Raw genomic sequence first — 57,671 nt, forward strand, 5'->3', positions numbered from 1 at the left:
ATTACAATTTCACCGAGTCTATTGTTGAGACAGTGCCCAAATCGTTACGCCTTTCGTGCGGGTCGGAACTTACCCGACAAGGAATTTCGCTACCTTAGGACCGTTATAGTTACGGCCGCCGTTTACTGGGGCTTAAGTTCACTGCTTCGATTGCTCTAACAGATCCCCTTAACCTTCCAGCACCGGGCAGGCGTCAGCTCCTATACATCGTCTTGCGACTTAGCAGAAACCTGTGTTTTTGGTAAACAGTCGCTTGGGCCTATTCTCTGCGGCCTGTCATAGACAGGCACCCCTTCTCCCTAAGTTACGGGGTCATTTTGCCGAGTTCCTTAACAATAGTTCTCTCGCTGGCCTTAGGATACTCTCCTCACCCACCTGTGTCGGTTTACGGTACGGGCGCCTTTAAACTCGATAGAAGCTTTTCTTGACAGTGTGAAATCAGCTACTTCGCCCCGAAGGGCTTCCCCATCACATCCTAGCATTGTCTAAACGGATTTGCCTATTTAGACTGCCTCAATGCTTAGCCGTACATAACCAACAGTACGGTTAGCTTATCCTACTGTGTCACTCCATCTCTCAAACGCTTATTGGCGGTACAGGAATATCAACCTGTTGTCCATCACCTACGCCTTTCGGCCTCGGCTTAGGTCCCGACTAACCCAGGGCGGACGAACCTTCCCCTGGAAACCTTGGGTTTACGGCCCGTGGGATTCTCACCCACGTCTCGCTACTCATGCCAACATTCTCACTCGTATACTGTCCACATGTCCTTACGGTCATGCTTCAGCCTGCATACGAAGCTCCCCTACCCATCATAATTGATGCCGTAGCTTCGGTAGTACGTTTTAGCCCCGGAAATTTTCGGCGCAGGATCACTCGACCAGTGAGCTATTACGCACTCTTTAAATGAGTGGCTGCTTCTAAGCCAACATCCTGGTTGTCTGTGCAATCCCACATCCTTTACCACTTAACGTACATTTAGGGACCTTAGCTGACGATCTGGGCTGTTGCCCTTTTGACTATGAATCTTATCACCCACAGTCTGACTCCCAAGTAAAAGAAAACGGCATTCGGAGTTTGATAGTCTTCGGTAAGTGCAATACCCCCTAGGACATTCAGTGCTCTACCTCCGTTTCTCTACGCTTGAGGCTAGCCCTAAAGCTATTTCGGGGAGAACCAGCTATCTCCGGGCTCGATTGGAATTTCACCGCTATCCACAAGTCATCCCCGAGCTTTTCAACGCTCGTGGGTTCGGTCCTCCACGAAATTTTACTTTCGCTTCAACCTGCTCATGGATAGGTCGCCCGGTTTCGGGTCTACGCCAAGTAACTTAATCGCCCATTTAAGACTCGCTTTCGCTACGGCTCCACACCTTAAGTGCTTAACCTTGCTACTTAACGTAACTCGTTGGCCCGTTCTACAAAAAGTACGCGGTCACACAAGTAATGTGCTCCCACAGCTTGTAAGTACAGGGTTTCAGGTTCTATTTCACTCCCCTCCCGGGGTTCTTTTCACCTTTCCCTCACGGTACTATGCGCTATCGGTCACTAGGTAGTATTTAGGCTTGGAGGATGGTCCCTCCTGCTTCCCACAGGGTTTCACGTGTCCCGTGGTACTCTGGATCATATCTAAAGAATTATCGTTTTAACTACGTGGCTATTACACTTTATAGCGGAGCTTTCCAACTCTCTTCATCTACGATGACCTCTTCGTTAATGACATGTCCGCAACCCCAACGAAGTAAACTTCATTGGTTTGGCCTGTTCCGCGTTCGCTCGCCGCTACTTACGGAATCGAATTTCTTTCTCTTCCTCCGGGTACTTAGATGTTTCAGTTCCCCGGGTTCCCCTCGCTAAGCTATGTATTCACTTAACGATACTTAGACATTACTCTAAGTGAGTTTCCTCATTCGGAAATCTTCGGATCAAAGTTTACGTGCAACTCCCCGAAGCTTATCGCAGCTTATCACGTCCTTCATCGGCTCCTAGTGCCAAGGCATCCGCCCTGCACCCTTAATAACTTGACCAGTTATTAGAGTTGTAATTTTAAAGACTTTTCTTGTCTATATATGTTTAAAATGATGTCATATCACTAAATGTTATGCAGTTTTCAAGGTACTAACATTGAGGAATGAACCCTCAAAATTAAACAGTAGGTAATTCTCCTTAGAAAGGAGGTGATCCAGCCGCACCTTCCGATACGGCTACCTTGTTACGACTTCACCCCAGTTATTGATTTCACCTTCGACACTCGCTTCCCAAAAGGGTTAGCTAAGTGGCTTCGGGCGCCCCCAACTTCCGTGGTGTGACGGGCGGTGTGTACAAGACCCGGGAACGCATTCACCGCAGCATTCTGATCTGCGATTACTAGTAACTCCAGCTTCATGTAGGCGAGTTTCAGCCTACAATCCGAACTGAGAATGGCTTTAAGGGATTAGCTCCGCCTCACGACTTGGCTGCCCTCTGTACCACCCATTGTAGCACGTGTGTAGCCCTAAGCATAAGGGGCATGATGATTTGACGTCATCCCCACCTTCCTCCAGGTTATCCCTGGCAGTCCCTCTAGAGTGCCCAACTTAATGCTGGCAACTAAAGGCAAGGGTTGCGCTCGTTGCGGGACTTAACCCAACATCTCACGACACGAGCTGACGACAACCATGCACCACCTGTCACTTCTGTCCCCGAAGGGAAAGATGCTATTAGGCATCGGTCAAAAGGATGTCAAGCTTAGGTAAGGTTCTTCGCGTTGCTTCGAATTAAACCACATGCTCCGCTACTTGTGCGGGTCCCCGTCAATTCCTTTGAGTTTCACTCTTGCGAGCGTACTTCCCAGGCGGAGTACTTAATGCGTTAGCTGCGCCACCGAAGGGGGTAACCTCCGACAGCTAGTACTCATCGTTTACGGCGTGGACTACCAGGGTATCTAATCCTGTTTGCTCCCCACGCTTTCGTGCCTCAGTGTCAGTTACAGTCCAGAGAGCCGCCTTCGCAACTGGTGTTCCTCCTAATATCTACGCATTTCACCGCTACACTAGGAATTCCACTCTCCTCTCCTGCACTCAAGTTTCCCAGTTTCAAAGGCTTACTACGGTTGAGCCGTAGCCTTTCACCTCTGACTTAAGAAACCACCTACGCACCCTTTACGCCCAGTAATTCCGGATAACGCTAGCCCCCTACGTATTACCGCGGCTGCTGGCACGTAGTTAGCCGGGGCTTCCTCCTCAAGTACCGTCATTATCTTCCTTGAGGACAGAGCTTTACGACCCGAAGGCCTTCATCGCTCACGCGGCGTTGCTGCATCAGGCTTTCGCCCATTGTGCAATATTCCCCACTGCTGCCTCCCGTAGGAGTTTGGACCGTGTCTCAGTTCCAATGTGGCCGATCACCCTCTCAGGTCGGCTACTGATCGTCGCCTTGGTAAGCCGTTACCTTACCAACTAGCTAATCAGACGCGGGTCCATCCTGTACCGCAAAAGCTTTGATACTTCTACCATGCGATAAAAGTATTTTATCTCGTATTAGCATACCTTTCGGTATGTTATCCGTGTGTACAGGGCAGGTTACCCACGCGTTACTCACCCGTCCGCCGCTCTTTACCGAAGTAAATCGCTCGACTTGCATGTGTTAGGCACGCCGCCAGCGTTCATCCTGAGCCAGGATCAAACTCTCAAAATAAATTCTTCGAATTTATATCGCCAACGTTATATCTTCGCTACCGCTTCAGATACATCCGTTGCTCAAATAAAAGTTGTTACCTGCTCAGACTAATCATTATCTGAATATCTGGCTTGGTTTGTTTAGTTTCAATTCTATAAATTAACCTACTGTTTAATTTTCAAAGTTCATTTTCACAACTTCTTAAGTTTACCAAAGTTGTCTTTCTTTGTCAACCTATTTTTTTAAGTTGTTTTTTCTTTCGTGTTCGCCCTTTTCTTAAGGACAAGTATAACTATACCATCTCATTTTTATATCGTCAACACTTTTTTATAAACTTTTTTTATTTTTTATTAATTAAAATTCATTTTGCAAAATTTTAAGTTCTTCTAAAGTTAGATTTACCAATCTGTTGAGTACTTTTTTTCTTTCATAAATATTTTTGTAATTTTTTATAACTTTTTGTCTGATTTCTCCTAATATATTTATGTATTCCTCATAACTATCATCATATTTTTCTTCTAATTCTTTTTTTATCTTTGATGACAATGAAGGACTTTTTCCTCCTGTAGATATACTAATGAGTAAATCTCCTCTTTTTACATAAGAAGGTACTGTATAATTTGATAGTTCTATATCATCTACCACGTTAACTAGTTTGCCAAAACTCCTACAATATATACCTATATTTTTATTTATTTCTTTATTATTCGTTGCTGCTACTACTATAAAACTATCTTTTATATATTCTTCTTTATATACATCATAAACTAACTCAACATCATTTTTAATTAGCTCAAAATTATCAATAAATTCTGGAGAAACAACTCTAATACTTTTTCCAAATTCTAAAAAATTTTTACATTTTCTATAAGCTACATCTCCTCCACCAATTATAGTTATTTTCATATCTTTTATTTCTAAGTTAATCGGATATAACATTATTGACCATTCCTCTTTCCTTATATTAAAAAGTGATGCCTTATAATAAAACATTTTAATTTACATTAAGGCATCACATTATATAATCAATACTATTTTTTATCTCTTATCATTTTTGCTAAGTCCTTAGCAAAATAAGTTATTATTATATCTGCTCCTGCTCTTTTTATAGATAAAATAGATTCATATATAGCGCCTTCACTTAATATGCCATTCTTAACTGCTGACTTAAGCATAGCATATTCACCACTAACATTATAAGCAGCTAAAGGTAAATTATAATTATCTTTTACCCTTCTTATTACATCTAAATATGATAATGCAGGCTTAACCATTAATATATCTGCACCTTCTAATACATCAAGTTCTGCTTCTATTAATGCTTCATTAGTGTTTGCCGGATCCATTTGATATGCTTTTCTATCTCCAAATGATGGTGCTGAATTTGCAGCTTCTCTAAATGGTCCATAGAATGTAGATGCATATTTCACACTATAAGACATTATCGGTATATGTACAAATCCAGCTTTATCTAAAGCTTCTCTTATAACCTTTACCCTTCCGTCCATCATATCTGAAGGTGCAACCATATCTGCACCTGCTTTTACATGACTTACAGCTATTTGTGCTAAACACTCTAGTGTTTTATCATTATCTACATACCCACCTTCAGTTAGTATCCCACAATGTCCATGACTAGTATATTCACACATACACACATCCGTAACTACATTCATATCTGGGTCTATTTCTTTTATTTTTTTAACAGCCCTTTGAATTATTCCATTCTCATTATATGCTTCACTACCACAAGCATCCTTCTCATGGTCATATGGTATCCCAAACAGTATAATATGTTCTATTCCTAAATCCTTTATTTCTTTTATCTCTTCCTCTAACATATCTAGTGAGAAGTGATATACATCTGGTAAAGATGATATTTCTCGTTTTATGTTTTCACCTTCTACTATAAATAAAGGATAAATTAAATCTTCAATATTTAATTTAGTTTCTCTAACTAAATTTCTAGTAGCACTATTTACTCTTAATCTTCTAGGTCTTCTTAACATTTATTTTTCCTCCATAAAAAATTTATTTCGCTTGAGTACCGTGTCGGCGAAGCACTTCATTTCACCAACAATATTCTTTTTTTCATTAGAGTAAATCCATTACTCAAAGGAGTTTTGAATTAAAAATTATAAACAGCATGCATATTTTTTATATAATCCCTTATAATTATATAAAATGTATAAATCTCAATAATATATTGAGATTTATACATTTTATCATACCTATTTATCATTCATTATAGAATTAATAATTCCATCTATAGTTGAAACTTCAGCTTCATTATAAACATTTATATTTAAACTTTTAGCAGTTTGTGTAGTTATAGGTCCTATAGATATAACTTTTAATTCATTTAGCTTATCTATATTTTCTTTCCCTATTATATCTACAAAATTTGTAACCGTAGATGAACTTGCAAATGTAATGTAATCTACTTCTCCTGAATTTAATATATCTAATACTTCATCTTTTTTACTATCATCTAGTACTGTTTCATATATGTGAACTTCTTTAACCGCACATATTTCATTAATTTTATTAACTAAAAAGTCTCTAGCATTTTTTGCTCTAGGTATTAAAACTTTATCAGAATCTTTTAATATATCCTTTAATTCTTCAAATAGATATTCTGCAACGAATTTTTCTGGAATGATATCTGCCTTTATTCCTCTATTTTTTATTTCTTTAGCAGTAGCGGATCCTATAGCACAAACTTTTAAATTTGCTAACACTCTACTATCAAGGTCCATCTCATCTAGCTTATCAAAGAATATATCAACAGCATTTTTACTTGTTAATATTAAGTATGTATAGTCTTTTATATTTTTTATTTCATTTTCTAAAGCTATATTATTTTCTATTTTTTCTATCTTTATAGTCGGTACTTCTATCGGATTTCCACCTAAATCAGATATTTTTGATACTAAAGAACTGCTTTGAGTTCTCGATCTTGTTACTATTACATTTTTCCCAAATAGAGGCTTACTTTCAAAGAAGTTTAATTTATCTCTTAATTCAACTACATCTCCGACAGCTATAAGAGTTGGTGGCTTCACATTCTCCCTTACTGCAGTTTCGTATACATTTTCTAATGTAGAAGTTATAACTCTTTGATTAGATCTTGTTGCCCAACTTATAAGTGCAACTGGTGTATCTTTTGATTTTCCTTCTTTTATTAAATTAGAACTAATTTTTTGAAGGTTAGCTACCCCCATTAAGAATACTAATGTACCATTCATATTAGCTAATGCATTCCAGTTTATTTCTGGATTTTCTTTGTCATCATCTCTTAAATGACCTGTTATAACATGGAAAGAAGATGCATAATCTCTATGAGTTATAGGTATACCTGCATAACATAATCCACCTATTGCTGAAGTTATGCCTGGTACAACTTCAAACTCTATACCTTCTTCTTTTAAAAGTTCTCCTTCTTCTCCACCTCTGCCAAATACATAAGGATCTCCTCCCTTAAGTCTTGTTACTATTTTACCTTCTTTAGCCTTATCAGCTATAACTCTATTTATATCTTCTTGAGGAAGAGTGTGGTTACTTGATGCTTTACCTACATATATAAACTCACAGTTTTCCTTAGCTTCTTTTAGATAGTTTTTATTTGCTAATCTATCATAAACTATAACGTCTGCTTTTTTTATGCACTCTAGTCCTTTTAAAGTTAATAATTTATAATCTCCTGGTCCTGCCCCTACTAAGTAAACTTTACCCTTCATAATCTTCATACTCCTTTGAAATCAGTTTAGCTAATTGTAGTCCTATCTCACGAGCTTCTGATGCTTTTCCACTTATAGTTTTTATGATTAAGTTATTCCCTTCTTCATCACCATATAAACCGGTTAGACTTACATTTTCTCCATCAACATCACAATAAGCACCTATAGGAATATGACAACTTCCGTTTATTCCATCTAAAAATCCTCTTTCAGCTGCAACTTGGATTTCAGTTTCCATATCTTGTAGTGAATTTATTATTTCTTCTATATCTTTACTATTTTCTCTAATTTCTATAGCTAAAGCTCCCTGTGCTGGTGCAGGAATCATTATATCTTTAGGTATATAGTAACTTATTTTATCCTCAAGTCCTGCTCTTAAAAGTCCTGATGCAGCTAGAACTATACCATCTAAGTTTTCATCTACTATTTTTTTAATTCTAGTATCAACATTACCTCTTATAGGAACTATATTTAAGTCAGGTCTATACTTTAATAGTTGATATTTTCTTCTTTTACTTCCTGTTGCAACTTTTGCCCCATTAGGTAAATCATTTATACTAGAATACCCCTTCTTTAGTACAAGTACATCTCTTGCATCTTCTCTTTTAGGGATACTTGCAAATTTTAATCCTTCAGGTAAAGTTGATGGCATGTCCTTCATACTATGAACAGCCATATCTATCTGACCATCAATTAGTTGTTGTTCTATCTCTTTTACAAATAACCCTTTATCCCCTATTTTATCTAAACTAACATTTTGTATTAAGTCACCTTTAGTTTTTATAATCTTAGTTTCAAATTCAACTTCAGGATGTTTTTCTTTAAGTTTGTTTATAACCCAATTAGTTTGAGTTACTGCTAACTTACTCCCTCTAGTTCCAACTATTATTTTCATAACTTCATCTCCTTTAGAGGTTACTATTAACTATCCTACTTTAACCTCTTTTTTAACTTCTTTATTTACTAGTATAGTTGAAAAGTAAGATATTTTCTCTTCTAAATTTATCTATCTTAAGTTAGTATATACTTTCTATCTCCCTTGAGGTGATTTACTTACTAATATAAAATTCTCTATAATGTCATTCTTTTCTAAATTACCTATTATTTCTTATATATATCTATCTAAACTTTATAACGTTTCTACCACTTTTATTATTAATAATTATCACCAGCTACTGCATCTATTCCATAAAATTTTCACATCTAAAATTTCATTTTGATTAATTAACATATATCTTCTAGTTATTTTAAATTTACTATACAACTTTGTGCATGTCTCATAAATTTATTTTGGATATAAGGATTCTCACCTAATCCTTGTAAGTGTATTTTTACCTCAAATCCATGACTTTTAAATATACTCTTCCAAGAATATTCTCCATCTCCTGCCATGTCATTTATTACATGATTCCCTGCTACTAGCATAAATGGCATTAAATTTACTGTTTTTATGTTATTTACTTGTAACCTTCTTATAAGAAATTCTATTTCTGGATAGCCTTCGAATGTTCCTACATATGCATTTATACCAGAATCCCTTAACACATATTCTAAAGTTGTATATGCCGAGTGCGACTCATGAAATGTTCCATGCCCCATAAATACAACAACCTCTTGAGACTCCATTTTTGGTATTTGATTTTCTATAGCTTCTACTATTTCCTTGTAGTCTTCTATATATGTCAATAATGGCCTACCTAGTATTATCTTTTCAAACCTATCTTTATAACTCTCAACTTGTTCTTTTAGCTTGTTGAATTCTTTTCCACATATTATATGAAGTGTTTGAACTATAACTTCTTGATATCCTTCTTTATATAATCTATCTAATGCTTCTACTGGATTTTCTATGTGTAAACCATCTCTATTTTTTAATTTTCTTATTATCATATTAGAAGTAAAGGCTCTAAAAAAGTCATATTCTTTTAATCCTTCTTTTATTTTATTTTCACAAGCTTCTATAGTTTTTTCTCGAGTTTCTTTATAACTTGTCCCAAAACTCACTACTAAAACTGCTTTTTTCATGCTAGATCCACCTTGCCTAAATTTATAATAATTTTTCTAATTCATATTTAGATTATGATGCTCTTACAAATTCAACTGAAACACCTACAATAGCATCTAAACTTAATTCTTTTTAATCCATCACTTCCATTATTTTGTATAAATATGTTGGCACATTAACAAATGAAAATAATTTTCTTCCACTAAACATCTAATTTTTTGTTTATCAAACTTAAATCCATGCTTGTTCCGCCCTAATTCCACCATCGATTATATTTGATGTGTACATTTTTTTGTAAACTGAATCAAGACCTACATTTCTTAATAACTCTATTAACCTAGTGTCATCCATAGATTTGTCTATTAATATACCTACAACCGTTCCGCTATGAGCAACGTTAACTCCATAAGCACCATAATTTTTAGATATCTCTATTATTTTCTCTAAGCCTTCCTTTTTATGTATACTTTCATTAGCTAAACTGCTAAAAATACTCGCTTTTCCAATTTTATGCATATCATTGCTCTTTATTCCTTCTTCTAAAAGGCTAAAAGATATTTTTATAATTTCTTTATTTTGAGCCTTTATTTTTTTATAATTTGGAGCTTTTCTAATCCTCATGGTATTTAAAGTTCTATTGGGCTCTAATATCACTACTCTTAAATCCTTAACATGACCTAAATGCCTTATTACTTCACCATTTAAAGGATTAAAAATACTATTTTTTTCTATATATATAGAGTCTGTTGGCTCTATAGTAGACGCTAGCTTTGATATTTCTTCACTACTTAATTCTTTTTTTATTAATCGTAATGTTGCTCCTATTGTTGCTCCTATATCAGCAGTAGAACTTGCCATACCTTTACCAACAGGTATTTTACTTCTTATTTTTAAAGATATATTCTTACTCTCTTCAACAGGTATGTTAAACTTTTTAAATACTGCTTCTATAGCTTTTCTAGACTTTAACGGTCCAAGATTTATATTATTCAACTTTTCCTCAACCTCAGCAGTAGAGTATAAATCCACTGCATATGAGCAGAGATATTCTGCTCTATCCATTACACCTTGAACAAATTCGCCGCAAGATGCTGGACAAATTCCATAATATTTCATATTAATCACCCAATAGTTTTTTCATATGTCTTATAAGAAGTTCATTTTCTTTATGAGACTTTATCGCTATCCTTATATATCTATCATCTAATCCGATAAAATTCGAAGCATCTCTTATAAGAATATTTCCTTCTCTTAACAATTCAACTTTTATTTCCTTTGCCCTTTTGTCATTAAGTCTAATTAATATAAAATTTGTATCTGTATCATATACGTGTATGCTATTTATAGATTTTAGCTCTGATAACATAAAGTTACGTTCATCTATATAATACTCTTTACTATCCTCTATATATTTCTGATCTTTAAATATATAGTTAGATAAAGTATCTGCAAAAGAATTTATTGTCCAAGGTTCTTTATAGTTATATATTTTTTCTATTATGTCATTATTGCTTGTTAGGCCATATCCAAGTCTTATTCCTGGAAGGCCAAAAAATTTTGTAACAGCTTTAAGTATAAATAAATTTGGATACTTCTCTACATATTTAACTAAGCTATATTTCTCTTCTTCTTCAACAAATTCCATAAAAGTTTCATCTACTATTAATAACTTATTATTATCTACTATAATATCTAAAAGTTTTTCTAAGTTTTTAACCTTCCCATTTGGGTTATTAGGATTGCATACGAATAAACTATCAAATTTATTAATATTTTCTTTTATATTATTTAAATCTATTTCAAACTCATTACTTTCATCTAAATTTAAATTTATTACATCTAAATTGTTAAGTCTTGCACTTCTTTCATATTCAGAAAATGTAGGATTTAATATAGCAATCCTTTTATCTATACTTTTCATAAGCAAGTAAATTATTTCAGTTGCTCCATTTCCAGGTATTATAAATTCTGGTCTTACATCTATATACTGAGATATATTATTTCTTAGATTTGTATATTTAATATCTGGATAGCTTCTACTTTCTTGTAATCCTTCTAATATATATTCCTCTAGTCCTTGAATTACGTTTGGGTTTATATTAGAACTAAAATCAATTATATCTTTAGGGTTTTTGTTATACATTCTTGCCATTGGTTCTACATTAGCACCATGTCCTAAGTCTTTCATATATGCCCCCTTAGTATAAAAATTTGAAAATTATAGTAAATACAACTATCGATGTTATTGATGTTGCATACATTATTTTATTTGTTTTTACTATGTCATCAACTTCTATCTCTCTATGCTTATCTCCTATAGTTGGTTTGTATACTGCTTTTCCAAAGTATATATTTATTCCACCTAATTGAATTCCTAATGCTCCAGCAACTGCTCCTTCTGGATAAGCACAGTTTGGACTCTTATGATTTTTTCTATCTCTTATAGATATTTTTAATGCATCTTTATAGTTATATTTCAATATAAAGCTTCCTATTGCCATTAATATAGATGATATTCTAGCTGGTATAAAGTTTGCTATATCATCAATTTTAGCTGATGCAAATCCCAGGTCCTTATATTTATCATTTTTATATCCTACTGTAGAATCTAAAGTATTTATTGCTTTATATGCCATCGCTAATGGTGCTCCGCCTATGAAAGCATAAAACATAGGTGCTATAATTCCATCTACAGTATTTTCTGCTACTGTTTCTACAGTTGCCCTTATTATCTCGCCTTCATCTAAATGTGTTGTATCTCTTCCAACTATATAAGATACTTGAACTCTTGCTTTTTCTATATCTTTAGTTTTTAATAATTCATATATTTTTACTGCTTCATCTTTTAAGCATTTAGTAGCTAGTGTTGTATAAATCAAGAATGAGTTTGCTATTAAAAAACCGCCTGGAATCAAGCTACTTAATTTAACTATTAAATATGTAACAAGATAAGTTACTCCAACTGTAATAAACCATAGAATAAATCCACCTATTTTTAATGCTTTATCATTCTTTGCTACTTTTCTTATTTGATCTTCAGTTATTTTTATTAATTTTCCAATAAATCTAACAGGGTGAGGAAAAGAATATGGATCTCCTATAATCAGGTCGATTATATAACCTATATAAATAGATAGTATATTCATATTAATTCTCTTCCTTTACTAATAATTTCTCTTTATTTAAGTCATTTTTGTGCTTACCCAAAAACTTCTCTATGCAATTTAAGTTGTTATAGAAATGAGTATGTAAATATGTAGCTAGTGTATTTCCTTTGCTATATCCACCTTCCCACTCATCAACAATTTTTTTATCTCTTTCCTTCTTCATTATATAAGCACATTCTTCTTCACTCTCAAATACAGAATGGTGGAATTCATGTCCTTTTATTACTTCTCCTACATTTGATAAGATTGTATCTTCTTTGGCAATTCCGTAGCAATATCCAAACCTTCTTAAAGATTTTGTCATTTTACTAATTCCTTTTAAAATTCCAACCATATCGTATTCGTTTTCATTTTGGTCTACAAGTTTTTCACCTAAATACATTAGCCCACCACATTCAGCATATATTGGAATGTTTTTTTCATGAGCGTTTCTTATAGATTCCCTCATAGATTTGTTTAGCTCTATTTCTTTTGCAAATATCTCAGGGAATCCTCCACCAATATATATATAATCAGATATAGGTACTTCTTTATCATTTAATGGACTAAAATATTTTATATTTAATCCTAAATCTTCAAGAAGCTCTATGTTTTCTCTATAATAGAAGTTAAAACCTTTATCATAAGCTATAGCTATAGTCTTATTTTCTAATTTATTTTTTTCTATAAAGTCTCTTATATCAAATTCACTTTCAACTTCTTCAGTTTCTGAAATTTCTATTATCCTATCTATATCTATGTACTTTTCTATTTCATCTGCTAAGTTACTGAATTTCGTCTTTAAAGATTCTATTTCAACACTTGGTACTAATCCTAAGTGTCTTGACTCTAATGAAAATTCATTATTTGGTGGGAAGTATCCTAAAACTTCTATATTACAATATGTTTCTATAGCTTTTTTTATTATTTCATAGTGTGATTTAGTTTTTACGTTATTAACTATTACACCTTTTATATCAACATTCTTATCAAGCTCTTTGTATCCAAGTACCATAGCTGCGCTAGATGCTGCCATAGCTTTTCCATTTATAACAAGTATAACTGGAGCCTTTAAAAGTTTTGATGTATAAGAACTTGTGCAATTATCTAAATCGATTCCAATACCATCATATAGACCCATAACACCTTCAACTACTGATATATCTGCATCTTTAGATGCATCATTAAATACATACTTTATCTTTTCATCATCTAACATATATGAATCTAAGTTTCTAGAATGTCTTCCTGTTATAAAAGTGTGATATGAAGGATCTATATAGTCTGGTCCAACCTTATATGGCTGAACTTTCATATTTCTTTTAGTAAGAGCTTGCATTATTCCTAGTGAGATAGTGGTTTTACCTACACCACTATTCGTCCCTGCTATTAAAATCTTTTTCATAAGCTTCACCTAACTATAAAATTTTATTTTCATGTTCTGTCATTATTTCATAAATCTTTTGTATATCTAAGTTCTCTCTTAATAAATCTGCCAATTTGTCATATTCATTTTGCTTAAATTCATCAAAAGAAGTTACATTACTTTGTAATTTTTCTAATCCTTTTTCTTCTCTTATACTATTTAAAAGTTCTCTAGTAAAATCTATTTCATCAAATATTCCATGAATATATGTACCTACTACATTTCCATTTTTATTTATACTACCTTCTAGATAGCTAACTTCTTCTCCTAGCTTTTTATCAATTAAGTTTAAATAAGATACTTCACTTCCAGGCTTACTTATTCCCATATGTATTTCATAACCTTTTACTCTTTTACCAGATAAGTTTTTCATGTATCCTGAAAGATTTGGGTGTATTATTGCTTCTACTTGAGTAGTTGTCTTTTCTTTTTCAAATATAGTTTCTGTATCTAAAAGGCCTATACCATCTATCTCTTCAACTTCTCCTTCTACATGATAAGGATCTTTTATTTTCTTTCCTAGCATTTGGTAACCCCCACAAATACCAAATATTAATTTGCCTCTTTTTTGTAGCTCCTTTATTTGTTCCTCTAATCCATTTTCTCTTATATACTTTAGGTCATCTATTGTACTTTTACTTCCCGGAATGATAACTATATCTGGATTACTTAAAGCTTCTCCATACCCTACATATCTGACGCTTACATCATTTTGTGTTTCAAATATATTGAAATCTGTAAAGTTAGACATATGAGGAGTTCTTATTATCTCTATGTGTATGTCTCTTTTTCCTTGTACTGCCTTGAATCTAGTTGTAACACTATCTTCATCTTCTATTTTTATATCGCTATAGGGTATAACTCCAAGGACAGGAACATTTATTATTTCCTCTAGCATTTTTATACCTTCTTCTAAAAGTTCCTTTCTGCCTCTAAATTTATTTATTATTACACCTTTAACTCTTCTTCTTTCTTCTTCACTTAGTAGCATCATAGTTCCTGCAAGTGATGCAAATACACCACCTCTATCTATATCTCCTACTATTATTACTGGTGCATCTGCAATCTCTGCCATACCCATATTAGCTATATCATGCTCTCTTAGATTTATCTCGGCTGTACTTCCCGCACCTTCCATTACAACGATGTCATAGTTATTGCTAAATTCACTGAATATAGTCTTTAATTCTTTAGCTAGTTGAGGTTTATATGTATGATACTTGGAAGATGCCATATCTTCTCTTACTTTACCTCTAACTATAACTTGGCATCTATGGTTTCCAGATGGCTTTAAAAGTATAGGATTCATATCTGCAACTGGATCTATACCACAAGCTTCGGCTTGGAATACTTGCGCTCTTCCCATTTCAAGACCTTCCTTAGTTATAAAAGAATTTAATGCCATATTTTGAGATTTAAATGGAGCAACACTATATCCATCTTGTTTAAATACTCTACACAAACCTGCTGTTAATATACTTTTACCAACATTTGACGCAGTTCCTTGTAGCATAATCTTTTTGCCCATGATTCAGTTCTCCTTCATAAAAATTCAGAATATTAGAAAAAGTCCTAACTCTTGTAAGTTAGGACTTTTATTTTATACATTATATATTATAAAAATCTTCACCCCGAGATTTATTTAGTAAAATTAAATTAGGCAGGTATCCTGGCTCGACTTCATCCTACTCCTATACCTTCCCATCATATCGACAGTGGTAATTTTAGTTTCGTCCATCTTACAGTAGCGGGGGCTGCAAAGGATTTTCACCTTTTTCCCTATTAATCTTGAAAGAACCCAATTCAATCTAATATTCTATTTTAGTAACTATATAAAACTAGTATTATTCATAGTAGTTATAACTGTAAACCCATCTTGTATTTCTAAAATTGTAACTGATCCATTATCAATTTTAAAATTCCAGTGGTATTTATAACTATTTGATATTAAATAAGTTATTATATTTCTTATTGTTCCTCCATGAGAACAAATAAGAATTGTTTGATTATCGCAATCAGATATAATATTATCTAATTCTGTACAAACTCTATTATATGAATCTATTAAACTCTCTCCATTAGGATATTTGTACTCATATCCTTTTTTTATCATATCTTGAAATTCTTCAGGATATCTATTTTCTATCTCTTTAAAAGTTAATCCTTCAAAATCTCCAAAACTTATTTCTTTTAAACTTTCTTTTTCTATAATTTCTATAGATTTTAATTCAGATAATTTTTTTACAGTATCTTTAGTTCTAGAAGATGTTGTAGTGTAAATTTTATCTATATCGAAATCCTTTAAGTAATTTGTAATCTTATCTATTTGCTCTTTTCCTTCTTCACTTACAGAGCTATCTATATGTCCAGATAATCTACTTTCTTGATTATCTACTGTTAGAGCATGTCTAACTAATATTAATTTTACCATATTTCACCTCATTGAGGGCTATATTAATAATAAATATATACAAAATAAATATATAAGCTCTCCAAGTTCTATTGTACAACCTAATATATCACCCGTTACTCCATCAATTTTTTTGTATATATGTTTTTTAAATAAATTATTAAATATGAATAATATAATAATAGTACTTATTAACATTATTACTTTAAACGTTGAAGCTAAGAATATTAATTTTGATATTCCTATTATTAATATTATTGTATATAGTATAGCAATAGTAAACATCGATGTACTTGCTTTTCCTATAAATAAATTTCCCATTCCATTTTCTCTAGGAGTTACTGTTTTATACATCATAACAATTACTCCAAGTCTTGCCACTACAGGCATAAATATTACAGTCCAAAGTAGATTATTATTTATTATGCTATATATAAATCCTATTTTTAATAATATTAAAAACATAATGGCCAAAACAGAATTTGTACCTAATCTAGAGTCTTTCATAATTTCTAGCATTCTTTCTTTGTCTCTATAACTATATATAGCATCAAAAGTATCTCCTAATCCATCTATATGTAGTCCACCGGTTAATATGACTAATGTTAATGTTACTATTATTGATGTTATGAATGAATCAAAAAATATGCCAGATACTAAACCTATAATATATATTAATACACCTAGTACCAGTCCCACTAACGGAAAATATGTTATGGTTTTATGAAATTCTTCATCAAATCCAGTATCTATATTTATTGGTATCCTAGTCATAAATTGAAGTATAGAAATAAATCTTTTCATAAGCTACCCCTTTATCTTCATAGGAATTCCACTTACCACAAAATATACCTCATCACTATGAGTTGCTATTTGTTGATTTATTCTTCCTATAATATCTGTATATATTCTAGTTAATTTATTTATAGAAACTCCACCTAATCCTAATTCATTTGTAACTATCACAAAGTATAAATTAGTCTTTTTTATTTCTATAAGTAATTTTTCAACTTGTTCTTTTATATATTTTTCTAATTCATTTATTTCATCTTGTGTCGAATTATCTATATCTATTTCGTATGTAAACATTAAATTATTAACCAATAAAGTAACACAATCCAGTATTACAGTTTTATGTTCTTTAGAAATATCATTTATTATAGTGTATATATCTTTGTATATTTCATAAGTCTTCCAATTTTGTGGTCTGCTTTCTTTATGCTTTTTAACTCTCTCTTTCATTTCATCATCAAATGGAATTGATGTTGCTATATAAGCAGTATTATTATTTTGTTCTTTACATAGCTTCTCTGCAAAATTACTTTTCCCAGATCTTGCTCCACCTGTTACTAATATAACTTGGCTCATTTTTTTCTCCTAACTAAAATACTATCTACCCATATCTACTTCATCAAATGTAGCCATATTTTCATATGTGTAATTTGATGCCTCTATTATATTAAATGCAAGAGCCGCTCCACTACCTTCTCCTAACCTCATTCCCATATTTAGAACTGGTTCTAAGTTTAATATATTTAAAGCTCTCTGTGTTCCTGTTTCTGCCGATGAATGTGATGCTATCATGTATTCTCTAGTTTTTGGATTGATTTTATATGCAAGTAATGCAGCTGCATAAGATATAAATCCATCTAAAACCACAGGTATTCTATTAGCACTACATCCTAGTATAACTCCAGCCATACCACCGATTTCAAATCCACCTACTTTAGATAATATATCTATTGCATCTTCTGGATTTGGTTTATTTAATTCTATAGATTTTCTTATTGTATCTGCCTTAAATTTAACTCTTTCTTTTTTTAATCCGGCCCCAATACCAGTTACATCCTCTGGGTCACAATTATCTATTACAGATATTATCGCACTACTTGGTGTAGTATTGCATATACCCATTTCTCCAATACCTATTAAGTTATATCCTTTTTTTATAGAATCTTCAGCCATTTCAATACCTATTTCTAAAGATCTAATAGCCTCTTCTATAGTCATAGCTGGACCCTTAGCCATATTGGATGTTCCTTTTCTTATTTTATAATTAAGTACACCTTCTAATTCATGGTCACAGTTTACACCAATATCTACAGCTATCACATCAGCGCCTACAAACTTACTTATTACGCCCACTCCACATATCCCTTTTGTAAAGTTTGGTAATTGCATATATGTTATATTTTGAGGGTCTGGTGCTACACCCTCTTCATAAACTCCATGATCTGCTCCAAAAGCTATAACTACCTTTTTAGAAGTATCAAAGTGTTTATTTTTATGTATTCCTGCTAATTGCATACAAATATCTTCCATCTTACCTAAGCTACCTTGAGGCTTTATTAATCTATCTAGCCTTTTTTTAGCTTGTTCAATAGAAGTCTTATCTAAAGAATCTATATTATTTACTGTGCTTTCTAATATACTCATTTTAATCCCACCTTAACATCTTAATTAAAGTGACTATCTAAAATAAACTTCTTGATATAACTTATATCATAATATAGCTATAACTCTATTTTTAGACAGCCACTTAAATTTTAATTATATATTATGAGCAACTTTCAAAGCTTCATAACTTGCGTTTATTGTATATTCTATATCTTCATCTGTATGTGCATTTGATAAGAACATAGCTTCAAATTGAGTTGGAGCTAATAATACTCCTCTTTTTATTAGTTCTTCAAAATATTTATTAAACTTAGGAACATCACAATTTTTAACATCATCATAATTATTTATAGGCCCTTTTGCAAAGAATAAACAAACTAGTGAACCTGCTCTATTTACTGTATAATCTAGTCCTAGCTTTTCTATATTAGATTTTAATCCTTCTTCTAATTTTATAGCTTTTCTTTCTAATTCTTCATATATACTTGGATTGTCTCTTAATATTTCTAAATTCTTTTTCCCCATATACATTGCTAGAGGATTTCCTGATAGTGTACCTGCTTGATAAACTGGCCCTACTGGAGATACCATGCTCATTATTTCTTTAGTTCCTCCATAAGCTCCAACCGGAAGACCTGCTCCTATTATTTTCCCAAAGCAAGCCATATCTGGTTTTATTCCGAAATATCCCACCGAACTATTATAATTTAATCTAAATCCAGTTATTACTTCATCAAATATTAAAACAGTTCCATATTCCTTAGTTATATCTCTTAATAGTTGTAAGAATTCTTTCGTTCCTGGGACAACTCCCATGTTTCCTGCTACTGTTTCTACTATTACAGCTGCAATCTCATGACCTTGCTCTTTGAATATATTTTTTACTTCATCTAAGTCGTTATATCTACATACTAAAGTGTCCTTTACAACATCCGATGGTACACCAGGACTTGTCGGAACTCCATATGTTATTGTTCCTGAACCAGATTTAACTAATAGTGCATCTGAATGTCCATGGTAACATCCTTCAAACTTTAATATTTTATTTCTATTTGTATATGCCCTAGCTACTCTTAATGCACTCATAGTAGCTTCTGTTCCTGAATTTACCATACGAACTTGATCTATTGCAGGATAAGCTTCCACAACTAATTTAGCCATTTCAACTTCTATTGCAGTTGGTACTCCATAACTTGTTCCCCTATATACAACTTCTTCTATTCCTTCTACTATTTCCTTCGGACTATGACCTAACATAAGCGGTCCCCAAGAACAAATATAGTCTATGTACTCATTACCATCTACATCATATATTCTACTTCCATGAGCTCTTTCTATAAATATTGGATCTAATCCAACTGATTTAAAAGCTCTTACTGGACTATTAACCCCTCCTGGTATATATTTAGTTGCTTCTTCATATATCTTTAGTGATTTTTCATTTTTCATCTATATGTCCTCCTAAATTTTAAAGTTCAAACAATTCTTCGACTAACTTTATATACTCTTCTCTTTTACCTTTATCCTTTGTTTGCTTTAAATTTATTATTGGTTCTCTTATTAATCTTTTTAATGCAGATGTTAGCATCTTATCGATAATTTTTTTATCTCTATTGTTAAGATTAGTTTTTCTATATATATATTCTAATGTATCTTCTCTAATCTCTAAACATTTATCATTTAATGATTCAATTGTAGGGTCGATTTTGATTGAGTCTAGCCATTCTGTAAACTCTATAATTTTTTCAGATATCATCTCATATCCTGTTTGCGCTAACTCTTTTCTCTTTTTATCATTCTTATCATGAATGTCTTTTAAGTTATCTATGTCATATACTTCTATATTATTTAATTCATTTATCTTAGGATCTATATCTCTTGGAAGTGCAATATCCATCATAAATATTTTTCTTTGAATTTCAGGCATTTCATCATATTTTATGACCATATGTGGAGATGCAGTAGCACTGATTACTATATCAACATCATTCATTACTTTATATCTGTCTTCATATTTTATAGGAACTATATTCTTAAATTCACTTTTTAATTCTATTACTTTTCCATGACTTCTATTTGATAGATATATTGTGTCTAGCTTTTCTTCTTCTAAGTACTTCATTGTAAGCCTGTTCATCTTACCGATACCTATAACTAAAGCTTTTTTACCTTCTAAATTACCAACCTTATTTTGTAAAAATTTTATACCTATATAGCTTATAGATAAAGGTTGATGTGATATTTTTGTAGTATTTTTTATATCCTTAGCTATATTTACTGCTTCTCTAAATAATTTATTAAATATCTTTTTGCTAGAACCAAGTTGCATAGAGAAATCATGTGCATCTTTTACTTGTCCAAGTATCTGATCTTCACCTAAAACTATAGAGTCTAGACCTGATGCTACTTTAAATAGATGTTCTATTGCTGAAGTATGTTTTTTAGAAAATAAATATTCTTTTATACCTTTTGCATTAAAAAACTCTTCATAAAAATCTTCTACCAATTTAATTTTTTCATCTATGTTCTTTGCCTGGATATAAATTTCACTTCTATTACAAGTAGAAAGTATTACTACCTCTCCTATATCTCTATCTAGAAAGTAGTTTATAGCCTCTATCTTTTGTATATCCGTAAATGAAACCTTTTCTCTTATATTGATTGGAGCTAAATTATGATTTACCCCTATAACACCTATATTCATGCCCAACCTCCAAGCTAATTAATTATTTATATTCACTAATATAGTATAACACTACTATCTCTTCTTTGTAAATTTAACCAACTATTTTTGTAATTTAATTATTTTTTTGCATAAAAAAAAGATTACGTGGCTACGTGCTACTCTCCCAGGCGGTCGCCCACCAAGTACCATTGCCGCTAAAGAGCTTAACTTCTGTGTTCGGTATGGGAACAGGTGTATCCTCTTTGCTATAATAACCACATAATCTTATTTAAGTTGGAGCGGGTGAAGGGGATCGAACCCTCACAGCCGGCTTGGAAGGCCGGAACTCTACCATTGAGCTACACCCGCATAAGTTTTAGAGTTAATACTCTGAAAACTGCATATCATTTAATATTTATCATTTTATTTTAGCAACCTAAATCTTTGATTCGGTTTGCAATATAAACCTTTAGGTTTATTTTTTGGTCAAGTCCTCGACCTATTAGTATCGATAAGCTAAATACATTACTGCACTTACACCTTCGACCTATCAACCAGGTAGTCTTCCTGGGGTCTTACCCTTACGGTGGGAAATCTTATCTTGAAGTTGGCTTCGCGCTTAGATGCTTTCAGCGCTTATCCATTCCGTACATAGCTACCCAGCCATGACCTTGGCAGAACAACTGGTACACCAGAGGTACGTCCATCCCAGTCCTCTCGTACTAAGGACAGGTCTTCTCAAATTTCCTACGCCTGCGACGGATAGGGACCGAACTGTCTCACGACGTTCTGAACCCAGCTCGCGTACCACTTTAATGGGCGAACAGCCCAACCCTTGGGACCTACTACAGCCCCAGGATGTGATGAGCCGACATCGAGGTGCCAAACCTCCCCGTCGATGTGGACTCTTGGGGGAGATAAGCCTGTTATCCCCAGGGTAGCTTTTATCCGTTGAGCGATGGCCCTTCCATGCGGTACCACCGGATCACTAAGTCCGACTTTCGTCCTTGCTCGACCTGTATGTCTTGCAATCAAGCTTCCTTTTGCCTTTACACTCTTCGCACGATTTCCGACCGTGCTGAGGAAACCTTTGAGCGCCTCCGTTACTTTTTAGGAGGCGACCGCCCCAGTCAAACTGCCCACCTGACGGTGTTCCAAGACCTGATTCAAGGCCTATGGTTAGGATCCCAGTACTACAAGGGTGGTATCCCAAGGTTGACTCCACACAGACTGGCGTCCATGCTTCTTAGTCTCCCACCTATCCTGTACATGTAGTACCAAGACCCAACGTCAAGCTACAGTAAAGCTCCATGGGGTCTTTCCGTCCTGTCGCAGGTACCCGGCATCTTCACCGGGATTACAATTTCACCGAGTCTATTGTTGAGACAGTGCCCAAATCGTTACGCCTTTCGTGCGGGTCGGAACTTACCCGACAAGGAATTTCGCTACCTTAGGACCGTTATAGTTACGGCCGCCGTTTACTGGGGCTTAAGTTCACTGCTTCGATTGCTCTAACAGATCCCCTTAACCTTCCAGCACCGGGCAGGCGTCAGCTCCTATACATCGTCTTGCGACTTAGCAGAAACCTGTGTTTTTGGTAAACAGTCGCTTGGGCCTATTCTCTGCGGCCTGTCATAGACAGGCACCCCTTCTCCCTAAGTTACGGGGTCATTTTGCCGAGTTCCTTAACAATAGTTCTCTCGCTGGCCTTAGGATACTCTCCTCACCCACCTGTGTCGGTTTACGGTACGGGCGCCTTTAAACTCGATAGAAGCTTTTCTTGACAGTGTGAAATCAGCTACTTCGCCCCGAAGGGCTTCCCCATCACATCCTAGCATTGTCTAAACGGATTTGCCTATTTAGACTGCCTCAATGCTTAGCCGTACATAACCAACAGTACGGTTAGCTTATCCTACTGTGTCACTCCATCTCTCAAACGCTTATTGGCGGTACAGGAATATCAACCTGTTGTCCATCACCTACGCCTTTCGGCCTCGGCTTAGGTCCCGACTAACCCAGGGCGGACGAACCTTCCCCTGGAAACCTTGGGTTTACGGCCCGTGGGATTCTCACCCACGTCTCGCTACTCATGCCAACATTCTCACTCGTATACTGTCCACATGTCCTTACGGTCATGCTTCAGCCTGCATACGAAGCTCCCCTACCCATCATAATTGATGCCGTAGCTTCGGTAGTACGTTTTAGCCCCGGAAATTTTCGGCGCAGGATCACTCGACCAGTGAGCTATTACGCACTCTTTAAATGAGTGGCTGCTTCTAAGCCAACATCCTGGTTGTCTGTGCAATCCCACATCCTTTACCACTTAACGTACATTTAGGGACCTTAGCTGACGATCTGGGCTGTTGCCCTTTTGACTATGAATCTTATCACCCACAGTCTGACTCCCAAGTAAAAGAAAACGGCATTCGGAGTTTGATAGTCTTCGGTAAGTGCAATACCCCCTAGGACATTCAGTGCTCTACCTCCGTTTCTCTACGCTTGAGGCTAGCCCTAAAGCTATTTCGGGGAGAACCAGCTATCTCCGGGCTCGATTGGAATTTCACCGCTATCCACAAGTCATCCCCGAGCTTTTCAACGCTCGTGGGTTCGGTCCTCCACGAAATTTTACTTTCGCTTCAACCTGCTCATGGATAGGTCGCCCGGTTTCGGGTCTACGCCAAGTAACTTAATCGCCCGTTTAAGACTCGCTTTCGCTACGGCTCCACACCTTAAGTGCTTAACCTTGCTACTTAACGTAACTCGTTGGCCCGTTCTACAAAAAGTACGCGGTCACACAAGTAATGTGCTCCCACAGCTTGTAAGTGCAGGGTTTCAGGTTCTATTTCACTCCCCTCCCGGGGTTCTTTTCACCATTCCCTCACGGTACTATGCGCTATCGGTCACTAGGTAGTATTTAGGCTTGGAGGATGGTCCCTCCTGCTTCCCACAGGGTTTCACGTGTCCCGTGGTACTCTGGATCATACTAGTAGCTTTCTCGTTTCAACTACAGGGCTATTACCTTCTATGGCGGAGCTTTCCAACTCTCTTCATTTACGATATTGCATCCATGTTGTATGTCCGCAACCCCAACGAAGTAAACTTCATTGGTTTGGCCTGTTCCGCTTTCGCTCGCCGCTACTTACGGAATCGAATTTCTTTCTCTTCCTCCGGGTACTTAGATGTTTCAGTTCCCCGGGTTCCCCTCGCTAAGCTATGTATTCACTTAACGATACTTAGACATTACTCTAAGTGAGTTTCCTCATTCGGAAATCTTCGGATCAAAGTTTACGTGCAACTCCCCGAAGCTTATCGCAGCTTATCACGTCCTTCATCGGCTCCTAGTGCCAAGGCATCCGCCCTGCACCCTTAATAACTTGACCAGTTATTAAAAAGTTATCGCTACTGAACAAACTTCGTATTAACTCAGTTTATTCCAGTGCTTAAAAGTGTAATTTAAAAGACTTTTCTTGTCTATATATGTTTAAAATGATGTCATATCACTAAATGTTATGCAGTTTTCAAAGTGCTAACGCACTTCGCTACCTTCCACTCACGTTCGTTCGTGCCTAGGTGCTCAAAGTACTTATTTTGGGCTTCGCCCTCTTTTTGAAAGTTTTTAATAAACCCTCAAAATTAAACAGTAGGTAATTCTCCTTAGAAAGGAGGTGATCCAGCCGCACCTTCCGATACGGCTACCTTGTTACGACTTCACCCCAGTTATTGATTTCACCTTCGACACTCGCTTCCCAAAAGGGTTAGCTAAGTGGCTTCGGGCGCCCCCAACTTCCGTGGTGTGACGGGCGGTGTGTACAAGACCCGGGAACGCATTCACCGCAGCATTCTGATCTGCGATTACTAGTAACTCCAGCTTCATGTAGGCGAGTTTCAGCCTACAATCCGAACTGAGAATGGCTTTAAGGGATTAGCTCCGCCTCACGACTTGGCTGCCCTCTGTACCACCCATTGTAGCACGTGTGTAGCCCTAAGCATAAGGGGCATGATGATTTGACGTCATCCCCACCTTCCTCCAGGTTATCCCTGGCAGTCCCTCTAGAGTGCCCAACTTAATGCTGGCAACTAAAGGCAAGGGTTGCGCTCGTTGCGGGACTTAACCCAACATCTCACGACACGAGCTGACGACAACCATGCACCACCTGTCACTTCTGTCCCCGAAGGGAAAGATGCGATTAGGCATCGGTCAAAAGGATGTCAAGCTTAGGTAAGGTTCTTCGCGTTGCTTCGAATTAAACCACATGCTCCGCTACTTGTGCGGGTCCCCGTCAATTCCTTTGAGTTTCACTCTTGCGAGCGTACTTCCCAGGCGGAGTACTTAATGCGTTAGCTGCGCCACCGAAGGGGGTAACCTCCGACAGCTAGTACTCATCGTTTACGGCGTGGACTACCAGGGTATCTAATCCTGTTTGCTCCCCACGCTTTCGTGCCTCAGTGTCAGTTACAGTCCAGAGAGCCGCCTTCGCAACTGATGTTCCTCCTAATATCTACGCATTTCACCGCTACACTAGGAATTCCACTCTCCTCTCCTGCACTCAAGTTCCCCAGTTTCAAAGGCTTACTACGGTTGAGCCGTAGCCTTTCACCTCTGACTTAAGAAACCACCTACGCACCCTTTACGCCCAGTAATTCCGGATAACGCTAGCCCCCTACGTATTACCGCGGCTGCTGGCACGTAGTTAGCCGGGGCTTCCTCCTCAAGTACCGTCATTATCTTCCTTGAGGACAGAGCTTTACGACCCGAAGGCCTTCATCGCTCACGCGGCGTTGCTGCATCAGGCTTTCGCCCATTGTGCAATATTCCCCACTGCTGCCTCCCGTAGGAGTTTGGACCGTGTCTCAGTTCCAATGTGGCCGATCACCCTCTCAGGTCGGCTACTGATCGTCGCCTTGGTAAGCCGTTACCTTACCAACTAGCTAATCAGACGCGGGTCCATCCTGTACCGCAAAAGCTTTGATACTTCCACCATGCGATAAAAGTATTTTATCTCGTATTAGCATACCTTTCGGTATGTTATCCGTGTGTACAGGGCAGGTTACCCACGCGTTACTCACCCGTCCGCCGCTCTTTACCGAAGTAAATCGCTCGACTTGCATGTGTTAGGCACGCCGCCAGCGTTCATCCTGAGCCAGGATCAAACTCTCAAAATAAATTCTTCGAATTTATATCGCCAACGTTATATCTTCGCTACCGCTTCAGATACATCCGTTGCTCAAATAAATTTGATTACCTGCTCAGACTAATCATTATCTGAATATCTGGCTTGGTTTGTTTAGTTTCAATTTTATAAATTAACCTACTGTTTAATTTTCAAAGTTCATTTTCACAACTTCTTAAGTTTACCAAATTTATCTTTCTTTGTCAACTTATTTTTTTTAAGTTGTTTTTTCTCTTTCGTGTTCGCCCTTTTCTTAAGGACAAGTATAACTATACCACCCATTTTTTCTATCGTCAATACTTTTTTATTAATTTTTTATTTTTTTAATAACTGAAAAAATGAAATATGTTATATATCTTGGTTTATTATGTCTATAATTTTATATTTTTTTCATAATGTATAAATAATGTATAAATAAAAATAATTGTTAATTTTTTTTAAGAATATATATATGATTAGATATATAGAGTATAATATTAATATAATATTAGTCGAAGCTAAAATTTTTTATTAATTTATTAAAATATACTTTTTAAGTCATTTTGTTTTGGGAGGTTTTTTATGAACAATTATCTTAGGGAGCCCGTAAATGGTTTTACCCACTTAGCTGGTGCAATATTGTCATTTGCAGGATTACTTGCATTAGTAATAAAAACAGCTTTACAAGGTCATTCTACTATAGCCTTAACAGCTGTAATAATTTTTGGAATAAGCATGATTCTTTTATATGCCGCTTCCGCTACTTATCACTTAGTCGTTTCTAGTGATAAAGTTATTAGTTTCTTAAGAAGATTAGATCATTCTATGATATTTCTTTTAATAGCTGGATCATATACTCCTTTTTGCTTAATCGCTCTTGAAGGCACTACTGGATGGGTTTTATTCAGTATAATAATAACTATAGCCATAGTTGGAATAAGTTTTAAATTAATTTGGTTTAATTGCCCTAGATGGCTTTCTACAAGCATTTATGTAATAATGGGATGGATTGCCGTGTTCCTAATGGGCCCACTAAAAGAATCTCTTTCTTCACAAGGTTTATCACTACTTATCATAGGCGGTGTATTTTATACTATAGGGGCTATAATCTATGCTACTAAACCAAAGTTTCTAAAATCTAAGTATTTAGGTTTCCATGAAATATTCCATATTTTTATAATGTTCGGTACTTTAACTCATTTTTTATGTGTTTTTAAATATGTAATATAGTATATCTGTCAAACTTATAAAAGCGTGATACATACCCAGTTATGATATCTCGCTTTTTTTATTACTTTCTATAATTGATCATGTTATTAACTAACCATATAAACTCATATATTTAAATGCTCTGAATAATTTATTTTACCATTGATAACATCAGTTTTTTTTAATTAATAGATAAAATGCACATATTAATATTTTTAATAATATATATATTATTAAAGTGATTTTTTAGTATTTGTGTATATTATTTTTGGAGGTGCAATTTAATATGAGCTTTGATATGTATTCAAATAAGCAATATAATGATGATTTGGATTCTAACTATATATACCCTAGACCTTATATAGATCCTATGATGTATGTAAACTCTTATGGTATGCAAATGAATCCGAATACAATGGGCGGATATATGACTTATATGACCCCTTTTATGTATCCTGGTAAAATGGATTCTAATATGAATCCAAGCTATACTGATTCTGGAGATTATGATGATGAGTATAACCAAGATGATATGTATATTGATATGATGCAACAGCAAATGCAACCTATGATGCCTGGAATGATTCCACCTAATATGATGCAAATGATGATGCAAATGATGATGAGTGGACAAATGCAACCTATGATGCCTTATATGATGCCTGGAATGACTCCTATGATGCCTTACATGATGATGCCCGGAATGACTCCTATAAATATGGAGGAATTTGATGAGGAAGAAATGTAATTTTTTTATAATAGATGGTATAAGAAATTTATATCTGTCTATAATATAAATGTATTCCTCATAATATTCCCCCAATATTATAAATACAAAATAAAGCCATGAACAATTGTTCATGGCTTTATTTAATTTATATTAATCTAAAAAATCATAGAAGTCATTTGATTCCGATTCAACAAAATCATATAATACATTTTCTTCAAAATATAACTCTTCTTTAATATCTAAATATTCTTTATAGTTACACTGCAATATCTTATTTATATACTTTCTATCTTTATCGCTATAAGTTCCTACGAAAAACTCATTTCCCATTTGATAATATATCGCTTTAATATCATTATTTATTACATATACATTATTTTTGACATGATCATTATTAAAATTAAATCTTGTAAAGAATGTGCCATTTTCCATATCGCTTTTTAATGTAAATGGATTATCTCTATAAAATATATCTAGAAATTTATCTACTCTACTTATAGAGTACATACTTACAAACTCCGGCTTAGATATTTCATCAAAAACTTCAAAATCAAATATTGGTTCTTTATCAGTTGCAATCATAGAGCTTATTTTAAATCCATATTCGTATTCTTCTATACTAAAAGCTATCTTAGATGTATAGTATCCATCATTATCTTCATATAATGCTTCACTTATATATCTTTTATTTCCTTTAGGTATTACAGTATTTTTTAATAGTGTTCCATTTATATTTGTTATATGCATATTTGCTATTTCTTCACTACCAGAGAAATATTTTAGGCTTTCTCTATCCCAAGCTATAAACCTCATAGTCATATAGTTTATAAATTCTACTTCATCTTTTATAGGCTTACATATCTTTGGATATATATCTTCTATATGTAACTTAGTTTCATATTTTTTTATAATATCTATGTATTCATTAACTTCTCCCGGAAGAGGTTTTTCATAATATGAATTTTTATTACCAAAATATTTAATCAAAAATAAAGCCTCATCTTCAGATATTCTTATCCTATCTGATCCTAATCCCCCCATAAGTCTTTCTTCTTCTCTATATGCTTCTTCTTTTGTAGGATTTTTTAGGCTAACATAATCAGCTAATCCAAGACCTTCTGCATCTAATAAAAAGTATTGTACTATTTTATCCTGCTTATCTTCCCAACTTATTAAAAGGCCCATTGTTCCCATAAGCCTTGAATTTGTAACTTTTGCAAAACTAAATTTCATTAAATCACATCCTTATTTTCATACATGCCTTTATTATTTTCTTCATTTTAACGAATTAATCATAATTAAGATACATGTTTTTGAATATACTATAAACTAACTATACTTTCATTGAATAATAAAAATAATTCTAAATTATTTTATATAATTTTACAACTCATGCATATTTTATAATATAATAAAATAAATGGTTAATCGAGGTGATTTTATGGGAAAGATAGCAGCTTTTTTTGATATAGACGGTACTCTTTATAGAGATTCTCTTATGGTTGAGCATTTCAAAAAATTAATTAAGTATGATATAATCGACCAAAAAGCATGGTTTGAGCATGCAAGAGATACTTTTATGGATTGGGATAAGAGACAAGGACACTATGATGATTACTTGGATGAAATATGTGATCTGTATGTAGAATCTTTAACAGGATTAGATAAAACTTGTATAGACTTTACTAGCGATCAAGTAATAAAGTTAAAATCTGATAGGGTATATAAATATACTCGTTCAAGAATAAAATGGCATTTAGATAATGGTCATATTGTAATTTTCATATCTGGAAGTCCAGGTTTTTTAGTAGAAAAAATGGCTAAAAAATATAATGCAACTGATTGTATCGGAAGTAATTATGTTTTTGAAAATGAAATGTTCAATGGTACAGTTATACCTATGTGGGATTCAAGAAGTAAGAATGTTGCTATAAATAATTTTGTTGAAAAGTATGATATTGATTTAAATAAATCCTATGCATATGGCGATACTAATGGAGATATTAATATGTTAAGAAGGGTCGGAAATCCAATTGCTATAAATCCAACTAAAGAACTTTTATCTCATATTGCAAATGACCCTGTTATTTCAAAAACTAGTAAAATAATAGTGGAAAGAAAAGATATTATTTACTCTTTATCACCAAATGTAGATATATTTGACATATAATTATGATAAAAAGGATTATCTCATTTAAAATAACTACCTTGAGGTACTCCTTTTTTAATTATTAATGGAGGGATGTATAATGAAATCTAATGTAAAGAAAGACTTAGATACTTTAAGTAAAAATTTATATTTAGAATCACCTGATTTATGGATAGAATTTTTAGATAAAGTTAATTCGGGAATATTTGATGAGCTTGTTCTGTTTTTTGCAACTAAATACAATTATATTTCTATAGTTAAATATGCTATAGATAATAACCTTATAGATATTAACTCAAAGTCTAGAAATAAGGAATTTGCTACTATTTATGACCATTTGGCTTACGTAGCAAGACAAAATAACTATAAAGATTTTTCTGATTACTTTAGTAATTTAAAAAATCCAAATAAAGAAATATCTCAAAATAACGAAAATGATAAAACTAATATAAAAACAAAAAATAAAGATATTAATATACCTTCTGTAGTATGTAAAAAGTGTAAATCAAATATTTTTGAAGTTGGATATATAGTTTGTGAAAACAAGATATTCAAGTTTTCACCTGATGAAAATAAACCAGTCGAAATCGCTAAAGAAGACCTTAATTCTGTAATTTGTTATAACTGTAATTCTTTAATTGAAGACACTACTCCTAAAGACTTAGAGGCTTTATGTGATATCACTACTTGTATAAACTGTAAAAATGACCTAAGAAGTACAGGAATCATAGATAAAAGAAATTTAATTTACAATAAAGACACAAATAAATTCGATTTAGGAGATACTTACTACGCATGTGGTAAATGTGAGAATGCGATAAATAATCAACAAAAAGAGTATTTTAAATTAAAATAAATCATAAAAAGAGATATGAATTATAACATATAAATAATAACTCATATCTCTTTTTATTATATTTATTTTATTATTTTTCTTAGTTTCCTGTTGTAATATTCTATAAACAAACTATATACATTGTCGTACACAATGAATAATACTTCAAATGTTAATACCGTAAATAAATTTATAGGTATATAAACAAATGGTTTTAATATAAAGTACACTATTAGAATTGATACATTAGCAAATAGTATCTTAAGAAAATATTCTATATATACAGGTCTATTTTTTTCAATAATATATTTTATCAAACCATATATTCCAAATGTAAAAGTATTTAATACCCACTGAATTTTACTATTGATTACTAAAAATCCTAAAATAACAGATGCTATATAAAAAACAAAACCATTCTTAGGACCATATTCCATTATTATTATAGATATTGGAAGTGATGCTAAACCCATCAGAAATAATGTGTTAATCGGTATAACATTTATTAATAACAATAAGATTAAGTTTATCGCTAATAGTATACCACTATAAGCTATTTTTCTACTCATTAAATCACCCTTAGAAACAACTTACTAAATCTCCACCGAAGCATTCACAACATGAATCTAAACACCATAATTTCATACAATCTTCACAACAATCATCACCTAAGCAACAACAGCAATCATCACAACAGCAGCAACAACATCCACCTAAGTCAGCGCGTCTTCTTCTGTTATAATTATAAGATCTATCCCTATAATCATCTCTATAAAAATTATAACTTTCTAAAAGAGCTTTATAATCTTTATTTTCTGGATCCATCTCTGAAGCTTTTGTTATACTCTCTTCACCTTCTTCATAATATCCCAAATTCATAGCAGATAATGAATTTAGATAATACCATTTAGAACATCTTTCACTTATACTTTTTAAAGCATTATATGCTTTTTCAAACTCGCTATTATCAATAAGTTCTTTTATATTTATAAATTTATTATCATATACATTACTATACATTTATTTAACACCCTCCTCTAATATATTTTGGTATCTTAAATATACTCCTGAATATACTATATTCTCTATTATAGCTGTATTCGTTTTTAGATTTAAGTTATCGATTCTTTTTCCTACCATCCCTAATGACATGCTTATTAATTTATCCACCCTTAATTTTAATTCTTCTCTTCTGTCTATATACTCTATAAAAGGATTATATCTTCCTTTTTTATAATCTTTATCTAAATCTTCATATGCATCTAATAAGTATATATATTTTCCTATATTAAACCCAATCTGCCTTAAGTCTTTTTCAAATTCATCTTCTTTGTATGCAAATATCTCTGCCATTAAGTTTCCAAATGTATTTGACACTAAATCAATATTAGTATTGTTTTCTTGCTCTAGATTATATAGTGTTTCTAATTGACCTTTTATAAATTCAGCTTTTTTAGGATATTTTTCATAAGCAGATTTTAATCTTCCTTTATATATAGTATATGCAACTTTATCTTTTAATCCATTATCATCCTTTAAATTATCTTCTAATTTATAATATGTTAAAAGTACATTCATACTTGCCGCATATTCTGTTATTTCATTTATTATCTTTTTTTTCTTTTTAAATGGATTTGTTATACACCCTTCCTCTATTATAGTAGATTTAGGTCTATACACTGCTGTTAGTACTAATATTAAAAATGTTATATCATAATTTAAAGATAATCTAGATATTTCCCCATGATTATCTTTTAAATACTTACATAAGCCACAATAATAACCTCTATAGTGTTCATATTCTCTAAAGGTTAAATCCATTTTGTTTATTTTTACATATCCAAACATAAACATCCCTTTCCAGTATATAAATATAATATTTATATTACTATAGATATAAATTCTACTTCATAGTATTTATATCTATAAATATTTTTATCAATTAATTCTAATGAGTCATAGCATCGTTCATTATCTAATCTCTTAAGCTTTGCCATAGATATAGGTAGATTAAATCTTCGTGGCCCAACTGACCCAGGATTTATATAAAGTATACCTTTATCCTCATATATATTACTTTTATGAGAATGACCATATACAACAATATCTATATTTTCTTCTTTTAAGTCTATATTCACTTTTGATATATCATGAACTAAGTATATTCTTATATTATATATGTCTATTATTTTTTCATCTTTAGCTATACTTTTATCTTTATCACAATTTCCTCTTATAAATTCTACCTTAGCTATTTTCTCCAAACCTTCTATAACTTCAATTTTACCTATATCACCTGTATGTATTATTAAGTTACAGTTACTTAAATTATACACTACTTCTTCTCTCAGTAAACCATGTGTATCTGATATTAATCCTATCATTACAAATTCTCCTACAATTTATGAATTTTATTTATATCATTGTTTCCATATAATTTTTATCTTAAGCATATAATATTATTATTTGCACATTCTAGTTATACAATTATATCCTAAATCGATATATAGTTTTAGAATTTTTCTAATGAAATATAGTAATTTAAACATAAATTTAAAATTTACTATAAATAAAGACCCTCATTAAGAGGGTCACCTTTATAAGATAAACTTAGTTATATCACCTTTTTTATTTTCAATCGTTATAACATCTAATCCTTTATATTCTCTGAATAGCAATTTGATATCTCTCATACTTTGATTTACTTCATTAGGAGTTAAATTTCTAATAAAATACTCCCTCCTCATTTCTTCATAACTTCTATCATTTAAAAAATTCCTTATCATAGTAAAAGCGAAAACATTAGGAATATTACTTTGATTACCTTTTTTATATCCATTATTTCTTAAATACATTATCATACATATTCCTCCAATATTGATTTAGTCATATCAATAAAGTATATATAAAATTTAATGTATTATTACTATACTTTTTAAATGTTTTTCTTTTAATTATAAATATTAAGTTGTATATTTTACTGCACTATTTTTAAATATTTATTTTTCTAAAATCATATCAATTGTTGCTATTTTATTCGTTGCTAATCTATACCAAGTTCAAATTATTTAATAAATTATTTTTATTTTTTATGAATAATTAGATACTTATCTAAATATTATTTATTATAGGTAAACAAGCCTTAAATTTTTATATGTTGTAAGGGGGATAAAAAATATGCTAAACGCACTAAGTAGAAATTTAAATGAAAAAACTAAAGCTATAAGAAGCAGAGGTTATATACCAGCTGTAATTTACGGAAATAAATTAGATAATAGCATACCTATAGAAATTCATAAAACTGAATTTCAAAGATATTTAGATGCTAACGGTGGAGATAAAATAATTGAAATTAATCTAAATGGAGAAGTTAAAAATTGTAAAATAACAGATGTCCAAATCGATGGAGTTAAAGAAGGATTTTTACATATAGACTTTTTATTAGTTTAAAATACGATGATAAAGTAGCACCTTACTATTTTTAGAATTAAAAATCCCTTAGTAATTTGACTTACTAAGAGATTTTTGGGTTCTATTTAACATTATTATCACAATATATATTCATTGCATCACTCATAAACTTAGCTAATCCTTCTCCATACTTATCAATATTTTTAGTGAATCTTTCATCTCCTATATACATAAGAGCAAGACCTCTAAATATTTCTATAGTGCAGTTATAAAAATTAGTTGTTATATGATTTCTCCACTTTTCAATTAATTCTTGAACCTTTTCATCTGATGGATCTCTATCCATTAATTTAGCTAATTCTATATATATTAAATTAGCCTCTTTAATTATATCATTCCAATCATTTTTAGAATACTTAGAAGTTTTCTCTTGGCTTTCTTTGTATACATCACTCTTTCCGTATCTCTTTTCTGTTTCTTCTTTATACTTTTCTTGATGTTTTTTTACCCCTTCGTAATCAAACACTTTAAAATTATTTTTACTCATGGTTTTCCCTCCTAAATTTTCAATAGTATCATCTATTGATTCTAATATCCGTTCTAATCTTTTTTTCTTTTCAAATATAAGATTTCGTTGTAATTTAAGGGCTTTTGCTCTATCAAAGTCTTTATTATCTAATATTTGCTTTATTTCTTGAAGGGGAAATTCTAATTCTTTAAACAGCAATATTTGATAAAGTCTTGCTATGTCATCATCATTATACATTCTATAATTTGAATCTGTTCTTTTACTAGGTTCTAAAAGTTTTATTTTATCGTAATGATGTAACATTCTAATGCTTACACCCGTTAGCTTTGATACTTCATTTATTTTATACATTATTCCTCCTCCTAAGTTTATATTAAGGTATAGCACAATGTTAGGGTCAATAATAAAATATTATATAAACAAAAAATCCCCTAAATGGGGATTTTTCCTATAATGAAATTACCATACTCATAAGTTGATTATTTCTCTTTATAAATTCATCTAATTCTTTAGAGTCTAATTCTTTATTAGATAATAAAGCTATATCTACTATTTGATTACAAATTAATGATACTTTCTCTTTTTTAGTTTCGTCATCTTTTAATGAAACTAATTTTTTAACTATAGAACTATTATTATTTATAACTAAAGTCTTTTCTTCTTCAAAACTCATACCAAAGTTCATTCCTGCGAATTGAGATCGCATTTCAGACATTCTTCTCGATTGTTCTGAAATTAATATAATAGCTGGTGTATCTTCACTCTTTAGACTTTCAACTGAATAATTATTTATTCTATCACCTATAACATCTTTAAATAAGTTTTCTATATCAGTTTTTATTTCTTTGTTACCTTCATTATCATTATCCTTTAATATATCAGATAAATCTGCATCTATTCTATTAAAGTGTACTCCTTGATTTTTAAATTCTATCATAGATATAAAATGATTCTCTATTGTAGAGTCTAGTATAACTGCATCTAATCCGTAATCTTTAAATAGCTTTATATATTGTGATTGTTGCTCTTCATTACTTACATAGAATACCTTATTTTCATGTTTTTCTTTACAATTTTCTAAGTAATCATTAAGAGTTATATATTGTGAGTTTATAGTTTTGAATAATATACTATCTTTTACCTTATCATAGAAGCTTTCATCTTTTAAGCATCCAAACTTAATAAATACTTGTATATCATCCCAAAACTTTTCATAATTTTCTCTTTCATTTTTATATAATGATTTTAATTTATCTGCAACCTTTTTAACTATATGTTTAGAAATTTTGCTAACATCTCTATCATTTTGTAAGAAACTTCTAGATACATTTAAAGGTAAATCTGGGCAATCTATTACACCTTTTAATAATAATAAGAATTCTGGTATAACCTCTTTTATATTATCTGCTACGAATACTTGGTTATTGTATAATTTAACCTTGCCTTCTATAAGCTCAAATTCATTTTTTAATTTAGGGAAATATAATATTCCTTTTAAATTAAATGGATAATCTACATTTAAGTGTATCCAGAATAACGGTTCATCAAAAGTCTTGAATACTTTTCTATAGAACTCTTTATATTCTTCATCCGTACAATCCTTTGGAGCTTTTAGCCATAATGGATTTGTATCATTTATAGGTGTTGTATCTACTACTTCATCTTCTTTTGTTTCTTCTGTTTTTATAGTTTCTAAATATATATCAACTGGCAAGAATGAACAATATTTATCTATTATATTTCTTACTGTGTATTCTTCTAAGAACTCTTTACTATCATCTGCTAAGAATAATGTAATTGTTGTTCCTCTTGTCTCTCTATTATCTGATTGTGTTAATTCAAATTCTAATCCATCTTCACTTACCCATCTTACTGGTGTTGCATTTTCTTTATACGATAGTGTATCTATTTGTACTTTTTTAGATACCATAAAAGAAGAATAGAATCCTAATCCAAAGTGTCCTATTATATCATTTTCTTCATTCATTTTATCTTTGTATGTGTTAAAGAAATCTTCTGCTCCTGAGAATGCAACTTGATTTATATATTTTTCTACTTCTTCAGCAGTCATACCTATACCATTATCTTCAAATATAAGTGCTGAATTTTCTTTATCTATTGATACTTTTATTTTATAATGTTCATCAGTATTACCTTTAGCTTCACCTAATGAAATTAGTTTTTTGTACTTATTTACTGCATCGCAACCATTACTTATAAGTTCTCTTATAAATATATCTTTGTCTGAATATAACCATTTTTTTATTATTGGAAAAATATTTTCTGTATGTATTGATATACTACCCTTTTGATTTGTCATTTTATCTCCTCCTAATTTTAATTAAAAATTTATGGGATAAAATTAAGTTCCCTTTATAGGTATTATTGTATCACTTTTGTTATCACTGTCAAGCGTAGAGTGCTAACAAATATAAAAAGAATAGTATACTGACAAATCAATATACTATTCTTTAATAAAATCTTATTTAAAGTAATTTACTCCAGATTCAAATATCTTTTGATCCTTTTCACCTATTATATTCTTTATAACATGCTCTCCAATTCTCTCAGAATGACCCATCTTACCAAATATTCTACCATCAGCGCTCGTTATACCTTCAACTGCATAAGTTGAACCATTTGGATTAAAGTCTATATCATATGTAGCATTATCATTTAAATCTACATACTGAGTAGCTATTTGACCGTTATCTATTAACTGTCTCATAACTTCTTCATTAGCAACAAATTTACCTTCTCCATGAGATATTGCTATACTGTGAGTATCTCCAACTTCTGTAGCCGCTAACCACGGAGATTTATTCGAAGCTATTCTTGTTCTAACTATCTTAGATTGATGTCTACCTATATTATTATAAGTTAATGTTGGTGCATCAACGCTTGTTTCTCTTATTTCACCATATGGAACTAATCCAAGTTTTATAAGTGCTTGGAATCCGTTACATATACCTAGCATTAATCCATCTTGCTTAGTTAAGAATTCATTTATCGCTTCAGCAACTTTAGGATTTCTAAATACTGTAGCCATAAACTTAGCTGAACCATCCGGCTCATCACCTGCACTAAATCCTCCAGGTAGCATTATTATTTGTGACTTACGTATTTGTTTAACTATCGTTTCTATAGAGTCTTCTATATCTTTATATGTTAAGTTTTTAAATACTTCTATATTTGTGTTTGCTCCTGCTTTTTCAAAAGCTCTTTGTAAGTCATATTCACAGTTTGTTCCAGGGAACGTTGGTATGAATACTCTTGGCTTTGCTATAGTTATAGATGACTTTTTAGCTTCACCTTGAGATATAAAGTTTATAGTTTCTATCTTTTCTTTTATATCTACTGACTTAGTTGGGAATATAGGCTCTAATGTTTCACAGTGAACATTATATAATTCTTTTAATGATATTTCTTCATTTTCTATTATTATACTTTGTTCTTCTATCGTAGACCCTAGTACTATATAGTTGTATCCATCTAATAAACTTAAGTCTTCATTAGTTAATTCAAGTACTATATTTCCATAGTTAGGTTTAAATAAATCTTCTACACCTTCATTAAATTTAAATCCTATTCTATTACCAAATGCCATTTTACTTATAGCTTCCCCTATACCACCAAATCCAAGTGCATATGTTGATAACACTTGCTTATTGTGTATAAGTTCTGTTACTTTATCTAAGTTTTTCTTTAACATTTCAAAATCTACTACATCATTTTCCAATCTATCTGTTGATAACATTACAACTTGTGAATTAGTTTTCTTAAATTCTGGCGATATTACATAACCTGCATCTATAGTATCTACAGCAAATGATACTAATGTTGGTGGTACATCTATATCTTTAAATGTTCCTGACATACTATCTTTTCCGCCTATTGCAGGTATCCCAAGTCTATTTTGAGCATAATATGCACCTAAAAGTGCTGCAAATGGTTTACCCCATTTCGTTGGGTTATCCCCAAGTTTTTCGAAATACTCTTGTAAAGTAAGTCTTATTGAATCATATTTACCCCCAATAGCCACAACTTTACACACAGATTCAACTACTGCATATAATGCACCGTGGAATGGACTCCATTTTCCTATCTTAGGGTTATATCCATATGTCATTATTGTTGATGTATTAGTTTCTCCACCAAGTACTGGTATTTTTGCTACCATCCCTTGAGCTTCTGTTGCTTGATACTTACCACCAAATGGCATAAGTACAGTATTTGAACCTATTGTATTATCAAATCTTTCTACTAATCCTTTTTTAGAACAAACATTTAAATCTGATAATACATCCATAAATTTACCTTTTATATCTTCTTCTATAGCTAATTCACATTCTTTTTCTTTTAACTCACTTTTAAAGAATGTACTTTCTTCATTAACTTTATCAACATGAATTTTAGTAGTTTGCTTAACTCCATTTGTTTCTATGAAATCTCTACTCATATTAACTATTGCTTTACCATTCCAGAACATTCTCATATATCCAGTGTCAGTTACTGTAGCTACATGAGTTGCTTCTAAGTTTTCTTGTCTTGCTAAGTCTATGAATTTATCTTTATTAGAAGCATCTATAACAACTGCCATACGTTCTTGTGATTCTGATATAGCTATTTCAGTTCCATCAAGTCCATCATACTTTTTAGGAACTAAGTCTAAGTTTATATCTAAACTATCTGCAACTTCTCCTATAGCAACACATACTCCACCTGCCCCAAAGTCGTTACATCTTTTTATCATTTGTGCTACTTCTTTATTTCTGAAGAATCTTTGTATCTTTCTCTCATTTGGTGCATCTCCTTTTTGAACTTCTGCACTACAAGTAAGTATAGATTCTTCGCTATGTTCTTTAGATGAACCTGTAGCTCCTCCGCATCCATCTCTTCCTGTTTTTCCTCCAAGAAGTACAACTATATCTCCATTTTGTGGAACTTCTCTTACTACATTTTCTTTAGGAGCTGCCGCTATTACTGCACCGATTTCCATTCTCTTTGCAACAAAGTCTTCATCATAAACTTCTGCAACTTGCCCAGTTGTAAGTCCTATTTGGTTCCCATATGAACTATATCCATGAGCAGCCTCAGTAGTTATTTTTCTTTGCATAAGCTTACCTGGTAATGTATCTTCTAAAGTTGTTCTTGGATCTGCACTTCCTGTAACTCTCATTGCTTGATATACATAACTTCTTCCTGATAATGGGTCTCTTATTGCTCCACCTAAACAAGTTGCAGCTCCACCAAATGGTTCTATTTCTGTTGGATGGTTATGAGTTTCATTTTTAAACATTACTAAGTATGGCTCTATTTTACCATCTATTTCAACATCAACATTTATACTACAAGCATTTATTTCTTCACTCACATCTAAATCTTCTAATTTACCTTGTTTTCTTAATTCTTTCATAGCTATAGTTGCTATATCCATTAAGCATATATCTTTTTGTTTATCTACATAAACATTTTTTCTTGATTCAAGATACATCTCATAAGTTTCTTTTATTATATCTGTATACTTACCGCTTTCTATTTTTACATCTTCTATTTCAGTCATGAATGTAGTATGTCTACAGTGATCTGACCAATAAGTATCTAATACTTTTATTTCTGTTATTGTAGGATTTCTCTTTTCAGTATTTTTAAAGTATCCTTGAACATGAACTAAATCCCCTAATGTCATAGCAAGTCCGTTATTCTTTAAAAATACTTTTAATCCTTCCTCATTTAAATCTATAAATCCATCTAGTATTTCTACTTCCGTAGGAATTTCTGTTTCCATCTTTAAACTTTTTGGTTTTTCTAAAGAAGCTTCTCTACTATCAACTGGATTTATTATATAATCTTTTATTTTATCAAACTGTTCGTCTGTTATATTTCCTGTTAATATGTATACTTTAGCAGTATTTATTTCTGGCCTATTACCTTCATTTACTATTTGTATACATTGAGCTGCCCAATCTCCTCTTTGATCATATTGACCAGGAAGATATTCTATAGCAAATACTCTCTCGCCTTCATTAAACTCTAGTGTTTCATGATAAACAATATCTAAGTTAGGCTCTGAAAATATTGTTTTTACTGCATTTTCATATACTTCCCCATCTATCCCTTCTATGTCATATCTATTTAAAATTCTTACATTTTCTATAGTATCTATGTGTAAACTTTCTATTAAATCCTTTTTTAAAGCTCTAGCTTCAAGGTCAAATCCTTGTCTTTTCTCAACTAATATTCTTCTAACACTTGACTCTAAACTTATAGTACTTAACATATCTTTTCTCCCTTTTTATATAATTAAAATGACAATACTAACTAAGTAGCTCGTTAACACATTGTTCAAATATATGATTTAAACAACCTGGTAACGAGTCACTTATTATTAAAGTAGATTTTATGACTTAATCTCGATTACTTAAGTCATAAAATCTATTTTTAACTGAATCTCTAATTATTTTTTCTTCATTTTGATATCTACACTTAAAGAGATAATTCTTCACAGAACTTCATCCCTATATCAGTTCTATAATGCATGCCTTCAAAGTTTATTTTCTCTATATTTTTATATACTTTTTTAGCAGCTTCTTCTACACTATCTGCACTTGCCGTTAGCCCTATAACCCTGCCGCCATTAGTAACTAAGTTTCCATCTAACGTTTTAGTTCCACTATGAAAAACAACAATATCTTCATCTAAGTTTTCAAGTCCAGTAATTACTTTTCCTTTTTCATAATCATCTGGATATCCACCTGATGTAAGCATTACGCAAACAACCTCTTCTTTTTTATAGTTAATCTCTATATCTTTTAATTTATTTTCTAATATTGCTTCTATTATTTTATGTAGATCAGTTTCTAATCTAAATAGAACAGATTGTGTTTCAGGATCTCCAAATCTTACATTATATTCAAGTACCTTTGGACCATCTTCTGTTATCATAAGTCCAACAAATAATACTCCTTTATAATTTAAGTTATCTTTTTTGAAACCTTCTAAAGTTCTATTTAATACTTTCTCACTTATTTCTTTAGACAACTCATCTGTATAGATTTCACTTGGAGAAAAAGTACCCATTCCTCCTGTATTTGGACCTTTTTCAAAGTTGTATACTTTCTTGTGATCTTTAGCACTTACCATAGGAACTATTGTATCGTTATCTACAAATGCTAATATAGAAGTTTCAATACCTGATAAAAATTCTTCTACGACTATTTTATCCCCCGCACTTCCAAACTTTTTATCATTCATCATTTCCTTTAAAGTATTTATAGCATCTTCTCTGTTTTCTGGTATTACAACACCTTTACCGGCTGCTAGACCATCCGCTTTTATAACTACTGGATATCCAAAGCTATCTATTTCATTTATAGCCTCATCTAAATCCGTATATTCTTTATACTTTGCCGTTGGTATGTTATGTCTTTTCATAAAGTCTTTAGAAAATGCCTTACTTCCTTCAAATGTAGAGCATTCTTTGTTTGGTCCAAATATTTTAAGACCTTCTTTTTCAAATTCATCTACTATACCATTTACAAGGGGCACTTCTGGTCCAACAATAGTTAAATCTATATTGTTTTCTTTTGCAAACTTTACTAAATTTTCTATATCACTGTCACTTATACTTACACATTGTGCAATATCTGATATTCCTGCATTTCCTGGAGCACAATATATTTTTTCAACATTATTTTCTTTACTTAATTTCCAAGCTATGGCATGTTCCCTTCCACCACCGCCTACAATTAATATTTTCATAATTTACCCCCTAGTGTTTAAAGTGTCTTGTTCCTGTAAACACCATTGTCATTTCATATTTGTCACAAGCATCTATTGAGTCTTGGTCTTTTATTGAACCACCTGGTTGAATCACTGCACTTATTCCATATTCATTAGCTAATGTCACACAATCATCAAATGGGAAGAATGCATCTGAAGCAAGTACGGCTCCTTTAAAATCTTTATCTTTGTTATTTTCTAAGGCATTTTTAAGTGCCCATATTCTTGATGTTTGACCACACCCTGATGCTAAAGTTTGACCGTCTTTAACTATAACTATGGCATTTGATTTCATGTTTTTAACTATTTTCATACCAAATTCCATATCTCTAAGTTGCTCTTTAGAAGGTTTTACTTTTGTTACTGTTTCATACTTATTAGCTAATACATTATTTTTATCTTGTATTAATAACTTACCATCTAAATATTTCATATCGTATGGTTGTAAACTCTCTTCTATTTTAGCTAATTTTAATACTCTTAAGTTTTTCTTTTGTCTTAAAACATCTAAAGCTTCTTCTGTGAAATCATAAGCTACTACTATTTCTAAGAATATTTCATTTAATTTCTTAGCAGTTTCAACGTCCACTGTTGAAGTTATACCTACTATTCCACCAAATATTGAAACTGTATCAGCTTCATAGCATTTTGTATAAGCTTCTAAAGCATTAGCTCCAAGTCCTACTCCACATGGATTAGTATGTTTTATAGCTACTGAAACCACTTCTTCACTATCTTTAAATTCTCTCATAACTTCTAAGCATCCATGTAAATCATTTATATTATTAAAAGAAAGTTCTTTTCCATTTAATTGTTCATAATTTAATATTGGATTTTTCGCATTTGGTTGACTATATAAAACACCAGCTTGATGTGGATTTTCTCCATATCTTAAAGTTTGTTCCTTTTGGAAAGTTAAATTAAGTATTTCTGGGTACTTATCACCTACTTCATTAGCAAAATAAGTAGATATAAGAGCATCATATCTTGCTGTAGTTGAAAATGCCTTATAAGCTAACCTTTTTCTATCTTCTAAAGTTAACTCATTATTTTTTAGCTTTTCTATTATAGTGTCATAATCAGCTACATCAACTATTATTGTTACATCTTTATAGTTTTTAGCAGCAGAACGTATCATAGATGGTCCACCTATATCTATGTTTTCTATCATTTCTTCATGGCTTTTTCCAGCTTTTAAAGTTCCTTCAAAATCATATAAGTTAACTACTACTAAATCTATAGAACCTATATTGTATTCATTTACAGTATCTACATGAGATTTTTCATCTCTTTTATAAAGTATTCCACCATGTATATATGGATTTAATGTCTTAACTCTTCCGTCTAGCATTTCTGGGAATTTTGTAACTTCGTCAATTGTTATTGCATTTACCCCATTCTCTTTTAGTATCTTAAATGTATTACCAGTAGATATAACTTCATATCCTAGATTGTTTAGTTCTCTAGCAAATTCAACTACTCCACTTTTATCTGTCACACTTATTAATGCTCTTTTACTCATTTATAAACACTCTCCTACCCTGAATACTTAATTTATTTTCACAGAACAATCTTATACTTTCTTTTAAAATTCTATGTTCAACTTCTAAAACTCTTTTTGCAAGAGACTTTGCATCATCATCTTGTTCTACATTTACAGTTTCTTGCATTATTATTGCTCCAGTATCTGCTCCCTCATCTACAAAATGTACTGTAGCTCCAGTTACCTTTGCACCATAATCTATAACACCTTGGTGTACCTTTTCACCGTAATACCCCTTTCCACAGAAAGAAGGTATTAACGATGGATGAATATTTATTATTTTATTTCTAAATTCATCTACAAATTTAGGAGTTATTATTTTTAAATACCCTGCTAAAACTATTAAATCTATGTTATTTTCTTTTAATAGCTCTATTATTTTATCTTCATCAGTTTCATAAACTGCTTTAATTTTGCTTAGTCTAGCCCTTTCTAAACCATAGGCATCTTCTTTATTTGAAATAACAAGCTTTACTGTACCATTTATTGCACCTGATTTTGTTTCATCTATAATAGCTTGTAGATTTGTTCCTCCACCAGATATTAAAACTCCAATGTTTAACATAAATTTACTCCATCATGTGTATCAACAACTTCACCTATTATATATGCTCTGTCTTTTAGTAAGTCATTGTATTTTTCATCTATGTTTATTTCTTCTTCTCTATTATTTATAAAGTTAACGACTTCTTCAGCTTTGTCTTTTTCAACTATCATAACTAATCCGATTCCCATGTTAAAGCTCTTATGTAGTTCTCTTTCATCTATCGCATTGAAGCTTTCTATTAATTTGAATATAGCTGGTTTTTCCCAAGAATTTTTATTTATATCTATTCCTAACCCTTTAGGTATAACTCTTGGTATATTTTCTATAACTCCACCACCAGTTATATGAGCTATTGATTTTATATCATATTGTTTTAATAAATCTAATACTAACTTAACATATATTTTTGTTGGAGTTAGTAAAGCTTCTCCTAAAGTCATTGCTAATTCTTCTATATATTGATCTAACTTATAATTATATGTATCTAAAAATATTTTTCTTATAAAAGAGTATCCGTTACTATGTACCCCACTTGATGATATCCCTATTAAAACATCCCCTGCTTTAACATTTTGACCTGAAACTATCTTCGTCTTATCTGCTATACCAACAGAAAATCCTGCTAAATCATAATCATCATCAGCATACATCCCTGGCATCTCAGCAGTTTCTCCACCTATTAACGCACATCCTGCCATTTTACATCCATCTACTATACCACCAACTATTTGATCTATATTTTCTGCAACTAATTTTCCAGTAGCTATATAATCTAAAAAGAATAATGGTTTAGCTCCTTGACATATTAAATCATTGACACACATTGCAACTAAATCTATCCCTACTGTATCATGTTTATCCATCATTTGAGCTAATCTTAATTTAGTTCCAACTCCATCAGTAGAAGAAAGTAAAACTGGTTCTTCCATGCCTACAAATTCCTTTAGGCTATATAGTCCACTAAAGTTTCCTAAATCACCTATTACATTATTATCATAAGTAGATTTTATTTTCCCTTTTATAAGATCTACTGCTCTGTTTCCCTCGTCTATATCTACACCTGATTGTTTGTATGTTAACATGAAAGTAGTTCCTCCCTATCTAATTTCTTAACTGGATAATCTCCATCAAAGCAAGCTTTACAAAAAGTAGCTTTATTTTCTGTAGCTTCTACCATTAAATCTATATCTAAGAATTTTAAAGAATCACACCCTATATATTCTCTAATATATTCTACATCATTACCTGAAGCTATTAAGTTTGAGCGGTGCGGTGTATCTATACCATAGTAGCAAGAGTACTGTACTGGAGGAGATGTTATTCTTAAGTGAATTTCACTTGCACCTGCATCTCTAAGTGATTTTACTATTAGTTTAGAAGTTGTTCCTCTAACTACAGAATCATCAACTAAAACTATAGATTTACCTTTTACTACATTTGATAATGGATTTAATTTTATCTTAACCCCTATTTCTCTTTCTTCTTGAGTAGGTTTTATAAATGTTCTACCTACGTATCTATTTTTAACTAACCCTTCACTTAAAGGAAGTTTACTTTCATTAGAATAACCTACTGCTCCTGCCCATCCCGAATCAGGAACTGGCACTACTATATCAGCTTTTATATCCTCATCTTTAGCTAATACTTCTCCGCATTTAACTCTAAAGTCATATGCATTTACATTATCTATAGTTGCATCATTTCTTGCAAAGTAAATATGTTCAAATATACAACTTCTCTTAACCGGTTTATAATTTTCAGAATAGAAATAAGATTTAAGCTTACCATCTTTTGCAACTATTATTTCACCAGGTTCAACATCTCTTATTACTTCTCCACCAAGTATATCTATTGCACAATTTTCTGAAGCAAATATATACTCATCACCTTTTTTACCTAATACTAAAGGTCTAAATCCATGTGGATCTCTGACTGCTACTAACTCATCTTCTCCCATTATTACAAGAGAGTATGCTCCTTTTATATAATCCATAGTTATTTTTATACTTTCTACTATATCTCCCTTATAGTATCTAGCTAATATATATAAAATCACTTCTGTATCAGAATTGGCTTGAAACATATATCCATCTTCTTCTAACATATCTCTTAAATAATTTGCATTTACTAGATTTCCGTTATGAGCTAGGGCTAATTCTCTTTTTCTACATCTTCCAACAAGCGGTTGACAGTTTGCTAAATGGCTTCCTCCAGCTGTTGAATATCTAACATGCCCTATACCTATACTTCCTTTTAAGTTTGCTAACTCACTTTCTTTAAATACATCTCCAACTAAGCCCATATCTTTTTTATAATTTATATTGTCACCATTAGATATTGCTATTCCACAACTTTCTTGTCCTCTATGTTGAATTGAATATAAAGAATAATATAATTCTTTAGCTATATCTTTATTTGAATAAATCCCTACTATACCACACATAAAATGTCCTCCTAGTTACTCATTCTAGCAAGAACTTCTTCATAACCTTGTACTAAATCTCCAAGATCTCTTCTGAATCTGTCTTTATCTAATTTTTCATTTGTATCTACATCCCAAAGTCTGCAAGTATCAGGAGATACCTCATCCGCTAATATTATATTTCCTTTACTATCTTTCCCAAACTCTAATTTAAAGTCTACTAACTTTAAGTTCATTTTTAAGAAAAATTCCTTCATAATTTCATTTATTTTTAAGGCTTCATTTCTTAAAAATTGTAATTCTTCTCTAGTAGCTAATTTCATTGCTACAGCATGGTCATCATTTAACATAGGATCTCCGTATGCATCATTTTTGTAAGATAATTCGAATATTGGTTCATCTAAAACTATACCTTCTTCTACTCCATATCTCTTGCAAAATGATCCTGCAGTTATATTTCTTACTATTACTTCAAGTGGTAGTATTTCAACTTTTTTAACTAACATTTCTCTTTCTGATATATTTTTTACGAAGTGTGTTTCGATTTGTTCCTTGTGTAACATTTCAAATATTATTGTAGAGATTTTATTATTTAAAATACCTTTTGACGATATTTGAGCTTTTTTCTCCCCATTGAATGCTGTTGCATCATCTTTAAAATAAACTATAAACTCATTTTCATTTTCTGTAGAATATACTTGTTTTGCTTTTCCTTCATATAATAACATAATAAATTACCCCCTTAAGTTTTTATCTGCTTCTAGAACTTTTTCTTCCATTTCTTTTCTATATAAAATTAAATCTTCTTTTACGTTTGGATATTTAATACTCATAATTTGAAGTGCCATTAATGCTGCATTTATACCTGAATCTATTGTCACTGTTGCTACAGGTATACCTTGCGGCATTTGAACTATTGATAAAAGTGAATCTAAACCATCCATTGTAGATGATTTTATTGGTAATCCTACTACTGGTATTAATGTATGAGAAGCTATTACTCCCGGTAAATGTGCTGCCTTTCCCGCTGCTCCAATTATTACGTCTGTATCATTTTCTATTTCTGCTAAAAACGTTACTAATTGCTTTGGTGTTCTATGTGCTGATAATGCTCTTGCATCAACTTCTACACCAAATCTTTCTAGTAACTTTATCCCCTCTTCTAATTTAGGATAATCTGACTTTGATCCCATTATTACAGCTACTTTCATGTTTACTCCTCCATAAATATAATATGTTATTCATTTTAGTTAAACCTTTTTTGAACATTATTAATTATTAGTATTATAATATTCCTTTTATTCCGTAATATTATATTTTTATTTTATTATATATTTCATTTATTATCAAGTATTTTACGAACTTTATTATAATAACTTTATTAATTATTCGTAAAATCAGTTATTTCTTTAAATTAAAAAGCCTAGCACTTTTATAGTGCTAGGCTAGTTTATTATTTTAAAAATACAAATTTCAATATAAATAATATAGAAAGTAATATTAATGATAAGTTTACTTCATTCTTCTTGTTAGTAGCTAATTTTAAAACTGTGAAAGATATTATACCAAATATTATTCCATCAGCTATACTATAAGCAAGTGTCATCATCGCAAATGTTAAGAATGCCGGTATTGCATTTGTAAAATCGTTAAAATCTATCTTTGTAAGCGAACTCGCCATCATAACCCCTACTAATATAAGAACTGGCGCTGTTGCTTGCGTTGGTATTGATGTAAATATTGGTGCAAAGAATAATGCAAGTAAGAACATTAATCCTGTTGTTATTGATGTTAATCCTGTTCTTCCACCTTCACCTATTCCTGATGCACTTTCAACATATGCTGTTACAGTAGATGTTCCAAGTAAAGCTCCTACTGTCGTTCCTATAGCATCTGCAAATAATGCTTGTTTAGCCTTTGGAAGTTTTCCATTTTCATCTAACATATTTCCTTTTGAAGCAACTCCTACTAAACATCCTACTGTATCAAATAAGTCAACAAATAAGAATGTGAATATAACTACAACCATATCAAAACTAAATATTTGGTTCATAGGTACTGAGAAAGCTTGCATAAATATCGGTTTTATTGATGGGGCAGCCGATACCACTGCATTTGGTATTTGAACAAGACCTGCTACCATACCTATTACAGATACAACTATCATAGCTAAAAGGAATGCCCCTTTAATATTTTTAGCTAATAGTATACCAGCCAATATTAAACCAAATAAAGTTAATAATACTAATGGATCTGTTAAATTTCCTAATTGAAGTATTGTAGCTCCATTAACTACTATACCTGCATTAGCTAATCCTATAAATGCTATAAATAATCCTATTCCAGCTGTAACCGCATGTTTTAATACAGGTGGTATACAGTCTATTATTTTTTCTCTAACATTTGTTATTGTAAGTAATATAAATATAATTCCTTCTATTAATACTGCACATAAAGCAAATTGCCAACTATATCCCATTCCTAAAACTACTGTGTATGCAAAAAATGCATTAAGTCCCATACCTGGAGCAAGTGCTATTGGATAATTTGCTAAAAGTCCCATTGTACAACTTCCTATAAATGCTGCTATTGCTGTTGCAGCAAATACTGCTCCCTTATCCATACCTGTTTCTGAAAGTACATTAGCATTTACAACTAGTATATATGCCATTGTCATAAAAGTTGTTATTCCTGCTATTACTTCTGTTTTTACGTTCGTATTATTTTCTGATAATTTAAAAGTCTTATCTAACCATCCTCTATTGGTCGTTTGAGTAGTTTGCATATTCGTCCTCCAATTTATTTTTTCTATTTTAATTAAATTAAGTTCTAAACTAAATTAACTTTACATTAATAATTCTATTATAATGTACATATAATTGCAATAGTTTTTTCGGTATATTTTTAATTATAAATGAATTAAAGTTCGTATTTATAGCTGTAAATAGCTTTTCTGAGTTAAGTTTAAAAATATATTTCATTAAAAATACGAATTTAATTAATTTTTAAACTTATAAACAATATAAATATAATAATTCCTTAAAATCTAAAATTATATATTCTATTCTTCATAAGTATTAAATTATCTATCAATTAAAATTAATAAAAAATTCGCTTCGCTCATGTCGCCAACGACTTCGTCCGTTGCTCAAAATCTTTTTTACGCTCAAAACCAATTTATTGATATTACTTACATTCAGAATTTATCTACATTTTTTATGTATTATAATATCCTTAAGCGTAAAAAAACTCTAATAATTTTTCAATTATTAGAGTCTTTATCTTCATTATTTAAAAGCTTTTAATTCAGCTTCAGTAGCTGGAACTTTTATTTCTCCGCTCTTAACTTTTTCTATCATAGAATTAACATAATCTATTATATCTTGTGGAACTAAATTCTTTGTACTTTCTGGTATACCAACACCATCTTCTTTAAGTCCATAAACTTTTTCTTGCCCACTTATTAACTTACCTTCTACAAATTCTTTTACTGTGTCATATACACCTACGTTAACTTTTTTTAATGCTGATGTTAATACATTATTTGGTGCTAAATCACTTTGATCTCTATCTACTCCTATAGCATATTTATTTTGTTCCTTAGCAGACTCTATCGAACCTAATCCAGTTCCTCCAGCTGCAGCAAGTATTATATCTGATCCATTTCCGTACATTTGATTAGCTATAGATTTTCCTTTAGCTGCATCTGAGAATGTTCCTGCATACTGTACATTAACAGTTGCTTTTTCATTAGCTTCTTTTACACCAGCTTTATATCCATATTCAAATTTAGATACAACAGGAGTTTGGATACCTCCTATAAATCCTACATTATTAGCCTTTGTCATTTTACCAGCTACAAGTCCAGTTAAATAAGCTGCTTCATTTTCTCTAAATAATATAGGTGTTACATTTTCAGGTATAGTATCATATGTTTCATCAATTAATACAAATTGCTTATCTGGATAGTTTTCTGCTTGTTTTTGTATATCTTCCTTCATAGTGTATCCTACACCTATTACCATGTCTACGTCTTCATCTAATAAACTTTCCATATTTTGAAGATATTCTGACGCTTGTTTAGATTCTATTACCTTTACTTCTATTCCAAAATCTTTTTCTGCTTGTTGCAGCCCTTCCCATGCACTTTGATTAAATGACTCATCATTTATACCACCGATATCAGCTACCATACCAATCTTTAAAGTTTTATCTGCATTTTCTTTTGTTTCACCATTACCACATCCAACTAACATAGATGCTGACATTATTACTGCTGTACTTAATGCTGCTAATTTTTTAAATTTCATAATTTTCCTCCTAATACCTTTTAATATACTATAGGTTGTATAATATTTCTATTTTATATTCCTAATGATTTTTATTTTTACTAAATTAATATTTTAATAATATTAATTTAAAAACTTATTTTTTAACCTAATAAAGCTTCTTCATTTATTAACTTTATATTCATATTATAGTTGATATTACATATTTTTGCAATAGTTTTCATGTATATTTCATTACTTTTTTTGAATTAAAGTTCGTAATTTACGTTATAAATCAATTTATTTTAGAATTTTTATTCATATATCTTTTTAAAATACGAATTTTTATTCATAAATAATATAAACTCAATAATCTATTTATTAAATCCTAAAACTTTGATATTCTATCATTACCAACCTTAAAAGTTGGATTTGTTATATCGTATTTTTACTCATTATTACTGTAGTACTTAATACTGATATTTTTTATATTTTCCCAATAATTAAATAAAAATAAAAGGCAAATGCCTTTTATTTTTATTTAATTACTCCCATTCTATTGTTCCTGGTGGTTTAGAAGTTATATCGTAAACTACTCTGTTCGCTCCATCAACTTCATTTACTATTCTATTTGATATCTTTTCTAATACATCATATGGCATTTTGTACCAATCAGAAGTCATTCCGTCAGAAGATGTAACAGCTCTTATACCTACTAAATAAGCGTATGTTCTTTCATCTCCCATAACTCCAACTGTTTTTACATCTGGAAGTGTAGCAAATGCTTGCCATATTTCCTTATATAAACCATGTTCTTTTAATATATCCATGTATATAGCATCTGCTTCTCTTAAGATATCACATTTTTCTTTAGTTACTTCACCTATAACTCTTATTCCAAGTCCTGGCCCTGGGAATGGATGTCTAAATATTAAATCTTCATCTATTCCTAATTCTAATCCTATTTTTCTTACTTCGTCCTTAAATAATTCTCTTAAAGGTTCAACTATTTGGAATTCTATATCTTCAGGTATTCCACCAACATTATGATGAGATTTTATAGTTGCAGCTTCTCCATGTCCACTTTCAACTACATCTGGGTATATAGTTCCTTGAACTAAGAAATCCATTTTTCCAAGTTTATTTGATTCTTCTTCAAATACTCTTATGAATTCTTCACCTATTATTTTTCTCTTAGCTTCAGGTTCTGTTACTCCTTTTAATTTACCTAAGAATCTATCTTCACAGTTGACTCTTATTAAGTTCATATCAAACTTATCCCTGAATATTCTTTCTACATCGTTACCTTCATTTTTTCTAAGTAAGCCATGGTCCACAAATACACAAGTTAAGTTGTCACCTATAGCTTTATGAACAAGTACTGCCGCTACTGATGAATCTACTCCACCACTTAAAGCACAAAGTACTTTTTTATCTCCGATTATCTCTTTTAATTCTTTTATTTTATCAGTTATAAAGGAATCTGTAGTCCAATCTCCAATCACTTCACAAACATTGTATAAGAAGTTTCTAAGTACCTTATCTCCGTCTTGACAATGTTCAACTTCTGGATGGAATTGTACTCCATATAATTTCTTTTCTGTATTCTCCATTGCTGCTACAGGACAATCTTTAGTTTGTGCTATCGATTTAAATCCTTCTGGAAGTCTATCTATTAAATCTGTATGACTCATCCATACTATATTTGTAGATATCCCTTCAAATATAGCAGATTCATTATATGTTATTTCAGTCTTTCCATATTCCTTTTCAGCATTTGTTCCTTTTCTTACATTTCCACCAAGTATATGAGACATTACTTGTATTCCATAGCATATACCAAGTATAGGAACTCCTATTTCAAATATTTCTTTAGCAATTTTAGGTGAATCTTCTAAATAAGCACTATTGGGTCCACCAGTGAATATTATTCCCTTTGGATTCATAGCTTTTATTTTTTCTATATCTGTAGTATAAGGTATTATTTCACAATATACGTTATTCTCTCTTACTCTTCTTGCGATTAATTGATTATATTGACCCCCAAAGTCAACTACTAATACTAATTCATGCTTCATATATTATATTTCTCCTTGCGTGCTGTAGTTTGGAGCTTCTTTAGTTATTGTTATATCATGCGGATGACTTTCTTTTAACGATGCCGCTGTTATTTTTATAAATGCTGCATTATTCATTAAATCTTCTAATGTCGGTGCTCCACAGTAACCCATACCCGCTCTTATCCCACCTATCATTTGGAATATTATATCTTCAGCTTTTCCTTTATATGCAACCATTCCTTCTACACCTTCAGGAACTAATTTTTTAGCATCATTTTGGAAGTATCTATCTTTAGAGCCTCTTTCCATAGCTCCTATAGATCCCATGCCTCTGTATGTTTTATAAGATCTTCCTTTATATAAAACTGTTTCTCCTGGACTTTCTTCTGTTCCAGCAAATAATGATCCCATCATACATACTGAAGCTCCTGCTGCTAATGCTTTAACAACATCTCCTGAATATTTTATACCGCCATCTGCTATTACAGGTACACCATATCTTTTACCAATTTCTGCACAATCCATAACTGCTGTAACTTGAGGAACTCCTATACCTGCAACAACTCTTGTTGTACATATAGAACCTGGTCCTATACCTACCTTTACACAATCAGCTCCTGCTTTTATTAAATCTTCTGTTGCTTCTGGAGTTGCTACGTTACCTGCTATTACTTGAAGACTTGGATAAGCTTTTTTTATTTTAATAAGTGCATCTATTACGCCTTTTGAATGACCATGTGCGCTATCTAAGACTATAACGTCAACACTAGCTTTAACTAAAGCTCCTACTCTATCCATAATATCTGCACCTATTCCAACTGCAGCTCCACATAATAATCTTCCACGTGAATCTTTTGCTGAATTAGGATATTGTATTTTCTTTTCTATATCTTTTATAGTTATTAATCCCTTTAAGTGTCCTTCTTCATCTACTATAGGTAATTTCTCTATTTTATGAGTTTTTAGTATTTGTTGAGCTTCTTCTAAAGTTACTCCTTCTTTAGCTGTAACTAAATTATCTTTTGTCATGACATCTTCTATATTCTTTGTCATGTCATCTTCAAACTTTATATCTCTATTAGTTATTATTCCTATTAATTTATGACTTTCATCTACTATAGGCACTCCTGATATTTTATATCTAGCCATTATGTCATCTGCATCTTGTATACTGTTATCTTTAGATAAATAGAAAGGATCTACTATAACTCCACTTTCACTTCTCTTAACCTTATCAACTTCTAATGCTTGTTCTTCTATAGACATATTTTTGTGTATTATACCTATTCCACCTTGTCTTGCCATAGATATTGCCATCTTAGATTCAGTAACAGTATCCATTCCTGCACTCATCAGGGGAATATTCAATTTTATTGTCTTTGTTAAATAAGTTGTTGTATCTACATCCTTAGGTAATACCTCTGATTTTTGTGGTATTAATAAAACATCATCAAATGTTAAGCCTTCTTTTAGTATTTTAGCCATTTTTAATTCTCCCCTTCTCTATTTTTCGAATATATATCTAATTTTAGATCATTTCATTCGGTTTAAAATAATTATAAAAAAACCTGTATAATAATTCCATTTTTAAAAAGTGAAATTACTATACAGGTTTTCTAAGCATTTTAGTTATAGCTAATATACAGGGATATTTATCAGCCTATATATTTACTTGATTAATGCTTATTTATAATAATTTCACTCATAGTCAAGATATTTACGGTATCTCGGTAGAAACTCTCAGACCTTATTTCTGAGTATATACGAGTGACGTATTCTTTATTTAATTAAGTATTTCTTAAGTTGAATATTAATTTATCAAAAATTATTCCTTATGTCAATAAATTTATATTAAATTTTTTATTTATTAAATAGTTTATATTATTTATTAAACTATTTAAAGGAATATTCTTGTTTTTTGCTATGTTTTTACAATCTTCATATTCAGGAGTAACTCTAATCAGTCTCCCATTATAATAGCCTAATTTTACTGTTATTTTACCATATTTAGTATCTATTTCAGTAAATTTTCTGTTTAATGTTACTCGATTGTACTTAGTATATCTTATACCAAATGTACTAGTTTGCAATATAATTAAGTCTACGAATTTATTTAAATCCTCTTCTTTACATAAAATGCATAACTTAGTTGCTGGTCTATTTTTTTTCATATATATACTTTCAGTATAGATATCTAATACACCATTATCTATAAATATTTCGTATATATACGAATATACTTCAGAAGACATATCATCAATATTTGCAATTATCTCATATATAAATTCTTCTTTTTTTTTACACCTAAAATAGCTCTTAATATATTAGGTATTTCAAATCTTTTATGTCCAATTCCATAACCAATTTGCTTAACTTCAAGTTCTAACACATCTACAAAATCATCACATAGAGTTTTTATTATGGCCGCACCTGTTGGTGTTGTACACTCACCTTTAACTGTATTTAACCTTATAGGTACTCCTTTTAAAATTTCTATTGTTGCAGGTGCAGGCACCGGCATAAGACCATGGTCACATTTTACAAACCCTGACCCTACTGGAACTGTTGTTGCATATATCTTGTCTACACATAGTAAGTCTACTAATATACATGCACTTACTACATCTACGATAGAATCTATGGCTCCAACTTCATGAAAATGTATTTTATCTATAGTTGTTCCATGTACTTTAGCTTCTGCCTCCGCTATTACCATAAATATTTTTTTAGCATTTTCTTTTACCGAGTCATTAAGAGAAGATTTATCTATAATCTCATATATATCAGATAAATGTCTATGTGTATTAACTTCCTTTGTAATAACCTCTACTTTTATTCCTACTATTCCACTTTCATTTTTCTCTTGTATATTTATATTGAATTCATCACCTAAATTTAATTTCTTTATTTCTTCTAGAAAAATTTCTTTAGATATTCCTAAACCTAATAATGCAGCTATAGTCATATCACCCGATATCCCATTAACTATATCAAAATAAAGTATTCTTTCTTCCATGTTTACTCTCCTCAATTCTATCCCAAATCTAGTCTAGTTTATTTATCGTTGACGCTAAATATCCTGCTCCAAATCCATTATCTATATTAACGACAGATATACCAGATGCACAGCTATTTAGCATGGTTAAAAGTGCAGACAACCCACCAAAGTTGGCTCCATATCCAACAGATGTAGGAACCGCTATGACGGGTACGTCAACAAGACCGCCTACTACACTAGGTAACGCTCCTTCCATACCTGCCACTACAATTACTACCCTAGCTCTTTGTAATATATGTATTTTATTTAGTAATCTATGTATTCCGGCAACTCCAACATCATAAACTCTCTCAACATCATTGCCTAAAAATTTCGCAGTATAGTAGGCTTCATCTGCAACAGGTATATCAGATGTTCCTCCGCTAACAACTACGATTTTTCCTTTACCATTGTTATGTATTTCATTATTCCTAATCTTTAATATTTTCGATAGTTCTTCATATTCGCAATTAGGATAAATATTTTTGATTTTTTCAAAAGTTTCTATTCTACATCTAGTTCCCAGTATATTTGATTTTTTTTCTACCATTTTA

The 57,671-nt window shown here is 31.7% G+C and carries 42 protein-coding genes, 1 tRNA gene, 5 rRNA genes, 1 pseudogene and 2 riboswitches (2 of these 51 only partly in view); of the genes and pseudogenes, 5 read left to right on the forward strand and 44 right to left on the reverse strand.

The genetic code is table 11. The features are described 5' to 3' along the window. The 22 genes from CRIB_RS10635 to CRIB_RS10740 all read right to left on the reverse strand — a co-directional run. Window positions 1-2,026, reverse strand: a 23S ribosomal RNA gene (locus CRIB_RS10635) (it extends 64 nt beyond the left edge of the window). A 143-nt stretch (window positions 2,027-2,169) separates the two neighbouring features. Beyond that, a 16S ribosomal RNA gene (locus CRIB_RS10640) occupies window positions 2,170-3,674 on the reverse strand. Together the 16S and 23S rRNA genes form the textbook arrangement of a ribosomal RNA operon. A gap of 336 nt (window positions 3,675-4,010) precedes the next feature. Further along, window positions 4,011-4,595 carry a precorrin-2 dehydrogenase/sirohydrochlorin ferrochelatase family protein gene (locus tag CRIB_RS10645; RefSeq protein WP_180702343.1) on the reverse strand — a complete coding sequence of 195 codons (585 nt, stop codon included), beginning with the start codon at window positions 4,593-4,595 and terminating at the stop codon, window positions 4,011-4,013. A 92-nt stretch (window positions 4,596-4,687) separates the two neighbouring features. Then, window positions 4,688-5,665, reverse strand: coding sequence for a porphobilinogen synthase (hemB, locus tag CRIB_RS10650; protein WP_180702344.1), 978 nt, complete (start codon window positions 5,663-5,665; stop codon window positions 4,688-4,690). A 222-nt stretch (window positions 5,666-5,887) separates the two neighbouring features. Then, window positions 5,888-7,396: a uroporphyrinogen-III C-methyltransferase gene (gene cobA, locus CRIB_RS10655; RefSeq protein WP_180702345.1), complete on the reverse strand. Its 1,509-nt coding sequence runs from the start codon at window positions 7,394-7,396 to the stop codon at window positions 5,888-5,890. Then, window positions 7,386-8,291: a hydroxymethylbilane synthase gene (gene hemC, locus CRIB_RS10660; protein ID WP_180702346.1), complete on the reverse strand. Its 906-nt coding sequence runs from the start codon at window positions 8,289-8,291 to the stop codon at window positions 7,386-7,388. The genes cobA and hemC overlap by 11 nt, the downstream gene beginning before the upstream one ends. A gap of 347 nt (window positions 8,292-8,638) precedes the next feature. Next, a complete protein-coding gene (locus CRIB_RS10665; protein WP_180702347.1) occupies window positions 8,639-9,421 on the reverse strand; it encodes a sirohydrochlorin cobaltochelatase in 783 nt (260 codons plus the stop codon). A gap of 211 nt (window positions 9,422-9,632) precedes the next feature. Beyond that, entirely contained in the window at window positions 9,633-10,517 is an 885-nt protein-coding gene (locus tag CRIB_RS10670; RefSeq protein WP_180702348.1) for a GHMP family kinase ATP-binding protein, read from the reverse strand. 1 nt (window position 10,518) lies between these two features. Continuing rightward, complete coding sequence (locus CRIB_RS10675; RefSeq protein WP_180702349.1) at window positions 10,519-11,589, reverse strand: pyridoxal phosphate-dependent aminotransferase; 1,071 nt, start codon at window positions 11,587-11,589, stop codon at window positions 10,519-10,521. A gap of 10 nt (window positions 11,590-11,599) precedes the next feature. Then, on the reverse strand, window positions 11,600-12,547 hold the full coding sequence (cbiB, locus tag CRIB_RS10680) for an adenosylcobinamide-phosphate synthase CbiB (RefSeq protein ID WP_180702350.1): 948 nt from the start codon (window positions 12,545-12,547) through the stop codon (window positions 11,600-11,602). Window position 12,548: 1 nt separating this feature from the next. Then, window positions 12,549-13,952 (reverse strand): cobyrinate a,c-diamide synthase, encoded by a 1,404-nt coding sequence (locus CRIB_RS10685; RefSeq protein ID WP_180702351.1) that lies wholly within the window; start codon window positions 13,950-13,952, stop codon window positions 12,549-12,551. A gap of 13 nt (window positions 13,953-13,965) precedes the next feature. Next, window positions 13,966-15,501, reverse strand: coding sequence for a cobyric acid synthase (locus CRIB_RS10690; protein WP_180702352.1), 1,536 nt, complete (start codon window positions 15,499-15,501; stop codon window positions 13,966-13,968). A 114-nt stretch (window positions 15,502-15,615) separates the two neighbouring features. After that, window positions 15,616-15,790: riboswitch (cobalamin riboswitch) on the reverse strand. A gap of 11 nt (window positions 15,791-15,801) precedes the next feature. Beyond that, a complete protein-coding gene (locus CRIB_RS10695) occupies window positions 15,802-16,404 on the reverse strand; it encodes a histidine phosphatase family protein (RefSeq protein WP_180702353.1) in 603 nt (200 codons plus the stop codon). A gap of 18 nt (window positions 16,405-16,422) precedes the next feature. After that, window positions 16,423-17,187 (reverse strand): adenosylcobinamide-GDP ribazoletransferase, encoded by a 765-nt coding sequence (cobS, locus tag CRIB_RS10700; protein ID WP_180702354.1) that lies wholly within the window; start codon window positions 17,185-17,187, stop codon window positions 16,423-16,425. Window positions 17,188-17,190: 3 nt separating this feature from the next. After that, complete coding sequence (gene cobU, locus CRIB_RS10705) at window positions 17,191-17,751, reverse strand: bifunctional adenosylcobinamide kinase/adenosylcobinamide-phosphate guanylyltransferase (protein ID WP_180702355.1); 561 nt, start codon at window positions 17,749-17,751, stop codon at window positions 17,191-17,193. Between the two features lie 21 nt (window positions 17,752-17,772). Beyond that, the gene (cobT, locus tag CRIB_RS10710) at window positions 17,773-18,819 is read right to left on the reverse strand and encodes a nicotinate-nucleotide--dimethylbenzimidazole phosphoribosyltransferase (RefSeq protein WP_180702356.1); all 1,047 of its coding nucleotides are present in this window, start codon (window positions 18,817-18,819) and stop codon (window positions 17,773-17,775) included. A gap of 114 nt (window positions 18,820-18,933) precedes the next feature. Beyond that, on the reverse strand, window positions 18,934-20,229 hold the full coding sequence (hemL, locus tag CRIB_RS10715) for a glutamate-1-semialdehyde 2,1-aminomutase (RefSeq protein WP_180702357.1): 1,296 nt from the start codon (window positions 20,227-20,229) through the stop codon (window positions 18,934-18,936). A 19-nt stretch (window positions 20,230-20,248) separates the two neighbouring features. Beyond that, a complete protein-coding gene (gene hemA / locus CRIB_RS10720; RefSeq protein ID WP_180702358.1) occupies window positions 20,249-21,484 on the reverse strand; it encodes a glutamyl-tRNA reductase in 1,236 nt (411 codons plus the stop codon). 124 nt (window positions 21,485-21,608) lie between these two features. Continuing rightward, window positions 21,609-21,725 (reverse strand): 5S ribosomal RNA (rrf, locus tag CRIB_RS10725). A gap of 15 nt (window positions 21,726-21,740) precedes the next feature. Beyond that, window positions 21,741-21,814 (reverse strand) — tRNA-Gly (locus CRIB_RS10730). A gap of 113 nt (window positions 21,815-21,927) precedes the next feature. Beyond that, window positions 21,928-24,825: ribosomal RNA gene (locus CRIB_RS10735) — 23S ribosomal RNA — on the reverse strand. A gap of 278 nt (window positions 24,826-25,103) precedes the next feature. Then, window positions 25,104-26,608, reverse strand: a 16S ribosomal RNA gene (locus CRIB_RS10740). Window positions 26,609-27,177: 569 nt separating this feature from the next. Here CRIB_RS10740 and trhA point away from each other — a divergent pair. Continuing rightward, entirely contained in the window at window positions 27,178-27,825 is a 648-nt protein-coding gene (gene trhA, locus CRIB_RS10745) for a PAQR family membrane homeostasis protein TrhA (RefSeq protein ID WP_180702359.1), read from the forward strand. Between the two features lie 265 nt (window positions 27,826-28,090). Further along, on the forward strand, window positions 28,091-28,552 hold the full coding sequence (locus CRIB_RS10750; RefSeq protein WP_180702360.1) for a hypothetical protein: 462 nt from the start codon (window positions 28,091-28,093) through the stop codon (window positions 28,550-28,552). A 132-nt stretch (window positions 28,553-28,684) separates the two neighbouring features. Here the strand turns inward: CRIB_RS10750 and CRIB_RS10755 are convergent, their stop codons facing one another. Continuing rightward, the gene (locus CRIB_RS10755; RefSeq protein WP_180702361.1) at window positions 28,685-29,767 is read right to left on the reverse strand and encodes a hypothetical protein; all 1,083 of its coding nucleotides are present in this window, start codon (window positions 29,765-29,767) and stop codon (window positions 28,685-28,687) included. 208 nt (window positions 29,768-29,975) lie between these two features. Here CRIB_RS10755 and CRIB_RS10760 point away from each other — a divergent pair, with 208 nt between their 5' ends. Beyond that, window positions 29,976-30,704, forward strand: coding sequence for an HAD family hydrolase (locus tag CRIB_RS10760; RefSeq protein WP_180702362.1), 729 nt, complete (start codon window positions 29,976-29,978; stop codon window positions 30,702-30,704). Window positions 30,705-30,783: 79 nt separating this feature from the next. Continuing rightward, complete coding sequence (locus CRIB_RS10765; RefSeq protein ID WP_180702363.1) at window positions 30,784-31,539, forward strand: hypothetical protein; 756 nt, start codon at window positions 30,784-30,786, stop codon at window positions 31,537-31,539. A gap of 62 nt (window positions 31,540-31,601) precedes the next feature. Here CRIB_RS10765 and CRIB_RS10770 read toward each other — a convergent pair whose 3' ends face one another. The 5 genes from CRIB_RS10770 to CRIB_RS10790 form a co-directional block, all read right to left on the reverse strand. Then, window positions 31,602-32,087, reverse strand: a complete 486-nt coding sequence (locus CRIB_RS10770) for a hypothetical protein (RefSeq protein ID WP_180702364.1) — start codon at window positions 32,085-32,087, stop codon at window positions 31,602-31,604. 10 nt (window positions 32,088-32,097) lie between these two features. After that, window positions 32,098-32,538: a hypothetical protein gene (locus CRIB_RS10775; protein ID WP_180702365.1), complete on the reverse strand. Its 441-nt coding sequence runs from the start codon at window positions 32,536-32,538 to the stop codon at window positions 32,098-32,100. Next, on the reverse strand, window positions 32,539-33,366 hold the full coding sequence (locus CRIB_RS10780; protein WP_180702366.1) for a DUF5685 family protein: 828 nt from the start codon (window positions 33,364-33,366) through the stop codon (window positions 32,539-32,541). It lies immediately after the preceding gene. A gap of 32 nt (window positions 33,367-33,398) precedes the next feature. Then, window positions 33,399-33,902, reverse strand: a complete 504-nt coding sequence (locus tag CRIB_RS10785) for a metallophosphoesterase family protein (RefSeq protein ID WP_180702367.1) — start codon at window positions 33,900-33,902, stop codon at window positions 33,399-33,401. A 213-nt stretch (window positions 33,903-34,115) separates the two neighbouring features. Next, window positions 34,116-34,379: a hypothetical protein gene (locus CRIB_RS10790; RefSeq protein ID WP_180702368.1), complete on the reverse strand. Its 264-nt coding sequence runs from the start codon at window positions 34,377-34,379 to the stop codon at window positions 34,116-34,118. Window positions 34,380-34,695: 316 nt separating this feature from the next. Between CRIB_RS10790 and CRIB_RS10795 the strand changes: the two genes are divergently transcribed. Next, window positions 34,696-34,968 carry a hypothetical protein gene (locus CRIB_RS10795; protein ID WP_180702369.1) on the forward strand — a complete coding sequence of 91 codons (273 nt, stop codon included), beginning with the start codon at window positions 34,696-34,698 and terminating at the stop codon, window positions 34,966-34,968. Window positions 34,969-35,050: 82 nt separating this feature from the next. Here the strand turns inward: CRIB_RS10795 and CRIB_RS10800 are convergent, their stop codons facing one another. The 16 genes and pseudogenes from CRIB_RS10800 to larB form a co-directional block, all read right to left on the reverse strand. Further along, window positions 35,051-35,809 (reverse strand): MerR family transcriptional regulator, encoded by a 759-nt coding sequence (locus CRIB_RS10800; RefSeq protein ID WP_180702370.1) that lies wholly within the window; start codon window positions 35,807-35,809, stop codon window positions 35,051-35,053. 97 nt (window positions 35,810-35,906) lie between these two features. After that, complete coding sequence (gene htpG / locus CRIB_RS10805) at window positions 35,907-37,778, reverse strand: molecular chaperone HtpG (protein WP_180702371.1); 1,872 nt, start codon at window positions 37,776-37,778, stop codon at window positions 35,907-35,909. Window positions 37,779-37,940: 162 nt separating this feature from the next. Then, on the reverse strand, window positions 37,941-41,738 hold the full coding sequence (locus CRIB_RS10810) for a phosphoribosylformylglycinamidine synthase (protein WP_180702372.1): 3,798 nt from the start codon (window positions 41,736-41,738) through the stop codon (window positions 37,941-37,943). 206 nt (window positions 41,739-41,944) lie between these two features. Beyond that, the gene (purD, locus tag CRIB_RS10815) at window positions 41,945-43,219 is read right to left on the reverse strand and encodes a phosphoribosylamine--glycine ligase (protein ID WP_180702373.1); all 1,275 of its coding nucleotides are present in this window, start codon (window positions 43,217-43,219) and stop codon (window positions 41,945-41,947) included. A 10-nt stretch (window positions 43,220-43,229) separates the two neighbouring features. Beyond that, window positions 43,230-44,762, reverse strand: coding sequence for a bifunctional phosphoribosylaminoimidazolecarboxamide formyltransferase/IMP cyclohydrolase (gene purH, locus CRIB_RS10820; RefSeq protein WP_180702374.1), 1,533 nt, complete (start codon window positions 44,760-44,762; stop codon window positions 43,230-43,232). Then, window positions 44,755-45,348 (reverse strand): phosphoribosylglycinamide formyltransferase, encoded by a 594-nt coding sequence (gene purN, locus CRIB_RS10825; RefSeq protein ID WP_180702375.1) that lies wholly within the window; start codon window positions 45,346-45,348, stop codon window positions 44,755-44,757. Before purN ends, purH begins: the two co-directional genes overlap by 8 nt. Next, window positions 45,342-46,412: a phosphoribosylformylglycinamidine cyclo-ligase gene (purM, locus tag CRIB_RS10830; RefSeq protein WP_180702376.1), complete on the reverse strand. Its 1,071-nt coding sequence runs from the start codon at window positions 46,410-46,412 to the stop codon at window positions 45,342-45,344. The genes purN and purM overlap by 7 nt, the downstream gene beginning before the upstream one ends. After that, on the reverse strand, window positions 46,406-47,773 hold the full coding sequence (gene purF / locus CRIB_RS10835; protein ID WP_180702377.1) for an amidophosphoribosyltransferase: 1,368 nt from the start codon (window positions 47,771-47,773) through the stop codon (window positions 46,406-46,408). The genes purM and purF overlap by 7 nt, the downstream gene beginning before the upstream one ends. An 11-nt stretch (window positions 47,774-47,784) precedes the next feature. Beyond that, window positions 47,785-48,480, reverse strand: coding sequence for a phosphoribosylaminoimidazolesuccinocarboxamide synthase (gene purC, locus CRIB_RS10840; protein WP_180702378.1), 696 nt, complete (start codon window positions 48,478-48,480; stop codon window positions 47,785-47,787). 6 nt (window positions 48,481-48,486) lie between these two features. Further along, window positions 48,487-48,963: a 5-(carboxyamino)imidazole ribonucleotide mutase gene (gene purE / locus CRIB_RS10845; RefSeq protein ID WP_180702379.1), complete on the reverse strand. Its 477-nt coding sequence runs from the start codon at window positions 48,961-48,963 to the stop codon at window positions 48,487-48,489. 242 nt (window positions 48,964-49,205) lie between these two features. Then, complete coding sequence (locus tag CRIB_RS10850; RefSeq protein WP_180702380.1) at window positions 49,206-50,537, reverse strand: NCS2 family permease; 1,332 nt, start codon at window positions 50,535-50,537, stop codon at window positions 49,206-49,208. 502 nt (window positions 50,538-51,039) lie between these two features. After that, window positions 51,040-52,062: a BMP family lipoprotein gene (locus CRIB_RS10855; RefSeq protein WP_180702381.1), complete on the reverse strand. Its 1,023-nt coding sequence runs from the start codon at window positions 52,060-52,062 to the stop codon at window positions 51,040-51,042. 503 nt (window positions 52,063-52,565) lie between these two features. Beyond that, complete coding sequence (gene guaA / locus CRIB_RS10860; RefSeq protein WP_180702382.1) at window positions 52,566-54,098, reverse strand: glutamine-hydrolyzing GMP synthase; 1,533 nt, start codon at window positions 54,096-54,098, stop codon at window positions 52,566-52,568. Window positions 54,099-54,101: 3 nt separating this feature from the next. Continuing rightward, the gene (guaB, locus tag CRIB_RS10865; protein WP_180702383.1) at window positions 54,102-55,565 is read right to left on the reverse strand and encodes an IMP dehydrogenase; all 1,464 of its coding nucleotides are present in this window, start codon (window positions 55,563-55,565) and stop codon (window positions 54,102-54,104) included. Window positions 55,566-55,765: 200 nt separating this feature from the next. After that, window positions 55,766-55,867: riboswitch (purine riboswitch) on the reverse strand. A gap of 45 nt (window positions 55,868-55,912) precedes the next feature. Beyond that, window positions 55,913-57,096, reverse strand: a pseudogene (larC, locus tag CRIB_RS12675) (nickel pincer cofactor biosynthesis protein LarC). Between the two features lie 28 nt (window positions 57,097-57,124). After that, a protein-coding gene (gene larB, locus CRIB_RS10880; protein WP_180702386.1) for a nickel pincer cofactor biosynthesis protein LarB crosses the window boundary here: on the reverse strand, window positions 57,125-57,671 show its 3' portion. It continues 197 nt past the right edge of the window; only the last 547 of its 744 coding nucleotides appear in the window; its start codon lies beyond the right edge, outside the window; it ends in the stop codon at window positions 57,125-57,127.

Origin of the sequence: Romboutsia ilealis, assembly GCF_900015215.1 — a bacterium.
In the GTDB taxonomy this organism is placed as follows: Bacteria; Bacillota; Clostridia; order Peptostreptococcales; family Peptostreptococcaceae; genus Romboutsia; species Romboutsia ilealis.

What these genes read in the sequence shown, in the direction of transcription:
- CRIB_RS10645 (WP_180702343.1), bottom strand. Translation starts at nt 4,595, where the DNA reads ATGTTATATCCGATTAACTTAGAAATAAAAGATATGAAAATAACTATA.
- hemB (WP_180702344.1), bottom strand. Translation starts at nt 5,665, where the DNA reads ATGTTAAGAAGACCTAGAAGATTAAGAGTAAATAGTGCTACTAGAAAT.
- cobA (WP_180702345.1), bottom strand. Translation starts at nt 7,396, where the DNA reads ATGAAGGGTAAAGTTTACTTAGTAGGGGCAGGACCAGGAGATTATAAA.
- hemC (WP_180702346.1), bottom strand. Translation starts at nt 8,291, where the DNA reads ATGAAAATAATAGTTGGAACTAGAGGGAGTAAGTTAGCAGTAACTCAA.
- CRIB_RS10665 (WP_180702347.1), bottom strand. Translation starts at nt 9,421, where the DNA reads ATGAAAAAAGCAGTTTTAGTAGTGAGTTTTGGGACAAGTTATAAAGAA.
- CRIB_RS10670 (WP_180702348.1), bottom strand. Translation starts at nt 10,517, where the DNA reads ATGAAATATTATGGAATTTGTCCAGCATCTTGCGGCGAATTTGTTCAA.
- CRIB_RS10675 (WP_180702349.1), bottom strand. Translation starts at nt 11,589, where the DNA reads ATGAAAGACTTAGGACATGGTGCTAATGTAGAACCAATGGCAAGAATG.
- cbiB (WP_180702350.1), bottom strand. Translation starts at nt 12,547, where the DNA reads ATGAATATACTATCTATTTATATAGGTTATATAATCGACCTGATTATA.
- CRIB_RS10685 (WP_180702351.1), bottom strand. Translation starts at nt 13,952, where the DNA reads ATGAAAAAGATTTTAATAGCAGGGACGAATAGTGGTGTAGGTAAAACC.
- CRIB_RS10690 (WP_180702352.1), bottom strand. Translation starts at nt 15,501, where the DNA reads ATGGGCAAAAAGATTATGCTACAAGGAACTGCGTCAAATGTTGGTAAA.
- CRIB_RS10695 (WP_180702353.1), bottom strand. Translation starts at nt 16,404, where the DNA reads ATGGTAAAATTAATATTAGTTAGACATGCTCTAACAGTAGATAATCAA.
- cobS (WP_180702354.1), bottom strand. Translation starts at nt 17,187, where the DNA reads ATGAAAAGATTTATTTCTATACTTCAATTTATGACTAGGATACCAATA.
- cobU (WP_180702355.1), bottom strand. Translation starts at nt 17,751, where the DNA reads ATGAGCCAAGTTATATTAGTAACAGGTGGAGCAAGATCTGGGAAAAGT.
- cobT (WP_180702356.1), bottom strand. Translation starts at nt 18,819, where the DNA reads ATGAGTATATTAGAAAGCACAGTAAATAATATAGATTCTTTAGATAAG.
- hemL (WP_180702357.1), bottom strand. Translation starts at nt 20,229, where the DNA reads ATGAAAAATGAAAAATCACTAAAGATATATGAAGAAGCAACTAAATAT.
- hemA (WP_180702358.1), bottom strand. Translation starts at nt 21,484, where the DNA reads ATGAATATAGGTGTTATAGGGGTAAATCATAATTTAGCTCCAATCAAT.
- trhA (WP_180702359.1), top strand. Translation starts at nt 27,178, where the DNA reads ATGAACAATTATCTTAGGGAGCCCGTAAATGGTTTTACCCACTTAGCT.
- CRIB_RS10750 (WP_180702360.1), top strand. Translation starts at nt 28,091, where the DNA reads ATGAGCTTTGATATGTATTCAAATAAGCAATATAATGATGATTTGGAT.
- CRIB_RS10755 (WP_180702361.1), bottom strand. Translation starts at nt 29,767, where the DNA reads ATGAAATTTAGTTTTGCAAAAGTTACAAATTCAAGGCTTATGGGAACA.
- CRIB_RS10760 (WP_180702362.1), top strand. Translation starts at nt 29,976, where the DNA reads ATGGGAAAGATAGCAGCTTTTTTTGATATAGACGGTACTCTTTATAGA.
- CRIB_RS10765 (WP_180702363.1), top strand. Translation starts at nt 30,784, where the DNA reads ATGAAATCTAATGTAAAGAAAGACTTAGATACTTTAAGTAAAAATTTA.
- CRIB_RS10770 (WP_180702364.1), bottom strand. Translation starts at nt 32,087, where the DNA reads ATGAGTAGAAAAATAGCTTATAGTGGTATACTATTAGCGATAAACTTA.
- CRIB_RS10775 (WP_180702365.1), bottom strand. Translation starts at nt 32,538, where the DNA reads ATGTATAGTAATGTATATGATAATAAATTTATAAATATAAAAGAACTT.
- CRIB_RS10780 (WP_180702366.1), bottom strand. Translation starts at nt 33,366, where the DNA reads ATGTTTGGATATGTAAAAATAAACAAAATGGATTTAACCTTTAGAGAA.
- CRIB_RS10785 (WP_180702367.1), bottom strand. Translation starts at nt 33,902, where the DNA reads ATGATAGGATTAATATCAGATACACATGGTTTACTGAGAGAAGAAGTA.
- CRIB_RS10790 (WP_180702368.1), bottom strand. Translation starts at nt 34,379, where the DNA reads ATGATAATGTATTTAAGAAATAATGGATATAAAAAAGGTAATCAAAGT.
- CRIB_RS10795 (WP_180702369.1), top strand. Translation starts at nt 34,696, where the DNA reads ATGCTAAACGCACTAAGTAGAAATTTAAATGAAAAAACTAAAGCTATA.
- CRIB_RS10800 (WP_180702370.1), bottom strand. Translation starts at nt 35,809, where the DNA reads ATGTATAAAATAAATGAAGTATCAAAGCTAACGGGTGTAAGCATTAGA.
- htpG (WP_180702371.1), bottom strand. Translation starts at nt 37,778, where the DNA reads ATGACAAATCAAAAGGGTAGTATATCAATACATACAGAAAATATTTTT.
- CRIB_RS10810 (WP_180702372.1), bottom strand. Translation starts at nt 41,738, where the DNA reads ATGTTAAGTACTATAAGTTTAGAGTCAAGTGTTAGAAGAATATTAGTT.
- purD (WP_180702373.1), bottom strand. Translation starts at nt 43,219, where the DNA reads ATGAAAATATTAATTGTAGGCGGTGGTGGAAGGGAACATGCCATAGCT.
- purH (WP_180702374.1), bottom strand. Translation starts at nt 44,762, where the DNA reads ATGAGTAAAAGAGCATTAATAAGTGTGACAGATAAAAGTGGAGTAGTT.
- purN (WP_180702375.1), bottom strand. Translation starts at nt 45,348, where the DNA reads ATGTTAAACATTGGAGTTTTAATATCTGGTGGAGGAACAAATCTACAA.
- purM (WP_180702376.1), bottom strand. Translation starts at nt 46,412, where the DNA reads ATGTTAACATACAAACAATCAGGTGTAGATATAGACGAGGGAAACAGA.
- purF (WP_180702377.1), bottom strand. Translation starts at nt 47,773, where the DNA reads ATGTGTGGTATAGTAGGGATTTATTCAAATAAAGATATAGCTAAAGAA.
- purC (WP_180702378.1), bottom strand. Translation starts at nt 48,480, where the DNA reads ATGTTATTATATGAAGGAAAAGCAAAACAAGTATATTCTACAGAAAAT.
- purE (WP_180702379.1), bottom strand. Translation starts at nt 48,963, where the DNA reads ATGAAAGTAGCTGTAATAATGGGATCAAAGTCAGATTATCCTAAATTA.
- CRIB_RS10850 (WP_180702380.1), bottom strand. Translation starts at nt 50,537, where the DNA reads ATGCAAACTACTCAAACGACCAATAGAGGATGGTTAGATAAGACTTTT.
- CRIB_RS10855 (WP_180702381.1), bottom strand. Translation starts at nt 52,062, where the DNA reads ATGAAATTTAAAAAATTAGCAGCATTAAGTACAGCAGTAATAATGTCA.
- guaA (WP_180702382.1), bottom strand. Translation starts at nt 54,098, where the DNA reads ATGAAGCATGAATTAGTATTAGTAGTTGACTTTGGGGGTCAATATAAT.
- guaB (WP_180702383.1), bottom strand. Translation starts at nt 55,565, where the DNA reads ATGGCTAAAATACTAAAAGAAGGCTTAACATTTGATGATGTTTTATTA.